The organism is Viridibacterium curvum (genome assembly GCF_039544165.1).
GTDB classification, from domain to species: domain Bacteria; phylum Pseudomonadota; class Gammaproteobacteria; order Burkholderiales; family Rhodocyclaceae; genus Viridibacterium; species Viridibacterium curvum.
The window spans coordinates 286,189-343,181 of the sequence record NZ_BAABLD010000005.1; the positions used below are offsets into that span (position 1 = coordinate 286,189).

50 protein-coding genes, 2 pseudogenes and 1 riboswitch (2 of these 53 only partly in view) are annotated in these 56,993 nt (G+C 63.9%); of the genes and pseudogenes, 19 read left to right on the forward strand and 33 right to left on the reverse strand.

The features are described 5' to 3' along the window. Positions 1-656, reverse strand: partial view of an HD-GYP domain-containing protein gene (locus ABEA02_RS05465; protein ID WP_345531851.1) — the 5' portion only. The gene continues 448 nt to the left of window position 1, outside the view; 656 of the gene's 1,104 nt are visible here — the first part of the coding sequence; the start codon lies at positions 654-656; its stop codon lies off the left edge, out of view. Between the two features lie 95 nt (positions 657-751). Between ABEA02_RS05465 and ABEA02_RS05470 the strand changes: the two genes are divergently transcribed. From ABEA02_RS05470 to ABEA02_RS05480, 3 genes are read left to right on the forward strand one after another with little or no spacing between them, the layout of a single operon-like run. Next, complete coding sequence (locus tag ABEA02_RS05470; protein WP_345531852.1) at positions 752-2,719, forward strand: DNA topoisomerase IV subunit B; 1,968 nt, start codon at positions 752-754, stop codon at positions 2,717-2,719. Next, a complete protein-coding gene (locus ABEA02_RS05475; RefSeq protein WP_345531853.1) occupies positions 2,716-3,417 on the forward strand; it encodes a hypothetical protein in 702 nt (233 codons plus the stop codon). Before ABEA02_RS05470 ends, ABEA02_RS05475 begins: the two co-directional genes overlap by 4 nt. A gap of 34 nt (positions 3,418-3,451) precedes the next feature. After that, positions 3,452-4,288, forward strand: a complete 837-nt coding sequence (locus tag ABEA02_RS05480; protein WP_345531854.1) for a peptidylprolyl isomerase — start codon at positions 3,452-3,454, stop codon at positions 4,286-4,288. A 66-nt stretch (positions 4,289-4,354) separates the two neighbouring features. Here ABEA02_RS05480 and ABEA02_RS05485 read toward each other — a convergent pair whose 3' ends face one another. The 5 genes from ABEA02_RS05485 to prfB form a co-directional block, all read right to left on the reverse strand. After that, a complete protein-coding gene (locus ABEA02_RS05485; protein ID WP_345531855.1) occupies positions 4,355-5,443 on the reverse strand; it encodes a GGDEF domain-containing protein in 1,089 nt (362 codons plus the stop codon). A 182-nt stretch (positions 5,444-5,625) separates the two neighbouring features. Beyond that, complete coding sequence (locus tag ABEA02_RS05490) at positions 5,626-8,418, reverse strand: ATP-binding protein (RefSeq protein ID WP_345531856.1); 2,793 nt, start codon at positions 8,416-8,418, stop codon at positions 5,626-5,628. Between the two features lie 184 nt (positions 8,419-8,602). Continuing rightward, positions 8,603-9,310, reverse strand: coding sequence for a hypothetical protein (locus ABEA02_RS05495; RefSeq protein WP_345531857.1), 708 nt, complete (start codon positions 9,308-9,310; stop codon positions 8,603-8,605). A 139-nt stretch (positions 9,311-9,449) separates the two neighbouring features. Beyond that, positions 9,450-10,724 carry a hypothetical protein gene (locus ABEA02_RS05500; protein WP_345531858.1) on the reverse strand — a complete coding sequence of 425 codons (1,275 nt, stop codon included), beginning with the start codon at positions 10,722-10,724 and terminating at the stop codon, positions 9,450-9,452. Positions 10,725-10,731: 7 nt separating this feature from the next. Next, a protein-coding gene (gene prfB, locus ABEA02_RS05505; RefSeq protein WP_345532038.1) for a peptide chain release factor 2 occupies positions 10,732-11,836 on the reverse strand; the annotation gives its coding sequence in 2 pieces (ribosomal slippage) (positions 10,732-11,754 and positions 11,756-11,836; 1,104 coding nt in all). 200 nt (positions 11,837-12,036) lie between these two features. Between prfB and ABEA02_RS05510 the strand changes: the two genes are divergently transcribed. Further along, complete coding sequence (locus ABEA02_RS05510) at positions 12,037-14,577, forward strand: carbohydrate binding domain-containing protein (RefSeq protein WP_345531859.1); 2,541 nt, start codon at positions 12,037-12,039, stop codon at positions 14,575-14,577. A gap of 26 nt (positions 14,578-14,603) precedes the next feature. Here the strand turns inward: ABEA02_RS05510 and ABEA02_RS05515 are convergent, their stop codons facing one another. Continuing rightward, complete coding sequence (locus ABEA02_RS05515) at positions 14,604-15,437, reverse strand: DNA ligase (RefSeq protein WP_345531860.1); 834 nt, start codon at positions 15,435-15,437, stop codon at positions 14,604-14,606. A 38-nt stretch (positions 15,438-15,475) separates the two neighbouring features. Continuing rightward, entirely contained in the window at positions 15,476-18,445 is a 2,970-nt protein-coding gene (locus ABEA02_RS05520) for an L-glutamate gamma-semialdehyde dehydrogenase (protein ID WP_345531861.1), read from the reverse strand. A 66-nt stretch (positions 18,446-18,511) separates the two neighbouring features. Between ABEA02_RS05520 and dinB the strand changes: the two genes are divergently transcribed. After that, positions 18,512-19,666, forward strand: coding sequence for a DNA polymerase IV (gene dinB, locus ABEA02_RS05525; RefSeq protein ID WP_345531862.1), 1,155 nt, complete (start codon positions 18,512-18,514; stop codon positions 19,664-19,666). Positions 19,667-19,721: 55 nt separating this feature from the next. On the opposite strand, the gene ABEA02_RS05530 is transcribed toward dinB, so the two are convergent. After that, positions 19,722-20,315, reverse strand: a complete 594-nt coding sequence (locus ABEA02_RS05530; RefSeq protein ID WP_345531863.1) for a DUF4114 domain-containing protein — start codon at positions 20,313-20,315, stop codon at positions 19,722-19,724. A 282-nt stretch (positions 20,316-20,597) separates the two neighbouring features. Between ABEA02_RS05530 and ABEA02_RS05535 the strand changes: the two genes are divergently transcribed. Beyond that, the gene (locus tag ABEA02_RS05535; protein WP_345531864.1) at positions 20,598-22,241 is read left to right on the forward strand and encodes an NAD(P)/FAD-dependent oxidoreductase; all 1,644 of its coding nucleotides are present in this window, start codon (positions 20,598-20,600) and stop codon (positions 22,239-22,241) included. Between the two features lie 226 nt (positions 22,242-22,467). On the opposite strand, the gene ABEA02_RS05540 is transcribed toward ABEA02_RS05535, so the two are convergent. Further along, complete coding sequence (locus tag ABEA02_RS05540) at positions 22,468-23,433, reverse strand: SdiA-regulated domain-containing protein (protein ID WP_345531865.1); 966 nt, start codon at positions 23,431-23,433, stop codon at positions 22,468-22,470. Between the two features lie 19 nt (positions 23,434-23,452). Beyond that, on the reverse strand, positions 23,453-24,130 hold the full coding sequence (locus ABEA02_RS05545; protein WP_345531866.1) for a lamin tail domain-containing protein: 678 nt from the start codon (positions 24,128-24,130) through the stop codon (positions 23,453-23,455). Positions 24,131-24,451: 321 nt separating this feature from the next. Here ABEA02_RS05545 and ABEA02_RS05550 point away from each other — a divergent pair, with 321 nt between their 5' ends. Then, positions 24,452-25,603 carry a metallophosphoesterase gene (locus ABEA02_RS05550; protein ID WP_345531867.1) on the forward strand — a complete coding sequence of 384 codons (1,152 nt, stop codon included), beginning with the start codon at positions 24,452-24,454 and terminating at the stop codon, positions 25,601-25,603. A gap of 13 nt (positions 25,604-25,616) precedes the next feature. On the opposite strand, the gene ABEA02_RS05555 is transcribed toward ABEA02_RS05550, so the two are convergent. After that, on the reverse strand, positions 25,617-25,934 hold the full coding sequence (locus ABEA02_RS05555; protein WP_345531868.1) for a DUF5710 domain-containing protein: 318 nt from the start codon (positions 25,932-25,934) through the stop codon (positions 25,617-25,619). 239 nt (positions 25,935-26,173) lie between these two features. Between ABEA02_RS05555 and ABEA02_RS05560 the strand changes: the two genes are divergently transcribed. Then, positions 26,174-26,833 (forward strand): PEP-CTERM sorting domain-containing protein, encoded by a 660-nt coding sequence (locus ABEA02_RS05560; protein ID WP_345531869.1) that lies wholly within the window; start codon positions 26,174-26,176, stop codon positions 26,831-26,833. Positions 26,834-27,206: 373 nt separating this feature from the next. Here the strand turns inward: ABEA02_RS05560 and ABEA02_RS05565 are convergent, their stop codons facing one another. The 4 genes from ABEA02_RS05565 to ABEA02_RS05580 form a co-directional block, all read right to left on the reverse strand. Further along, entirely contained in the window at positions 27,207-27,602 is a 396-nt protein-coding gene (locus tag ABEA02_RS05565; RefSeq protein ID WP_345531870.1) for a DUF1398 family protein, read from the reverse strand. A 45-nt stretch (positions 27,603-27,647) separates the two neighbouring features. Beyond that, the gene (locus tag ABEA02_RS05570) at positions 27,648-28,112 is read right to left on the reverse strand and encodes a MarR family winged helix-turn-helix transcriptional regulator (protein WP_345531871.1); all 465 of its coding nucleotides are present in this window, start codon (positions 28,110-28,112) and stop codon (positions 27,648-27,650) included. Between the two features lie 252 nt (positions 28,113-28,364). Continuing rightward, positions 28,365-29,435: an alkene reductase gene (locus ABEA02_RS05575; protein WP_345531872.1), complete on the reverse strand. Its 1,071-nt coding sequence runs from the start codon at positions 29,433-29,435 to the stop codon at positions 28,365-28,367. Between the two features lie 330 nt (positions 29,436-29,765). Continuing rightward, entirely contained in the window at positions 29,766-30,161 is a 396-nt protein-coding gene (locus ABEA02_RS05580) for a hypothetical protein (RefSeq protein ID WP_345531873.1), read from the reverse strand. Between the two features lie 309 nt (positions 30,162-30,470). On the opposite strand from ABEA02_RS05580, the gene ABEA02_RS05585 reads away from it, so the two are divergent. Beyond that, positions 30,471-31,535 (forward strand): alginate lyase family protein, encoded by a 1,065-nt coding sequence (locus ABEA02_RS05585; RefSeq protein ID WP_345531875.1) that lies wholly within the window; start codon positions 30,471-30,473, stop codon positions 31,533-31,535. A 72-nt stretch (positions 31,536-31,607) separates the two neighbouring features. On the opposite strand, the gene ABEA02_RS05590 is transcribed toward ABEA02_RS05585, so the two are convergent. From ABEA02_RS05590 to ABEA02_RS05645, 12 genes and pseudogenes are all read right to left on the reverse strand, one after another. Then, positions 31,608-32,156: an REP-associated tyrosine transposase gene (locus tag ABEA02_RS05590; RefSeq protein ID WP_345531876.1), complete on the reverse strand. Its 549-nt coding sequence runs from the start codon at positions 32,154-32,156 to the stop codon at positions 31,608-31,610. A gap of 261 nt (positions 32,157-32,417) precedes the next feature. Next, positions 32,418-32,996: a hypothetical protein gene (locus tag ABEA02_RS05595; protein ID WP_345531877.1), complete on the reverse strand. Its 579-nt coding sequence runs from the start codon at positions 32,994-32,996 to the stop codon at positions 32,418-32,420. Between the two features lie 255 nt (positions 32,997-33,251). Then, a pseudogene (locus ABEA02_RS05600) lies at positions 33,252-33,434 on the reverse strand (hypothetical protein); the annotation flags it as partial. Positions 33,435-33,442: 8 nt separating this feature from the next. Beyond that, entirely contained in the window at positions 33,443-33,739 is a 297-nt protein-coding gene (locus ABEA02_RS05605) for a type II toxin-antitoxin system RelE/ParE family toxin (protein WP_345531879.1), read from the reverse strand. A gap of 2 nt (positions 33,740-33,741) precedes the next feature. Continuing rightward, entirely contained in the window at positions 33,742-34,026 is a 285-nt protein-coding gene (locus tag ABEA02_RS05610) for a CopG family ribbon-helix-helix protein (protein ID WP_345531880.1), read from the reverse strand. Between the two features lie 148 nt (positions 34,027-34,174). Continuing rightward, positions 34,175-34,447: pseudogene (locus ABEA02_RS20155) on the reverse strand (hypothetical protein); the annotation flags it as partial. A gap of 17 nt (positions 34,448-34,464) precedes the next feature. Beyond that, positions 34,465-34,878, reverse strand: a complete 414-nt coding sequence (locus ABEA02_RS05620; RefSeq protein WP_345531882.1) for a GFA family protein — start codon at positions 34,876-34,878, stop codon at positions 34,465-34,467. 42 nt (positions 34,879-34,920) lie between these two features. After that, positions 34,921-35,385 (reverse strand): SRPBCC family protein, encoded by a 465-nt coding sequence (locus tag ABEA02_RS05625; protein ID WP_345531883.1) that lies wholly within the window; start codon positions 35,383-35,385, stop codon positions 34,921-34,923. Next, the gene (locus ABEA02_RS05630; protein ID WP_345531884.1) at positions 35,382-35,708 is read right to left on the reverse strand and encodes an ArsR/SmtB family transcription factor; all 327 of its coding nucleotides are present in this window, start codon (positions 35,706-35,708) and stop codon (positions 35,382-35,384) included. The genes ABEA02_RS05625 and ABEA02_RS05630 overlap by 4 nt, the downstream gene beginning before the upstream one ends. A gap of 276 nt (positions 35,709-35,984) precedes the next feature. After that, positions 35,985-37,547 carry a DHA2 family efflux MFS transporter permease subunit gene (locus ABEA02_RS05635; RefSeq protein ID WP_345531885.1) on the reverse strand — a complete coding sequence of 521 codons (1,563 nt, stop codon included), beginning with the start codon at positions 37,545-37,547 and terminating at the stop codon, positions 35,985-35,987. A 24-nt stretch (positions 37,548-37,571) separates the two neighbouring features. After that, complete coding sequence (locus ABEA02_RS05640) at positions 37,572-38,735, reverse strand: HlyD family secretion protein (RefSeq protein WP_345531886.1); 1,164 nt, start codon at positions 38,733-38,735, stop codon at positions 37,572-37,574. A gap of 44 nt (positions 38,736-38,779) precedes the next feature. Continuing rightward, positions 38,780-40,210, reverse strand: coding sequence for an efflux transporter outer membrane subunit (locus ABEA02_RS05645; protein WP_345531887.1), 1,431 nt, complete (start codon positions 40,208-40,210; stop codon positions 38,780-38,782). Between the two features lie 112 nt (positions 40,211-40,322). Between ABEA02_RS05645 and ABEA02_RS05650 the strand changes: the two genes are divergently transcribed. Beyond that, on the forward strand, positions 40,323-40,925 hold the full coding sequence (locus ABEA02_RS05650; protein ID WP_345531888.1) for a TetR/AcrR family transcriptional regulator: 603 nt from the start codon (positions 40,323-40,325) through the stop codon (positions 40,923-40,925). A 555-nt stretch (positions 40,926-41,480) separates the two neighbouring features. Next, positions 41,481-43,100: a histidine-type phosphatase gene (locus tag ABEA02_RS05660; protein WP_345531889.1), complete on the forward strand. Its 1,620-nt coding sequence runs from the start codon at positions 41,481-41,483 to the stop codon at positions 43,098-43,100. Positions 43,101-43,823: 723 nt separating this feature from the next. Here ABEA02_RS05660 and gcvP read toward each other — a convergent pair. The 5 genes from gcvP to ABEA02_RS05685 form a co-directional block, all read right to left on the reverse strand. Next, entirely contained in the window at positions 43,824-46,745 is a 2,922-nt protein-coding gene (gcvP, locus tag ABEA02_RS05665) for an aminomethyl-transferring glycine dehydrogenase (protein WP_345531890.1), read from the reverse strand. Positions 46,746-46,918: 173 nt separating this feature from the next. Further along, the gene (locus ABEA02_RS05670) at positions 46,919-47,098 is read right to left on the reverse strand and encodes a hypothetical protein (protein ID WP_345531891.1); all 180 of its coding nucleotides are present in this window, start codon (positions 47,096-47,098) and stop codon (positions 46,919-46,921) included. 8 nt (positions 47,099-47,106) lie between these two features. Continuing rightward, positions 47,107-47,490, reverse strand: a complete 384-nt coding sequence (gcvH, locus tag ABEA02_RS05675; protein WP_345531892.1) for a glycine cleavage system protein GcvH — start codon at positions 47,488-47,490, stop codon at positions 47,107-47,109. A gap of 48 nt (positions 47,491-47,538) precedes the next feature. Further along, positions 47,539-48,624 carry a glycine cleavage system aminomethyltransferase GcvT gene (gene gcvT / locus ABEA02_RS05680; protein ID WP_345531893.1) on the reverse strand — a complete coding sequence of 362 codons (1,086 nt, stop codon included), beginning with the start codon at positions 48,622-48,624 and terminating at the stop codon, positions 47,539-47,541. A gap of 229 nt (positions 48,625-48,853) precedes the next feature. Beyond that, a riboswitch (glycine riboswitch) is annotated at positions 48,854-48,940 on the reverse strand. A gap of 54 nt (positions 48,941-48,994) precedes the next feature. Then, entirely contained in the window at positions 48,995-49,840 is an 846-nt protein-coding gene (locus ABEA02_RS05685; protein ID WP_345531894.1) for a CPBP family intramembrane glutamic endopeptidase, read from the reverse strand. 44 nt (positions 49,841-49,884) lie between these two features. Here ABEA02_RS05685 and ABEA02_RS05690 point away from each other — a divergent pair, with 44 nt between their 5' ends. The 8 genes from ABEA02_RS05690 to nusA form a co-directional block, all read left to right on the forward strand. Beyond that, a complete protein-coding gene (locus tag ABEA02_RS05690) occupies positions 49,885-50,721 on the forward strand; it encodes a 3',5'-nucleoside bisphosphate phosphatase (RefSeq protein WP_345531895.1) in 837 nt (278 codons plus the stop codon). Positions 50,722-50,723: 2 nt separating this feature from the next. Continuing rightward, positions 50,724-51,347: an L-threonylcarbamoyladenylate synthase gene (locus tag ABEA02_RS05695; protein WP_345531896.1), complete on the forward strand. Its 624-nt coding sequence runs from the start codon at positions 50,724-50,726 to the stop codon at positions 51,345-51,347. A 65-nt stretch (positions 51,348-51,412) separates the two neighbouring features. Then, on the forward strand, positions 51,413-52,615 hold the full coding sequence (locus ABEA02_RS05700) for a tryptophan--tRNA ligase (protein ID WP_345531897.1): 1,203 nt from the start codon (positions 51,413-51,415) through the stop codon (positions 52,613-52,615). A gap of 23 nt (positions 52,616-52,638) precedes the next feature. Next, positions 52,639-53,469 (forward strand): segregation and condensation protein A, encoded by an 831-nt coding sequence (locus ABEA02_RS05705; RefSeq protein ID WP_345531898.1) that lies wholly within the window; start codon positions 52,639-52,641, stop codon positions 53,467-53,469. A 70-nt stretch (positions 53,470-53,539) separates the two neighbouring features. Then, the gene (scpB, locus tag ABEA02_RS05710; RefSeq protein ID WP_345531899.1) at positions 53,540-54,115 is read left to right on the forward strand and encodes an SMC-Scp complex subunit ScpB; all 576 of its coding nucleotides are present in this window, start codon (positions 53,540-53,542) and stop codon (positions 54,113-54,115) included. After that, positions 54,057-55,415: a 23S rRNA pseudouridine(2605) synthase RluB gene (rluB, locus tag ABEA02_RS05715; protein ID WP_345531900.1), complete on the forward strand. Its 1,359-nt coding sequence runs from the start codon at positions 54,057-54,059 to the stop codon at positions 55,413-55,415. Before scpB ends, rluB begins: the two co-directional genes overlap by 59 nt. A gap of 313 nt (positions 55,416-55,728) precedes the next feature. Next, positions 55,729-56,160 (forward strand): ribosome maturation factor RimP, encoded by a 432-nt coding sequence (rimP, locus tag ABEA02_RS05720; RefSeq protein ID WP_345531901.1) that lies wholly within the window; start codon positions 55,729-55,731, stop codon positions 56,158-56,160. Between the two features lie 38 nt (positions 56,161-56,198). Continuing rightward, positions 56,199-56,993, forward strand: partial view of a transcription termination factor NusA gene (gene nusA / locus ABEA02_RS05725; protein WP_345531902.1) — the 5' portion only. 690 nt of this gene lie beyond the right edge of the window; 795 of the gene's 1,485 nt are visible here — the first part of the coding sequence; its start codon is at positions 56,199-56,201; the stop codon falls past the right edge of the window.

The window sequence follows — 56,993 nt, forward strand, 5'->3', positions numbered from 1 at the left end:
TCGCGCACAGCGGCAAGCCAGGTTTCGTCGGTGATGCCTGCCCCACGCAACATTTCTTCGCCCAGGGACGGGTGGCGCTGGATCTCGCGTCGTTGCTCCGGCGACGGCGCGCGACGCTGCGAGCACAGCAACTGCTGCAGCTCGACCATGGCCAGATTCATGGTCATGGCGGCACATGCCAGGCTGGTGCGGCGCTCCGCTTGCCATTCGAGTCGGCGGGCAACCAGTTCGCAGAGCACGGCCGTATGCAGGCTGTGGATGATCGGATATCGCCGCTGGTCGGTGAGGATCATGGCGGCGAGCGCGCCGTCCGGGCTGCGTTCGGCGAGCTGCTGCACGAGGCGCGCGAGGCCGAGCAGCTGGCGCTGGAAGTCGGGTTCGACGCGCACATTGCGAAGCAGGGCGTCCAGCTCGTCGAGGATGTAATCCCACACGCGGAACGCGTCGTAACTGCTGGGCTCGATCCGGCGTGCAGTGTTGCTCCCGCGCAGGAACGGCGAATCAACAAAGATGCCGCGTGCCGCCAGCACTTGCAGCTGGGATTCGCGCGTGATGACGTAGCCCTTCCTCAGCAGCAGGTTGTTTTGGGTGTCGTAGACATCCCACGGCAAGGGTTTGCCAAGTTCGAGTTGATTGGCCTCTACGGGCTGGCGCATTTCCATAGCCTGTTAACGCCCATCCCGCACCGCAACTTGAGGCAGGGAACTGTGGAACAATGCGCGCTGGCTTGAATACCCCCGACGCAGCAGACATGGCGCAAAAACAGTACGACGAATCCTCTTTCCGCGTTCTCAAAGGCCTGGAGCCGGTGCGCGAGCGCCCCGGCATGTACACCCGCACCGATTCACCCTGCCACATGGTGCAGGAGGTCATCGATAACGCGGCCGACGAAGCGCTGGCGGGCTTCGCGAAAAACATCCACGTGGCGGTGTTCCGTGACGGTTCGGTGGCGGTGACCGACGACGGGCGCGGCATCCCGGTGGGTCTGCATCCCGTTGAAGGCCTGCCGGTGGTCGTGCTCGCCTATACCGTGCTGCACGCAGGCGGCAAGTTCGACAAGAAGAGTGGCAATTCGGCCTACGCTTTCTCGGGCGGCCTGCATGGCGTGGGTGTGGCGGTGACGACCGCCTTGTCGACGCGTGTCGAGGTCGAGGTGCGCCGCGAGGGCAAGGTGCACCAGATCTACTTTGCCAACGGTGGTCGCGAGATCGGCCCGCTGGTCGAGGCGGGCAGTGCCGGCAAGGCAACAGGCACGCGGGTGCGCGTGTGGCCGGATGGCCGGTATTTCGACTCACCCAAGGTGCCGATGAACGAAATCGAGCGCCTGCTGCGCTCCAAGGCCGTGCTGCTGCCGGGCGTGCAGGTGATGCTGGACGTGGAGCAGCCCGATGGCAGCTTCGCGCGCCAGGAATGGAAGTACGCCGATGGTCTCTCGGGCTACCTGAGCGAGATGACGGCCGGCGCCGAGGCTGTCGCACCGCTCTACAAGGGTGAGGCCTATGCCGGGCAGGACGAGGACTTCGCGCCGGGCGAGGGCGCAGCCTGGTGCTTTGGCTGGTTCGATGGCGTGCAGCTCTCTGAAAGCTATGTGAACCTGATTCCCACTGTTGCCGGGGGCACGCACGAATCCGGCCTGCGCGCCGGCGTGTTCGAGGCCGTCAAGAGCTTCATCGAGCATCACGGCCTTCTGCCCAAGGGCGTCAAGATCCAGCAGGACGACGTGTGCGGCAAGATGAGCTTCGTGCTTTCGGCGCGCTTGCTCGACCCGCAGTTCCAGGGGCAGGTGAAGGAGAAGCTCAACTCGCGCGAGGCCGTCAAGCTGGTCTCGTCGATGCTGATGCATCCCTTCGAAGCCTGGCTCAACCAGAACGTCGAGTTCGGCAAGGCCATTGCCGACATGGCCATCAAGCAGGCGCAGTCGCGCCTCAAGGATGCGCAGAAGGTCGAGAAGAAGAAGAGCAGCGGCGTCGCCGTGCTGCCCGGCAAGCTGTCGGACTGCGAGAGCGAGAGCATCACCGAGAACGAGCTCTACCTCGTCGAAGGCGACTCTGCCGGTGGCTCGGCCAAGCTGGCGCGCAACCGCGAGACGCAGGCCATACTGCCGCTGCGCGGCAAGGTGCAGAACTCCTGGGAAATCGACGCCAATCGCCTGTTCGCCAATGCCGAAATCCACGACATCTCGGTGGCCCTTGGTGTTGATCCGCATCCACCCGAGGCGTCAGACGCCGTGCTCGCCAACCTGCGCTACGGCAAGGTCATCATCATGGCCGATGCGGACGTCGACGGTTCGCACATCCAGACCCTGTTGCTGACCTTGTTCCTGCGCCACTTCCCGCGTCTGATCGAAGCCGGACATCTGTGGATCGCGCTGCCGCCGCTATACCGCGTCGATGTGCCGGCGCAAGGCAAGAAGCGCCCGGCGCGGCGTTTCTACGCGCTTGACGATGGTGAGCTGATGTCGATCCGCGACCGCCTGGCCAAGGAAGGCTATCGCGAAGAGCAGATGGAGACTGGCCGCTTCAAGGGCCTCGGTGAGATGTTGCCCGCGCAATTGAAGGAGACCGCCATGGACCCGGCCACGCGTCGCGTGCTGCCGGTGACACTGGAGGGCGTGACCGAGGCGGCGAAGCTGTTCGACCTGCTGATGGGCAAGGGTGAGGCTTCGGGCCGCCGCGCCTGGATGGAAGCCAAGGGCAACCTCGTCGAGGCGGATCTTTGAGTCACGCTACGGCGCGTCGTGCTTTGCTGTGGCTGATTCCGGCGCTGATTGCCGGCGGCGCCGCTGTCGATCAGCACTTTGCTGGCTGGGGGCAGCCTGTCGTGAGCGCGATGGTGTGGGCGGTCTTTGCCGCTTTGCTGGGGCTGGAGTCGGCGGAGCGACGCATCGCATTGTGTCTGTGTCTCGTCATCGCCACGCTGGGCGAGGTCTTCCTGTCTCTCGTCTGGGGTCTTTACGACTACCGACTGCACAACATTCCCCTGTTCGTGCCGCCAGGTCATGTGCTGCTGTTCTGGTTCGGCATGCAGACCGCTTCGCGTGTACCCGGCAGGCTGCTGGATGCCGTTCCCGTGCTCAGCGGTATCGCGTCGGTTGGCTTGCTCATCAGCGGCATCGACGCGCTGAGCCTCGCCCTGTGGGGGCTTTTCGTGCTGGCCTGCGTGCTGGGTCGATTGTGGCGCGTGTCGTCGACGCGCTTCTACAGCTGGATGTTCGTGCTGGCGTTGGTCATGGAAGTTTTCGCGACACGCGTTGGTAACTGGTCCTGGCGACCGACTGTGCCCGTGTTGGGCTGGAGTACGCTCAACCCGCCCCTTGCGGCTGGCGCCTTCTATTGCATGCTGGACTTGCTGGTGTTCGCTGCGGCGGCCCGTCTGTCCCGCTTTTCCTTGCGGCCCGCGCGTGGTGCGGCGCCCTAGCGTCATTCCTTAGGAGAGTCTTGTGAAATTCCCGATGAAAAAGCTTGTGATGAGTGCGGCATTGCTGCTGTCGACCCTGTCCGCTAACGCGGCAACCGAGATGGTGGCAACGGTCAATGGCAAGGGCATTCCCAAGGCGCTCGTAGACCAGTTGGTGATCGACAACGGCGTGCAGGGCAAGCCGGAGGAGGCCGGTTTCCGTGATTCCGTGAAAACCGAGCTGGTGCGGCGTGAAGTGATGGCACAGCGCGCCGTGGCCCTCAAGCTCGACAAGACGCCGGCTTACCAGGCCGAACTCGCCAACATCAAACAGCAGTTGGCGCAAGCCAAGGTACCCAAGGATCAGATCGACATCGCCCTGGGCTTCAATACGCAGGCGATGCTCGCCGAAACCTTCATCCAGGACTTTGGCAGCAAGTACAAGGTCGCTGAGCCCGCCATCCAGGCGCGCTACAAGGAAATCGTCGCCAAGCGTGGCGGTACCGAATATCACATCCGCCACATCCAGGTCGCTGGCGAAGCCGAGGCCCGCGCCATCATCGGCAAGCTCGCTGGTGGTACCCGCTTTGAATCATTGGCCTCTGAATCGCAGGATCTGGGCAGCAAGGATCAGGGCGGTGATCTCGGCTGGAGCAAGGCCGAAGGCTTCCCGCCCTCATTCGCCGCTGCCGTGCGCGAACTGAAGCCGGGCCAGAGCACGCGCGAGCCAATCAAGACAGAAGCGGGTTACCACGTCATCCGCGTCGAAGGCGTACGTCCTGTTGTCGTGGGCAGCCTGGAGGCCTACCGCAAGGAAATCCGCGACGAGATCATCCAGGCTGCGCTGGACAAGGAAGTCGCTGCGCTGCTGCAGAAGGCAAAAATCCAGTAAGCGTCGCTTTACCGCACACCAGAAAGGCCGCAGTTGCGGCCTTTTTATTTGAGTTCTTGCCTTGCCTCAGTCGAACAGTGCATCGATGTCGGCTTGCAGGTCTTCGTTGGTGATTGCGGCAGGCGTCACGGGGGCGGCAATCAAGCCTTTCTGGATCAGGATTTCGTAGCGCGCAATCTGGTTGCGGCCGTTTTCCTTGCAGAAATACAGTGCCTCATCGGCACGGCTGAGCATCTCGGCTGGCGTCAGGGACGGGTCGATCTGCACGTAACCGAGCGAACAGGTGACCTTGCCGACTTGCGGAAACTCGTGGTCGGCCACGGCCTGGCGGAAACGGTCGAAGACCATGTGCGCGTGGTAGGCAGACACGTGGCGCAGCAGCACGACGAACTCTTCACCGCCGAAGCGGAACAGCTTGTCGCTGCCACGGAAACTCTTCTTCATGACGTCAGCGACGCGAATCAATACTTCATCGCCGAACAGGTGGCCGAAGTTGTCGTTGATGCGCTTGAACTTGTCGATGTCCACCACGCCCAGCCAGCAGAACTTGGGTGCGAGCGTGTCGGGGCCGATCGGCTGCTCGCTGTTGCGGCGTTGGGCCTCTTCGGCAATCGCGATGAAACGGTCGAAGTTCTCGTCAAAGGTCTTGCGGTTGCAGAGACGCGTCAGGGTGTCGAGCTCGGCGTAGTCGAGCAGTACGAGGTGTTCTGCATAGATGCTGAACAGTTCGCGCACGCAGTCGAGTAGCGGTTCGCTGGGCTCCTGTGCGCATTGCACGTCGAAAATCCCGACGGTGGTGTTGTGCTGGCGGATGGCGATGGCCAGGCGCATGGTGCCACCTTCGTCATCGGCGGCGATGCCGTCAGGGGTGGCGGCGCAGACTTCTAGCAGTGGATCGGCCGACAGCTGGTTCTTCTCGCTGTCGAGGCTGTCCATGTCGGTAATCGAGGAGATGCCGCCGCGTACTGCCCAGGCGCAGGGAATCGTCAGCATGCCTTCCGGCGAAGGGCGCACCGAATGCAGCAGAGCCGAATGTGCGTCGAGAATCTCAAGCGCGGCCACGACGACCGACTCGGCGATTTGTTGACGGTCACGCGATGCTTCCAGGGACTGCAGCTTTTTCAGCAGTTGTAGCAGGGCGGTTTCGGATCTCATTGACGGCGAACGGGTCGGAATGTGGCGTCAGACGGGGATGTCGGGTCAGGGCATAGTCAGCTCTAACGGCGCTTTGTAACAAAAGCTTGAGGCAATGTGCGAGGGGAGTCCGGCAGTCGAACACTCTCCGCCGCCAAATGGCCAAGGCCCGCATTGCGCGGGCCTTGGCGGGGTCGAACAGGCTAGTCGATCTGGCGGCGCAGCACGCCAATCGGCGGCGCCCAGTCATCCACCGGCTTCTTCTTGCGCGTGACCAGGGTCAGTTGCGCAGGCTGGAACACGTTGGCGTTGTGGGTGACCGGCGTGGTGATGAGGTATTGCGCCCGGGTAGCGCGCAGGAAGGCGCCGACCCGGTCGATGTTGGCCACATCGAGGTGGGCAAAGGGCTCGTCGATGAAGACGAAGCCGCCGGGGCGGGCGTCGTCCATGAGCAGGCCGATGAGCAGGATCAGTGACTTCATGACCTGCTGACCGCCCGAGGCTTCGCCGTCGTTGAGGCTTTGCGCCCCCTTCTGGTCGAAGTCGAATGCCACTTCGAGGCCGGCGGCGCTCAGCGTGGCATCGTCGTTGTCCAGCGTGGGCACCGGGCATTCCACATGCACGCCGGAGAGTTCGCCCAGCGCGCGCAGGTTCTTGCCGTACTGGCGCACGGTGGCGCGCAGCTTGGCGATGTAGGCGGCGCGGGCGTCGTCGACCATGCTGCGGGTGCGTTCGGCATAGCCCAGGCGCTGGGCGTAGTCGGTTTCGCGCTGTGTCAGTTCCAGACTCAGCTTCTCGCGCACGATCAGCACGTTTTCATCGGTCGGCCATTCACCATCAACGAGGCGCCGCTTGAGGCGCGACAGCTCGTTGCGCGCGCCGGCAAGGCCACCGTAGTGCTCGGCCAGGTCGGCGAGGGCGTCGGCTTCGAGCCAGTGACGGGGCATGCCGCGACGCTTGCTGCGCAGGCGCATCAGGCGGGCTGCCTGCTCCAGGCGCTGCGGGCGGGCATCGGTGGTGAGGCGGCTCAGCGTGTCACGTGCCTGGGCGAGGTCGCGTGTGCGGCGGTCCGATTCGATGGCGATGCCCGACAGGCGCTCCTTGCAGCGTTCGAGGTCGGCCTTTGCGGCCTCCAGCCCGCGTTCGGCACGCTGGAGTGCTTCCAGCGCAGCGGGTTTGTCCTGGGCGGCGGCATCGAATTCGGTTGCACGCGACAGCATCAGTTCGGCGGCCTGCATGCCCAGCAGCTTCTGGCGTGCGCTCTGCATGGCCGATTCGGCTTCTTCCTGCTTCCTGTGCGCCCAGGCGAGTTGCTTGTCGAGGTCGCCGACTTCCTTCTGCAGGGCTTCGAGACGTGCCGTGCGGGCCAGTTCGCCGAACCAGAAGTCCAGCGGCACACCGAGGTGGCGCGCGCCACGGCGTTCGCGGTGGTAACCGTCCCGGGTGATCCAGTCCTGGTCGCGCGGCAGTCTGGCGCCGGCGGCGGCGTTGTCGACGCGGCGGATGCGGCCCAGGAGTTCGGCAAGCCACCTGGGCGGGTCGCCGGCGAAGTTCACCACTTCAAGCAGGCTGCCGTCGGGAGCATCGGGTGCCGGGCTGCGATCGGGCACGATGAAGTGGCGGAAGCGTTCCTGCTCGCCCAGCGACCAGGCTTGCTGGCGGTCGTTCTCGTCTTCGAGCAGGATCAGCGAGCGATAGGGGCGCAGGATGGCTTCCAGCGCGCCTTGCCACACGGGGTCGGCGACTTCGATGATCTCGGAGAGCAGGCGATGCTCGATGCCCGCATCGGACAGCACCTTGCGGAAGCGCTGCGTGTCGGCGTCGGCTGGTGGGCCGCTGCGCGCCTGCGAGTCGCGCAACTGCTGCGACACGTCTTCAAAACGGCCGGTCAGCTCGCGCACCTTTTCACGCGCGGCCTGCCAGTCGGCATAGGCGTTGGCGGCGGCGTCTTCGGTGTTGAGGGCGTCGGAGCCGTGCTCACGCGTGATGCGTTCGCGCAAGGCGTCGCGTTCGGCAAGCTTCTTGTCAATGTCGCGCAGCACGTCGCGTGCGGCGAGCCAGTGGGCGTTGGCGTCGTTGACGCGCTGGCCGGCTTCGTCGAGCCAGGTCTGCGCCTGCTGCTTTTCGCTGCCCAGGCTGGCAACACGCGCATCGGATTCGTCGCGCACACGTGCTGCTTCGCGCAGGGCCACGCGCGTCTGCTGCAGGCGCTCGCGCCAGGTCTGCACGTCAACCAGCAACTCGGCGACTTCGAGACGCGGCACCGCGTCGTTTTCGAGTGCCGTGGCCTCGCCATGCAGGTTGCGCCATTCGAGGAAGCGATCGGCCTCAAGCCGCTTGCCCTCGGCCTGCGCCTTGAGGCGGTCGAGGTCCAGCGACAGGGCTTCGAGTTCGCGCTGGGCGTTCTTCTGTTCTTCACGCGCCGCCTGATAGTTGTCGAGCACTTCCTTGTCGCCGAACACGTCGAAGACCAGGTCGAGGAGCGCGCGTGGCGAGTATTCGCAGAGCTTGTCGGTGTCGCCTTGTTCGAGCGACAGCACCTTGGCGATGGCGGGTGTCAGGCCGGCGTAGGCGAGACGCGACTGGTAGTCGCGCAGGCCCAGCCACTGCGCCGATTCGTCGAGCTGCTCGACCGTGAGCAGGCCGTCTTCAATCGTGTACTCGCGCGTCCAGTCGCCGCCGGCGCGCTTCACGCGGCAGGCCAGGGTGATGTCGTCCTTGAGGCAGGGGAAGAAGGGACGCTTGCCCGTCGAGCCCGGCCGGTTGCTGACGGTTGCGCGAATCCACGCCACGCCTGCATTGGCGCGGCGCACATAGCGGCGGAAGTCGCGCTTGCCCGAGCAGCGCAGCGCGAACAGCGTGCGCATGGCATCGAGCAGCGTGGTTTTGCCCGAGCCGTTGGGGCCGACGATGGTGATGATCTGGGCATCCAGCGGCAGCGTGAAGCGGCGCCAGAAGTCCCAGTGAACCAGTTCGATGTCGCGGATATGGAACATGTATTCGTACTCGATTCGCTTTTGCCGTCATTCCCGCCCAGGCGGGAATCCAGCGTCGTTATTCAGTTCGTATGCACAGTCTCTGGGTTCCCGCTCTTGCCCTCTCCCCCAACCCCTCCCCCGCAAGCGGGGGAGGGGAGCGGAATGCAGCTTCGCCGGGCGTAAAGTTGGCGGGAACGACGGATCACCTTCGCGATTCGATTTCGTCTTCGTCAAACTCGTCCATCACGTCTTCGTCGAGTTCGGTCTGGCTGGGCACACTGCGACCCGCGGCGGCGAGCACGTCAGCCAGCGTGCCGTTGATGATGCGATCGGCGAGCACGCGGTAGTCGAGCAGCACATCGAGCAGCGGGCCTTCGAGCAGGTAGCCGCCGCGGCGTTCGATGAAGCCGAGCCGGGCGAGTTTGCCGAGCGCGAAGTTGCGGATCTTGGTCTTGCCGCCGAGTTGTGTGCCGAAGTCGGCGAGCAGCGAAGCTTCCGACACGGCGCCGGAGACTTCGTTGCCGTGCACGATCGGCTTCTCTTGCCCGAACATGTCGTTCTGGCCATCGTCCTCGCGCGTGCGGCGGCCGAGCTGGCGTTCGCGTTTGGGCAGGATGATCAGCGCCCACAGCACGATGAGCAGGGCCACCTCGTCGCGCGTGAGGCCCATGGTGCTGGCCTGGTAATCGCGGCCGCCGAACACGGCCTCGTGCACGTCGATCTTCAGGCCGACGGCGATGTGCTCGGCAAACGGGTTGTCGAGCAGTTCAAGGCCGACGCCGGCGAGCTTGCTTTCCAGCTCGGCGCGGAAGGCTTCATCGACCAGCGCACGGCGCACCTGTGCATCGTTGCGCGGCAGCCAGCGGTGCGCGAGCAGGCGGGCGGTGAGGGCGGTGATGTCGTGTTCCATGTCTGACTTCAGAGAGGGGCAAGGAGTGAGGAGTGAGGAGCGGGTGCTTGCTCACGTCCGGGCTCGGCAAACTCGATTTTTGGGGCGCGAGGGTTCGCGAACAACAGTTGTTTACTCATCACTCATATCTCCTTACGCCTCACCGCCGGACAACCTGTCCGGCCGACATGTGAGACACCTCGTCTTCCATCACTTCGACCAGGGTGGTGTCCAGTTGCAGGTCGTAGGGCATCTGGGTGAGGTCGGCGACCGGGCCTTCGGCCTGGGCTTCTTCGTTGCCAAGCAGGGACAGCAGGGACAGGCGATAGCTTGCGGGCCCGAAGCCGCCGCCCAGCACGAGCTTCTGTGCCGGGGTTGCGGTGGGAATGCCGGCAAGTTTCTCGGTGAGGCGGATCAAGAGGCCAAGGTCTTCCGATTCCGCAGCCTGATCGACCGGTGCGGCTTCTGCAGGGGGCAGGGCGGTGTTGGCTTCCATGCGCTGCACTTCTTCAGACAGCACGGACTCGGCACGGTCGAGCAATTCGTGGCCGCCGGCGAGGAACTGCGCGCGTGGCCCCGCGCCCAGTGCGCCATCGGCGAGTGCCGCGATGCGGCGGATGTCCAGGCTGCGCAGCCAGGCGGCCGCGTCAGACGACGAGACGCCCGAAGCCCCCAGCGTGACGCGCTGCGATTCGATCTTGTTGAGCGCACGCTGGAAGGCGGCATCGACACGTGCCAGACGGCTCTGCGCGAGGCCGATGGAATGCGCGACGCGGGCGATATCGGGCGTGATCTCTTCTTCTTTGGTGTCCCCACCGGCGAGCAGGCTGCGCAGGATCTGGGTGCCTTTCTCCAGCCAGCGCATGTTGCCCGAGAGGCGTGAGCGCGCATCGAGGATGCGGAACTCGGAGCCCGAGGCGATGGCATCTTCGAACGACGCAGTGAGCGCGTTGAGCTTGGCCAGCAGGTGCTGCAGCATGTCCGGCGTGACCGTGCCCGTGGCCTGCATGCCGGCGAGCTGCGTGGTCAGGAAACCCAGCTCGGCATCCTCCGACTCGCCGAAGCGCAGCAGTGCCGACACCGCCGCCACGGCGTTGCGGCCCGAATCGGACAGCTGATAGGTGCCGTCTTCACCGAACACCATGAGCCCGTTGCCGCGCAGGCGCCCCAGCACGGTTTCGAGCTTGACCGGGTCGATGTAGGCAAAGTGGCGGCGCAACTCGTCAGGCAGCCAGCGCGGCAGGTCGGCACGGGCGCCGATCTCGCGCAGCACATGCAGGCGCACGAAAACCTCTTCTTCGCCGCCACGGAACAGGGCGATGAAGGTGTCGACCAGCGGACGGGCGCGGACTAGCGCCCACAGCGTGGGCACATCGTCAGGCTCGACGCCGGGATTGAGGAATCCCGTCAGGTTGAAGTCGGCTGCGCTCGACATGCGCGGATCAGACGCCCTGCTTCAGGCTGGCCTGGATGAAGTCATCCAGGTCGCCGTCGAGCACGGCTTGCGTGTTGCCGACCTCGTAGTTGGTGCGCAGATCCTTGATGCGGCCCGAGTCGAGCACGTAGCTGCGGATCTGGTGGCCCCAGCCGATGTCGCTCTTGGCGTCTTCGAGCTTCTGCTGTTCGGCCTGACGCTTGCGCAGTTCCAGTTCGTACAGGCGGGCGCGCAGCATCTTCCAGGCTTCGTCACGGTTGCGGTGCTGCGAACGGTCGTTCTGGCACTGCACGACGATGCCGGTCGGAATGTGGGTCAGACGCACGGCGGAGTCGGTCTTGTTGATGTGCTGACCACCGGCGCCAGAGGCGCGGTAGGTGTCGGTGCGTACGTCGGCCGGATTGATGTCGATCTCGATCGAGTCATCGACCTCGGGGAACACGAAGACCGACACGAAGCTGGTGTGGCGGCGTGCGTTGGAGTCGAACGGCGACTTGCGCACGAGGCGGTGGATGCCCGTTTCAGTGCGCAGGTAGCCGTAGGCGTAGTCGCCGCTGACCTTGATCATGCAGCTCTTGATGCCGGCCACGTCGCCTTCGGACTCTTCCATGAGTTCGACGTTGAAGCCCTTCTTCTCGCAATAACGCAGGTACATACGCTCGAGCATCTGTGCCCAGTCCTGCGCTTCGGTGCCCCCGGCGCCGGACTGGATTTCGATGAAGGCCGTGCAGGGGTCCATCGGGTTGTTGAACATGCGACGGAATTCGAGGCCTTCGACGCTGCCGGCGATGTTGCGCACGTCAGCCTCGACCGAGGCGACCGTGTCTTCGTCTTCTTCCATGCGCGCGAGCTCGAACAGCTCGTCGGCATCCTTGAGGCCGTTGGCGATGGATTCGAGCGTGTGGACGATGTTTTCGAGCGCGCGCTTCTCCTTGCCGAGTTCCTGGGCGTTCTCCGGGTTGTCCCAGATCTTCGGGTCTTCGAGCTGCTTGCTGACTTCGATCAGCTTCTCGGCCTTGTTGTCGTAGTCAAAGATACCTCCGCAGCGAATCCGCGCGGTCGCGCAGGTCGCTGATGGCGTTGGCAATGGCGTTGATGCGTTCGGCTTCCATGTTCTTCCAGCTGAATTGGGCAATCGGCAATTATAGCGGCTCCGCCCGCCGCGCTCCGCGCCAAGTCAGCGCCGCGGGTCAGGGCAAACCGGGATTGCGGCCCGGCTTGACGGCACCGGGGTGATTGGCGCGCTATTCCGGCCCATATTGGGCTCCTGGCGGGGCCACAATGGCGCCGGCCTGTTTGCCGAGAGGAAACCATGCTGCGTTGCCTGTTCCTGCTGTGCCTGCTTGCCCCTGCTGTGTTGCGCGCGGCGGACGATCTGTTTCCGTACGCCATGCCGTGGAACGACAACACGCCCGGCCTCACCAGTCTTGCGGACTGGAACGAGCGGCCTGCCGGTGCGCAGGGATTCGTCAGCGTGCGTGACGGTCACCTGTTCGCGGGGGCCCGGCGTTTGCGCCTGCTGGGGGTGAACATCGTTTTCGGCAGCTGCTTTCCCTCGCATGCCGACGCCGACGGCGTAGCCGGGCGGCTGGCGCGGCTGGGCGTGAACATCGTGCGCTTCCACCACATGGATTCGGCGCCTGCACCACGCGGGCTGCTGCAGCGGGACATGCGCACGATGGATCCGGCCCAGCTCGAAAAGCTCGACTACTTCGTCGCCGCACTCAAGCGTGTGGGCATCTACAGCAACCTCAACCTGCACGTGGGGCGGATGTACCCCGGCTTTGCCGGCTGGGGCGAGACGACGCCGAAGTACTGGAAGGGCGTTGACCATTTCTTTCCGCCCATGATCGCGATGCAGAAGGACTACGCGCGAGACCTGCTCACCCACGTGAATGCCTACACCGGCAAGCGCTATGCCGATGAACCCGCGGTGGCGCTGGTCGAGATCAACAACGAGAATGGCTTGCTGCGCGAGTGGCGTGTCGGCTCGCTCAACGAGATCACCGGGCTCTACCGCGAGGCCTTGCAGCAGGGCTGGGTACGTTGGCTCAAGGCACGTTACGGCGATGATGCCGGGCTGGCCCGTGCCTGGGGTGCGCGCGAAGTGCCCGTGGGTGAGGAGATGTTCGGCGCCAGGATCAACGTGCGCGGCAACGAACCGGGCTGGAACCTGCAGCTCGTCGGGCAGGCGCAGGCCACCGCAACACCAATGGCTGAAGGCGTGGGCGAGGTGAAGGTGACGCGTGCCGGGGCCGAGCGCTGGCATGTGCAATGGCATCAGAACGGCCTGAAGTTCAAGGCCGGCGAGCCCTACACGCTCAGCTTGAGATTGCGTGCCGACCGGCCACTGCGCATCGCCTTGCAGGCCATGCAGAACCACGCACCCTGGCAGCACCTGTGGAGCACCGAGCTGGCCGTCGGCACCGGCTGGCAGGATTACCACATCACCTTTGCGCCAACGATGAGCGAGGAGGTCGCACGCTTCACGCTGGGCAACCTCGGGGCGGGTGAAGGCACGCTGTCAGTGGCGAAAGCGAGCCTGCGGCCGGGTGGCAATCTCGGCCTGGCCGAGGGCGAATCCCTGGCGCGCGGCAACGTGGCGATTTCGACAAGCAGCGACTTCCTGAGCCGCACGCTGGAAGCCCAGCGCGACTGGCTGCAGTACCTGTGGGACACGGAGAGCGCCTACTGGCGCGGCATGCAGGACTTTCTCAAGCGCGACCTGGGCGTCAAGTCGCTGATCATCGGCACGCAGGTCAGCTACAGCCCGGCGCCGCTGCAGGGCGAGCTCGACGTGGTCGACGGCCACGCCTACTGGCAGCACCCGCAATTTCCCGGCAAGCCCTGGGACATGGACAACTGGCGTATCGGCAACAGCCCCATGGCCGGCATTGACGGCGCCGGCACACTGGCCGAGCTCGCCATGCGCCGCCAGCCCGGCAAACCCTTCGTGGTGACGGAATACAACCACTCCGCACCGGCCGAGCATGCGGCCGAAGCCTTCCCGCTGCTGGCAGCCTACGCGGCGCTGCAGGACTGGGACGGCATCTTCATCTATTCCTACGGCGCCCACGACGCCAACTGGCAGCCTGACTACCAGGTCAACTTCTTCGACACGCATGGCGACCCGAACAAGATGAGCAGCCTGCTGGCCAGTGCGGCGCTGTTCCGGCGCGGTGATGTCAGCACGCCTGGCGCCGACCTCAGCCCGGTCCCCGAGCGGGCCACCCTCGTCGAATCCCTGCGACGCACCTATCAGATGCCCGCCGCCTATCTGTGGGGGGCGCCGCGCAACCTCGCGGCGCTGCGGCCCGTTTCGATCGGCACGCCAGCCGGTGATGGCGTGCCGCTGCCGCTGCGCAGCGTGGGTGGCGAGCTGGTGTGGGGTGTGGCCGGCCAGCAGACCGTGAGCGTCGACACGCGGCGCAGCAAGGGCCTCATCGGCAAGGCGCTGCCGCAGGCCTTTGACGCCGGCGGCATACAGCTGCAGGTGCTGAACGCGAGACTGGGGCACGCTGTGCTGCTGGCCACGCTGATCGAAGGGCGTGACTTCAGCAGTGCCGGCAGCCGCATGGTGGTGACGGTGCTGGGCACCTCGCAGAACACTGAGCAGCGTTGGCTCGACGCCGCACACACGACGCTGGGCCGCCGCTTCGGCAAAGGCCCGGTGCTGGTCGAGGGGCCGGTGGCCCGCATCAGCCTGCCGGTGGCGGCGGCGAGGGTCAAAGCCTGGGCGCTGGATGAGCGCGGCCAGCGGCGTACGCCGGTGACGGTGACAGGCCATGACACGGCCGTGCTGGAGACGGGCCCCCAGCATCGCGCGCTGTGGTACGAACTGCTCGTGCAGTGAAGCAGGCGCTGCGCGGAAGCGTCTGGTCAGAAGTTCTCGCGGATGCGCAGAAAGCTCGCAAAGCGCGGCAGGCCGGTGGCCGTGAGATCGCGGTAGCGGTAGGTGACCGTACTGCCAATGGGCGGTGGCTGTTCGCGCTGGGCCGCGCTGAAGCCGGTGCCAAGCCGGAAGCGGCGCCCCTCTGGCGTCTCGACGACCAGTGCGCCGAGCTTGCCGGCCAGACGCCCCTTGCCCTGCACATGCCCGACGACGGTGGCCTCGGTGTCCAGCATGGGCTTGAGCTTGAGCAGCGCGTCGCTGCGGCCGGTCACGTAAGGCGCGTCAGCCTTGTGCAGCATGAGGCCTTCGGCACCGTGTCGTACGCGCTCGTTGAGCAGGCTGGCGAGCGCCTTGCGGTCAGCGACGCGAAACTGCTCAACCGCTTGCAGCCAGGGGGTGCCCGCGTCGGCTACAAGCTGGCGCATGGCGGCTACGCGTGCGCTGAAGTCACCGGGCGCTGCGGGCATTTCGAAGATCATGTAACGCACTTCGCGCCACTCTTCGTCGAGCGGAGCTTCGCGCCGCACGATGGCCGAGAGACGGTCGAACTGGCGACGTGCGATCCACAGTTCGCCATCAAGAGGCACGGGCGGCAGGGCGCGCGTGAACCAGGCCGGAGCGGGCACCGGGTTGCCGCTGCGGAAGCGCAGGGTCTGGCCATCCCAGATGCCGCGCACACCGTCGAGTTTCTCGCTGACCCAGTAATCAGCCGGGTTGATGCCATCGCGCCAGACATTGGCAAGCAGGATGTCGGGCGCCGCTTGCGCGAGCGCCGCGAAGCAACAGCAAAGTGTGAGTACGAAGGCTCTGCAGAACGACATCGGACGGGCTCCGCGGTAGTGAGGCGGCGCCCATGCTGTCACCTGCTGTCGCCAGCGTCCTGCGGATTGCCCAGAAGGCTTGCATTGCCGCCCGCCGCGGCGGTATTGATGGTCACCACCTGTTCGCTGCAGAAGCGCAGCAGGTAGTGCGGGCCGCCGGCCTTGGGGCCGGTGCCGGACAGCGCTTCGCCGCCAAAAGGCTGCACGCCCACGACGGCGCCGATCATGTTGCGATTGACGTAGACGTTGCCTGCTCGCGAGCGCGCAGCAAGTGCGGCGGCGCGGCGGTCTATGCGCGTGTGGATGCCCAGGGTGAGGCCATAACCCAGAGCATTGATGGCGTCGATGACGGCGGCCGGGTCGCCCTTCCAGCGTACGACCTGCAGCACCGGGCCGAAGATCTCGTGCGTGGCGTCGGCGACGTTGCTGATCTCGAAGACATGCGCTGCCACGAGGTGGTGCGGCTGTGCGGGTACCGATGGTGCCAACAGCACGCGGCCACGTTCGCGCAGGCGGCCGATGTGACGCTTGACGTTGATGAAGGCTTCGCTGTCGATGAGCGGGCCGACATCGGTGGCGAAGTCGGCCGGGTCGCCCGCGCGCAGCTCGCTGGCGGCACCGACGACGAGTTCGAGCACGCGCGCGGCGATGCCTTCATGCAGGCACAGCAGACGCAGCGCAGAGCAGCGCTGCCCGGCCGAGCGGAAGGCGCTTTGCAGCACGGCGTCGGCCACCTGTTCGGGCAGGGCGCTGGCGTCGACGAGCATGGCGTTGATGCCGCCGGTTTCGGCAATCAGCGGCACGATGGGGCCGTCCCTGGCGGCCAGCGCGCGCTGGATGCCTTTCGCCACGCTGGTTGAGCCGGTGAACACCACACCGTCGACGCCCGGGTGGGCGACCAGCGCGGCGCCGACGGTCTCGCCGGTGCCGTGCAGCATCTGCAATACGCTGGTCGGGACACCTGCGGCATGCAGCAGGGAGAGCATCTCGGTGGCAACACGCGGCGTCTGTTCAGCCGGCTTGGCGACGACGCAGTTGCCGGTGACCAGGGCGGCGGCAATCTGGCCGGTGAAGATCGCCAGCGGAAAATTCCACGGGCTGATCGCGACCCACACACCGCGTGCGCGCAGCTGCAGGGTGTTGCGCTCGCCGGTCGGGCCAGGCATGGCTTGAGGCGCCTGCAGGCGCAGCGCTTCGTTGGCGTAATAGCGCAGGAAGTCGATCGTTTCGCGCACCTCGGCAATGGCGTCGGGCCAGCACTTGCGCGCTTCCTGTACGAGCAGGGCGGCAAAGCGCGGCAGGCCGAGCTCCAGCCGCTCGGCTGCGGCCTGCAACATGGCAGCACGTTCATCGACCGGGCGTGCGGCCCAGGCGGGGAAGGCGGCACGGGCGCGCTGCATGGCGGGCTCTACCTTGCCCGCTTCGTCCATCTGCACGACGACGACGGGCAAGGTGGTGAGGGCGTCGCCCAGGGTGTCACGCGTTTCGGCTTCGGCGAGGTCCAGCCCGGCCGAGTTGCGTCGCTGCGCGCCATAAAGCTGTGGCGGCAGGGGCAGGTTGTGGCCTTGCTGCAGCTGCAGGGGCGATTGCAGCAGCGTCTCGCTGCTGACGCTTTCGTCGGCGAGCTGGTGCACGAACGAGGCGTTGGCGCCGTTTTCGAGCAGACGCCGCACGAGGTAGGCGAGCAGGTCGCGATGCGCGCCGACCGGCGCATAGACGCGACAGTTCAGCGGCAGGGTTTTGAGCACTTCGCGATAGACGCCTTCGCCCATGCCGTGCAGGCGCTGCAGTTCGAAGGGCGCCTCGGCGTCGCGCGCCATCTGCACCAGCGCGGCGATGCTGCCGGCGTTATGGGTGGCGAACTGCGGAAAGATGCGGTCAGGCGCTTCGAGCAGGCGCGCCGCACAGGCGAGGTAGGAGATGTCGGTGTGCACCTTGTGCGTGAAAACGGGGTAGTGGGCGAGACCGAGCTCCTGCGCGCGCTTGATCTCGCTGTCCCAGTAGGCGCCCTTGACGAGGCGACACATCAGTTTCACATCGTGGCGCTGGGCGAGCAGGATCACGTGGTCGACAAGATCCAGCGCGCGTGTCTGGTAGGCCTGCATCGCCAGTCCGAACCCGTGCCAGTGCGGCGTGTGGCGCGCGATCTTCTGCAGCAGGGCTTCGAACACGTCGAGAGAAATTTCGAGCCGCTCGACTTCTTCGGCATCGATGGTGAGGTTCATGTTGGCCGCCGCTGCCTGTTCGCACAGTGACCACACACGCGGCACGAGTTCGTTCATCACGCGTCCGGCCTGTGCCCATTCGTAACGCGGATGCAGGGCGCTCAGCTTGATCGAGATGCCGTCCTGCTCGCGGCAGCTCGCGCCGGCCGTGCGTGCCGACGCGAGCTTGTCGATGGCAGCGCGATAGCTGTCGAGATAGCGTTGCGCGTCAGCCGCCGTGCGCGCGGCTTCGCCCAGCATGTCGTAAGAAAAGCGCAGGGCCGGCTGGTCCTTGCGCTGCGTCTGCGCCGCGCGCTGGGCGGCTTCGATGGTCTCGCCCATCACGAACTGGGTGCCCAGCAACTGCACCGCACGCAGCCCGGCGGCGACCACGCTGCGCGCACCGAGGCGCTGCCACAGGCCCTGATGCTCGCCCTCTTCGGGCAGACACTGGCGCGAGAGCTTCATGGCCATCGCGGAAATCTGGCCGAGCAGGGAGTCGTGCCCTGCGCCGAAGTCGGCACGGCCAAGCTGGTCGGCCGTCAGCGCAATGGCTGTTTCGAGGTCGGGGATGCGCGAGAGAGCCTCGGCCAGACGCATCAGCGCCAGACCTTCGGCGCTTGAGATGGGGAATTCGTGGAGCAGGCGCTCCATCGCCCAGAAAGGTGGCGGATGCGCCCGCACCTCGCGCACCCAGTCGTGCGCGGGACGGGTGGCTTGCATCCAGTCGAGCCGGCTGCCCAGCTGGATGAGGCGATCGGCGACGACGCCTTGTTCGTCACGGTAGGGCGATGGCAGACGCATGGGGGACTCCACACAGCTCGCTTGCTCTTATCATCTTAGGCAATCGATTTCCGTCTGCGTTCCTGCGTGCCCGAGTCTCCACCCCGCCGCATTGCTCACCTCGACATGGATGCCTTCTACGCATCGGTCGAGCTGCTGCGCTATCCCGATCTGCGCGGGCAAGCCGTCGTGATCGGCGGCCGGCGCGACCATCAGCCCATCACCTTGCCGGACGGCACGCGGCAGTACGCACGCTTGCGCGACTATGTCGGGCGCGGCGTGATCACGACTTCCACCTACGAGGCGCGCGCGCTGGGCGTGTTCTCGGCGATGGGCATGATGAAGGCCGCGCAGCTCGCGCCCGAGGCGATCCTGCTGCCAGTGGATTTCGACGCCTACAGGCATTACTCACGCCTGTTCAAGGCGGCCGTGCGCGCGATTGCGCCGCAGGTTGAAGACCGCGGCATCGACGAGATCTACATCGACCTGACGGACATTGCCGAAGACAGCCTGCCGCTTGCGCAACGTCTCAAGCAGGCGGTACGCCACGCGACGGGTCTGACCTGCTCGATCGGCATCACACCCAACAAGCTGCTCTCCAAGATCTGCTCCGAGCTCGACAAGCCCGACGGTATTACCTTGCTGTCACGCGAAGAGATTCCCGCGCGCATCTGGCCGCTGGCGGTACGCAAGATCAACGGCATCGGCCCCAAGGCCAGCGAGCGGCTGGCGGCGATGGGCATCGCCACCATCGGTCAGCTTGCCGCCGCTGCCCCGGAAGCGCTGCAGGCGCAGTTCGGCCGCAATTACGCGCTATGGCTGCATGAAGTCGCACACGGCATCGACGAACGCCCCGTCGTCACCGAATCCGAACCGAAATCCATCAGCCGCGAGACGACGTTCGAGCGAGACCTGCATCCGCAGCAGGATCGTATCCAGCTGGGCAGCATCCTGACCGATCTCTGCGAGCGCCTGGCTGCCGATCTTCTGCGCAAGGCTTATGTCGCGAAGACCATAGGCATCAAGCTGCGGTACGACGATTTCCGCTCGGTGACGCGCGACCTGACGCTCCCCGAGCCGGTACGCGACGCGGCGAGCATTTTGCGAGCAGCGAGGGAGTGCCTCAAGCGCGTACCGCTGGATCAACGCCTGCGATTGCTGGGAGTGCGTGCCAGCGCGCTGCTGCCATTCGACGATGTTGCGGAGAGCAGCAGTGTCGAGCAAGGCGAGCTGCCATTTTGAATCGCCCAAAAAACAAAGGCGCCCATCGGGCGCCTTTTCTTGAAGCACGGGCTGATTACTTCTTGCGGCGCGTCGCTGCCAGACCCATGATGCCGAGGCTGGCGAGCAGCAGGCTCATCGGTTCCGGCACCGAGGTGGCCACGTTGGTGAACACGAAGGTTTCGTCGTTGTAGTTGAAGTCACCGCCGCCAGCCAGATCTTCGAAAGCCACGAAGGTGCCTGCGCCGATCACGGAGTCGCCAGCAAAGTCCGTTGCATAAACGTGATTGACCTTGTCAGAGTTCATCGACGTGTCGGAGTACCAGGGGCCAACGCCGCCGGGGGAGACGTTGATCATCTTGAAGACCAGCGTGTCACCCGCGTTGGCGTAGCCCAGCACCAGCGACGCGCCGTAAGCCGAGGAATGGTTGTTCAGGCCCTGGATGCCGGTTGCGACGCCGTTGATCAGCAGGGTCAGTTCGTTGGTGTAGCCAGCAGTCGAACCGTAGAAGTAGGCCGTCACGGCACCCGTGGTGGCAGCGGTGAAGCTGTAGCTGGTTGCGTTCTGTACACCGGCGTTGGGGTAGGGGATCGGGCCGGCCACCGAGGCACCCGAGAAGCCGATTGCGGCGGCGGTCAGTGCTGCGAAGGCGATTTTCTTTGCGTTCATATTGGTTACTCGTCTCTGGATTCTGGTTGGCACCCACTGAATTGCGGGCTTGATCTTGCTTCTGGCGACTTATTAGCAGCTGCCGTGCCAGAATGTAAATTCTGTTTTTAAACAATGATTTATTGTTCTTCCGGGTGTTGCGCTGGCTGCGATGGTAAAAAATCCCGACGCGGCTGGCGGATCTGCGCAAGCCCGCTGTCCGTGGGTTCGCAAGGCAGGGCAGGGCGCGGTGGCAACGTATAATCCGCCCCTTCCCGCGCTGCCGCACGCCACGTTCTGACCATGCTCCGCATCACCGAAATCAAGCTTCCGCTGGACCACCCGGAAGAGGCTCTGCACGAGGCCATCCTCAAGCGCCTCGGTATTGCGCCAGCCGAGCTGCTGTCGTTCAAGGTGTTCAAGCGCAGCCCGGATGCCCGCAAGAAGTCCGACATTGCGTTGATCTATTCGGTCGACGTCGAGGTGCGCAACGAGGCGGCCCTGTTGGCGAAAGTGACGGCTGCGGATCGCAAGCGCAAGGCGCCTGGCATGGTGATGCCATCGCCGGACATGGCCTATCGCTTCGTCGGACATGCTCCTGCCGGCTTCAGCGAGCGCCCCGTCGTGATCGGCATGGGGCCGTGCGGCTTCATGGCGGCGCTGCTGCTGGCGCAGATGGGCTTCCGCCCCATCGTGCTGGAACGCGGCAAGCAGGTGCGCGAACGCACCCAGGACACCTGGGGCCTGTGGCGCAAGAAGACGCTCAATCCCGAGTCCAACGTGCAGTTTGGCGAGGGCGGGGCGGGTACGTTCTCCGACGGCAAGCTCTACAGCCAGATCAAGGACCCTCGCTACCTGGGCCGCAAGGTGCTGGAAGAGTTCGTCAAGGCCGGTGCGCCCGAGGAGATCCTCTATGTCAGCAAGCCGCACATCGGTACGTTCCGCCTGGTCGGCATGGTTGAAAAGATCCGCGCCGAGATCGAATCGCTGGGCGGGGAGATCCGTTTTCGCCACAAGGTCGAGGACGTGCTGATCGAAGGCGGGCAGGTCAAGGGGCTATTCGTCAGTGCGCCGGAGAAGGGCCCGGAGTTCCTCGCGGCCAGCCACGTTGTGCTGGCAGTGGGTCACAGCGCACGCGACACCTTCCAGATGCTGTTCGATCGTGGCGTGCATATCGAAGCCAAGCCTTTCTCGATCGGTTTCCGCATCGAGCATCCGCAGTCCCTCATCGACGAGGCGCGCTTCGGCAGGTTCACGGGCCACCCGATTCTCGGCGCGGCAGACTACAAGCACGTCTACCACGCCAGCAACGGGCGCTCGGTCTACAGCTTCTGCATGTGCCCGGGCGGCACCGTGGTTGCGGCAACCTCGGAAGAAGGCCGTGTCGTCACCAACGGAATGAGCCAGTACTCGCGCAACGAGCGCAATGCCAATGCTGGCTTCGTTGTCGGCATCACGCCCGAAGTGGACTATCCGGGCCACCCCCTTGCGGGCATCGCCTTCCAGCGCAAGTGGGAGAGCCGTGCTTTCGAGCTGGGCGGTGGCGAGTACATGGCGCCGGCACAACTGGTCGGTGACTTCATTGCGGGTCGCGCTTCGACGGCGCTGGGCGAGGTGGAGCCCTCGTACAAGCCCGGCGTGACGCCCTGCAGCCTGGCGACGGCTTTGCCCGACTATGCCATCGCGGCGATGCGCGAAGCTCTGCCGGCGCTGGACCGCCAGATCCGCGGCTATGCCATGCACGACGCCGTGCTCACCGGGGTGGAGACGCGCACTTCATCGCCGATCCGCATCCGGCGTGGCAAGGACTACCAGAGCGTCAACACGCGCGGCTTGTTTCCGGCGGGTGAGGGCGCGAGCTATGCGGGCGGCATCCTGTCTGCAGCGGTCGATGGCATCGAGGTGGCCGAAGCGGTGGTGAAGAGTTTGCTGGGATTGCCGGACTGAGTCTCGGCAGCAGCAATGCACAACGGGGTCGCAGCCCTGATGCCGTCCAATAAGCAATCCGGGGTGATGACTTCAGCCCAAAGGCCCTCATCCCCAACCCTTCTCCCGCAGGGAGAAGGGGGGTTCAGGCCCCTCGCCCTGCGGGAGAGGGGTGGGGTGAGGGTCGCTTTTGTCTTGACTGAACGGCGTTGGGGCGGCAGCCCCGTCTCTCATCTGCGCAGCCAGATTACTTGCGACGGCGTGCAGCAATGCCCGTCAGGCCAAGGCCGGCGATGAGCATGGCCCAGGTGCCGGGTTCGGGTACCGGGGCGGTCAGCACGATCAGCTTGGAGGCCGCGTTGGCCACAGCGTTGGCGGTCTGATCCTGCTCGGCGATGAGGTAGATGGTGCCGGACTCGTCGATGGTCACGCCTTCGATGCCGTTGTCGGGCAGCACGTTCGTCAAGTCGAGCGTGCTCAGCACGGTGCCCGTACGGGTCACTTCGATCAGCTTGCGCGAACCCAGGCTAAGAACCAGCAGGTTGTCGGCGGCGCTGGTGCCGACGAAGGCGTCGACACCCGACAGTGTGGCCACGTCGGACAGCGTAGCCAGCCCCATCAGCGAGGTGTTGAACAGGGTGCTCGTGTTGGCGACGCCGCTCAGGTTGTTGCCGAAGCTCAGTGTGCCGCTGCGGATGTCTTCGGGCGACTCCTGCTTCACCATGACAAAGCTGCCATTGCGGGAATCGTAGGCGATGCCTTCGAGGCCGCTGTTGCCTACGTTGTCATTGCTGATAGACACGCCGGCACTGACGAGACTGGCGGTGCCGCCAGCGAGGTAGCTGAAGCTGTAGGCGTCGTAGAGGCGTTCTTCGCTGACGACCAGCTGGCCGTTGCCAATGTAGGCGAGACCCTCGGTGTCGTGCTTGCTGCTGCCCGTGCCGCTCCAGTTGAAAGCCATGGCGCCCAGTGTTGCGCCGGTTTTCGATATCTCGACCACGCCCGTGCCTTCGTCACCGACGTAGAACAGGGTGCCGCGATCGCGGGCGTAGGTGATGGCTGAGCCTTCGAGGCCCGACACGCCGTTGCCCGGATTGATGGCCAGCGAATACACGCCGGACACGCTGTAGCTGCTCAGGTTCAACGAGGTGGCGCTGACTGCACCGCTCAGACCGATGGCCATCACTGCAGCGAAGAGTTTCGTGAAGTTCATGTTCGGAATCTTTCAGTAATCAAGCAGTGCGGCGACGCGACATCACGCCGATCATGCCGAGGCCGGCCAGCAGCATGGCGTAGGTGGAAGCTTCGGGCACGGCGGCGATGCTGCCGGGCGAGCCGATTTCAGCCGCGTCGTTGATGGCGACAAATGCGCCATTGACACCTGCCACGCTCAGTTGCGAGATCGTCACGTTGTTGAGGCCCGCCGCGTTGTCGAAGGTCTGGTACGGTGCCACGCTGTCCGACGCACCAAAGCTCACGCTGGCCTGCTTCACCCCGGCGGCGTTGAAGATGTTCACGGCGTCGCTGGTGGCGCTCAATCCCACGCCTGAGCCGCTGTAGTAACCGATCTGCAAGCTGCTGTTGCCGGCCGTGCCAAACCATGTCGAGAGGAAGCTCGCGGCGATGGAGGTCTCGGTGAAGATCACCGATTCGCCCGCCGCGATGGTGGTAATGCCAGTGAGCGCAACGGCCGCACTGAAGCTGTTGCTGTCGTCGTCCATCTTCCAGCCGGTGATGTCGACGGCACTGCTGCCCGTGTTGGTCAGCTCGAACCAGTCTTTGGCGTAGGGCGAATTGCCGCTTGCCCACGGAGCGACTTCGGTGATCACGATGGCGGCTTGCGCGCTGCCGAGGCCGATGAGGGCGACCGCTGCGGCGAGTGCCTTCAGCGATGTGCGGATGGTGTTCATTGCTCTACTCCGGTAGTCCGGCTTCGTCGTCTGGTGTCTCCGGCAGAGCGAAGCCTTGTCTTTGGAAAGGCCGGAGAACGCGCGAGCTTAGGTTGCGCGCATTGCAAGGGCATGACAGCTGTTCTGGCAGGCGACCCAAGGCAAAATCCGTGGCGACACCCGTGGCGGAACTTTCGCCGCCCTGCCGGACCAAAACCGCATGCCTCATCCTTCCCGGTGACGATGCGATGCTGCGACAGAGGTGCAGTTCAGCGGCCTTGAACTCAGGTTTTTTGCATCCATCTCCGGCATTACGCGCTTCGCCTCACTCTCGGCTCCTGTATGCCTCCCATCCGTTTCCTGCTCGCCGTTGTCGGTCTCATCGCGACTCTTCATCTGTACCTCGCGATTCGCCTCGTGCCCGATCTGCCCGTGTCTGGCGCAGTGCAGTTCGCAGCCATTGTCGTGTTGGTGCTGTCGACCCTGCTGCAGCCTCTTGGCCTGCTCTCGCGCAGCTTACCTGGCGAGGCCTGGCGCGACCGCTTCGCCTGGCTGGGCATGGGATTCATGGGTTTTTTCTCGTCGCTGTTTGTGCTGTCGCTGCTGCGCGATGTAATGCTTGTCATCGCTTTCGTCGTGGATGTCAGCGGTCTGTTCGAACTTGATTTCTCTGCGCTGGAAGCGATGTCGGCTGTGACCTGTCTTGTGCTCGCAGCCATCGTCACTGCGTGGGGCTTCATCAATGCGCGTCGTCTGGCGCGCGTCGTCGACATCAACGTGCCGATTGCCAACCTGCCTTCGGGTCTGAATGGTTTCCGCATTGCGCAGATCAGTGACATCCACGTCGGACCCACCATCAAGAAGGCCTATCTCGCGCGCATCGTGCAAGCCGTCAATCGTCTGCAGCCCGATGTGGTCGCCATAACCGGTGACCTCGTCGACGGTCGCGTCAGTGACCTGCGCGATCACGTCGCGCCGCTCGCTACGCTGCAGGCGCGGCATGGCAGCTTCTTCGTCACGGGCAATCACGAGTACTACTCCGGCGCGCATGAATGGATTGCCGAGCTGCGGCGTCTGGGCCTGCGCGTGCTGCTCAACGAGCATGTGCAGCTTGAACATGACGGAGCCGGCATCGTGCTTGCCGGTGTCACCGACTACAGCGCCGGCGCTTTCGATCCCGCGCATCGCAGTGACCCCAAGGCCGCCGTTGCTGGCGCGCCAAGCGGTGTTCCGCGCATCCTGCTCGCGCACCAGCCACGCACGGCCAACGCGGCAGCGGGTGCAGGTTTCCAGCTGCAGCTTTCGGGCCACACGCACGGCGGGCAATTCTGGCCGTGGAATCTCTTTGTGCCGCTGCAGCAGCCTTTCACGGCTGGCCTGCATCGTCTGCAGGACCTGTGGATCTACGTCAGCCGAGGCACCGGTTATTGGGGGCCGCCCAAGCGCTTTGGCGCGCCATCCGAGATCACTTGTTTGCGTCTGGTGGCAGCCTGAAGCGGCAATCGCCTCAAGTCTGCAGGGCGGTGCTGCAGCACTTGTCGCACATATCCCAAGGCAGGCAAGCGCAGACGCGAGTCAGCTCGACATAGCGGCTGCCTGCGACAAACGCACCTCCGACAGGTGCCTGCCCCCTGGATGCCGGGTGCTTGCTGGAGGAGGGCGCGGGCCTCGCTGCTGCATCGCGCGGCGTCGGCTGCCATTTAGCGAAAGCCGACATATCCGCCTTGTCCGCCACATACCAGAGCTTGTTCGCGGCATCCCAGCGCGCGCCCAGTGCCTTGGCTGCATCTTTCTCGGCGAAGGGGACTTTCAGATCGAATCTCATGGATGTGGCGTGGGGTGAAGACCGGGAGCGCGATCATACGGTGAAGGGCGCACGGCGGGCCAAAGCATTCCGGAAAACCCCTTGCCGCCTGCTTTGTGGGCGGTTGGCGTGATGGATTGCACGCTGCGCGGGGCGGATCGCTAATAGTCATGAACTACTGCACATCTGGCGACGCCTTGTTTGTTGGCTATATGTATTAATCAATAAAAATGCCAAAACCAACAACAAGGGAGTTTCCTGTGAAAGTTCGTGCGCTGGTTTCCATGCTCGGTTTTGCCCTGTCCCTCGCCGTGGCGGCTCCGGCCCAGGCGACCGTGATCAATGGCGGTTTCGAGAACAACTTCAGCGGCTGGACCGTTACCGGTGACGGCTACCTCGTCACCCAGACCGGCAACACCCGCACCCGTCACGACTACCAGACCTACCAGGGCTGGGAAGGTGCCGACGTCTGGTTCGGCAGCCCCGCCAAGGACGGCAGCACCTTCGCGGTTTTCGGCTCTTACGGCAACGAAAGCTCCGGGGGGGTCACGTCGTCGCTGTGGACCGCCACCAACCAGTACATCAGCTTCTGGACAGCTGGTAACTACACCGCCAACCAGGGGAACAATCGCGCTTACGCCGAGATCCTCAGCAGCACCGGCGCCGTGCTCGCCAAGCAATATCTCAACAGCTACAACGACAGCGTCTGGCGCGAGTTCACATTCGATCTTGCCGCGCTGGGCCTGAATGCCGGCGACCAGTTCAGCTTCCATTTTGAAGATGGCTACAGCTGGAGCGTCATCGACAACATCGCTGAGTCTGGCCCCGCACTGCCCGGTGGCAACGTGCCCGAGCCCGCCAGCCTTGCACTCGTTGGCGCAGGCATCGTGATGCTGGCACGTCGCCGTCGCCAGCGTTGATTGACGAGGCAAGCTCAAAGAAAAAGGCCACGCTGTGCGTGGCTTTTTTCTTGATGGGCGCGACTCCGACACGGAAGTTGCCGAGTTGTTGCCGGATGTCGCTGGCCAGGCCATTCAACTCGCCAGGGATTGGCGCCCGGCACGCTTGCGCTCCTCAAGGTCCTACAACGCCTTCGCTACCGCCATCAGCCAGTCGGCGTCCAGCGCTCGCCCGAGGCTCTCCACCAGCGACGTCATTGCAGCACGCCGTGCAGGCGCAGGAAATCCGAAGAACCCGAATCGCTGCGTCATGCAGGCCGCCACTGGTGCGGCGCGCTCAGGCTTGCGGCGAAGGCTTCGGCAGGCGTTGCGTTGGTGTGGGCGGGTGCGATGCTCAATCCGGAAATCGCTCCACGTGCGTCTCGCCCTTGCGGCCGAAGTAGGTGACATGGCGGCCCGCGATCCACACCGTGTAACCCGCGCAACCGGCAGCCTGCGTGAGCTGCTTGAATTCCGGGTACATCACCTTGCCCTGCTGTGCGCCGAGAATCGCAGCGCGCACGCCCTCGGCGCTGAAGTCGTTCGCGATGGCGTCGCTCGCGCGCTCGAAGCACTGATCCAGCGTGCTGCCATCGGGCAGGAAATAGCTCGTGCGACCCGAGCGGTAATCCACGTGATACGACTCAACCTGAACACTGCTGAGCTGGCCGATGACCTGGCCGAAATGGATGCGGCCAGCGTTGGACGCTTCGAAAGTCGAGGTGATGATGTCCTGGATATCTGCCTGCATGCGTGTTACTCAATGGGTGAGGTTTGAGTGGAAGAGGGCCTGACTTCAGGCCGTCGGGATTTCCTTGAGCTGGTGGTGCTGTACCAGACCCTGCATCAGGGCCATCAGCGTGGCGCGGTCAGCTTCGGGCAGATGCGCGAAGAAGTGTTCGTCATTCGCATCCGCCAGTGCCGCCAGTTGTGGCAGCAGTCTCTTGCCTGCTTGAGTGAGGCGCAGCGCCTGCGCGCGCCCATCCACGGCCAGCCGCTCGGCCAGACCCTTCTGCTCCAACCGGCTCATCACCTTCGACGCCGCGCCCTTGGTCATGCCCAGCGCCGTGATCAATGAGGCATGCGAGCTCTCCTCCTGATCCAGCAAGGTGCGCAATGCCACCCACTCTGTGACTGTCACATCGCGCGCTTCCAGCTGCTTCTGGAAGCGCTGCGACACATGGTTCGAAACAAAGCGCAGCCAGAAACCCAGATGTGCTTCCAGCGGCGCGGCAGCGATTGGCTTCCTTGTACGTGCCAAGATGGTTTCCTTGGAAACTTGATGGCGGGATCGTAGTTTCCGTGGAAACAAAAGTCAATGCTCCGGCCTGCAGCTATCCGCACAAGCTGTCGGGCTGCCTCTGCTCCAGGCGCTACCAGTCAGCGCCTGTCGTCCATCAATATCGTCGCGCGCCTCGACGCGTGGCGCTCGCAAGACGCCTGGCAAAAAAAAGGGCCACCGCATGGGTGGCCCTTTATCACTGCGTGGGTGCAGCGCCGCTGTTCGACGCGCTTACACCGCGAGTGTCGGGTAGTCGGTATAGCCCTCGGCGCCGGACGTGTAGAACGTCGCTGGGTTCGGTGTGTTGAGCGCGGCCTTGGCCTTGATGCGAGCGGGCAGGTCAGGGTTGGCCAGGAAGGCCGTGCCGAAGGCCACCGCGTCGAGCTTGCCGTCGGCAATCGCGGCTTCGGCCTCTTCTGCGCTGTAGCCCATGTTGCCAATCAGCACGCCCTTGTAGGCGGCCCGCACCGGCGTCATCAGGTCGCCAGTCTGCTGCTGGTAGAAGTCGCCGCGCATGAGGTGCAGATAAGCAAGATTGAAGGCATTCAGCTTTTCGGCCAGCCATGTGACAAGCCCGACCGGATCGCTGTCACGCATGTCGTTGTAACTGTTCAGTGGAGACAGGCGCAGGCCGACGCGATCACTGCCCCACACTTCGATCACCGCAGCCAGTATCTCGAACAACAGGCGCGCGCGGTTCTCACGGCTACCCCCGTACGCTCCTTCGCGTTTGTTCGAGCCGTCGCGCAGGAACTGATCGATCAGATAGCCATTGGCGCCATGCACCTCAACGCCATCAAAACCGGCTTCCTTCGCGTAAATCGCCGCCTGACGGAAGCCCGCCACAATGCCCGGAATCTCTTCGTCGAGCAGGGCGCGAGGCACGGTGTAGGGCAGCTTGCCCTGGGGGGTGTGCACTTCATCGTTGGCAATCGCAATGGCGCTGGCGCTGACCGGTTGTGCGCCGCCATTCAGTGCCGGGTGGCAAGCACGGCCGCCGTGCCAGATCTGCAGAAAAATGCGGCCACCCTTCGCGTGTACCGCATCAGTCACGAGCTTCCAGCCCGCTACGCAAGCGGGTGAGTAGATGCCCGGCTCTTTCCAGAATGCCGAGTTGCCCTCGACGGCCATGGTCGCTTCCGCAATCAGCAGACCACCCGTCGCGCGCTGCGCATAGTGTTCCGCCATCAGCGCATTGGCCAGGTGTTCTTCACCGGCACGAGCGCGCGTCAGCGGCGCCATGAAAATGCGGTTCGGCACGGTGAGCGCCCCGACTTTGAGTTCCGAAAACAGATTGGGCATGGCAGAACCTTTCCTGTGAGGGTTTGGGCCGGGATGCGTCAATGCGACGTACCCGGAGCAGCTCGGTATCTATAGGCCCTTGTACAGGAATTCAATCGCCCGACTCAAAATCTTTGGCGACCCGCGCGTCGGCTCGACGACAGGATTCGTGCCGCAGGATCGGCCCCGCCGCTTTGCGTTCCGCCCTCCGTCAGGGACGTATTCCGGGGTAGGCGAACCAAGCATGCCCAGCTGCATGACCGAGCGAGCAGGCGCTCGTGGATTGCTGCCCTGGCGTGCGTGAATGCGACTCTTTATCTCAGGCTAAGCAGAGCACCAACGGCAGCAGGATCAATCCGCGCTGGCTGAGTGTGGGGCAATAGGCGTCTTGCAGCTCTCGCAGTCGAATCCCTGCGCTTCCAGCCACTGCCATGCCTCATCGCATGTGTGGATGGTGATGATCGGCACGTTGATCCCGTCAAACACGCCTTGATTCTCGGTCACACGGGCGAGGAACTCGACGGCATGAATGCGGATGATGGCCTTCGCACCATTGGCGACCGCCCACGCCAGCAAGTCATGCGAGGCGGCGAAGCCGCTCTCGGTGCCGCCCTGCCACTGGTGCAGATCCATGACATGCGCCCAGCGGGCGGGTTGGCCCGCCTCCTGCCAGGCTTGCTGGATGCTCGCGGTCATCAGCAGGACACCCTCGCGATTGAAACTGCCTTCGAGAATCGCGAAGCACACCTGATCACACCATCGAACCCTGCACGTACCGTGCGGCTTGTTCTGCATACGATCAGTCTGTTGGATGAAACGATCCCGATTTATAGTCGAGTTGCGACAGGGCAGCAACAACGCCACGCGAACTATCCAGCCGCAAGCGTGCATTGTTTCGCTAACCGCGTGAGATCGCGCGGGGCCAACCCGGTGATGATCGAGCCCTTTCTACCGGCGCTTCGCTGGCACAGGCAAGTTGCCGCCTTGCCTGCCGCATGCTCACACCACCCCCGATGCGGCCATACTTTCGCATCCCGAATCGAGACCCGCCAGCCCATGCGCCGATTGCTCATCGCCAGCCTTTGCCTGCTCGCTGCCTGCAGCAGCGCTCCCGCTCCAGAAGCCACGCAACCCCCCGCGCGGCCCGCAGGCTGCAAGACGCCGCAGGTCTTTGCCAGCGTGCCCGGCTACACGCCCATCTACGCCGACCGTGGCCCCGGCGGGGCGTATAGCGAAGTCGACCCCGCTGCCTATGCCGCCATGAAGCAGCGCATGGAAGCCTTCTGGAACGACCTCAACGCCTGGCTCGCCATGAGCAATGCCGTCGCGGCCGGCAAACCTGGCACACAGAGCGCCTGCGCCATCCGCTGGCTCGAAGACTGGGCCGCTGGCGCGCACATGCTCAGCCCGCCAAAGGATGCGGACGTCGCCGCGCAATACCAGTCGCGTTATGAGATGAAATGGGCGCTGCAAGGCATCGCCACAGCCTACGCCCTCGTGCTGCGTCGTGAGGCTACGCCTGCCCAGCACGCCCGCATTGCGCCCTGGCTCCGCGCAGCGGGGCGCGAAGTCGCCGCCTTCAACATCGAGCGCCCCGGCGACGGCAAGCTCAACAACCACTACTACTGGGGCGGTGCGGCCGCGATGGCGGCAGGCGTCGCGACCGACGACGCCGACCTCATCCGCCTCGCACGCCGCACCTATGAAGCCGGCATCGACAGCATCGCCGCCGACGGCAGCCTGCCGCGCGAACGCACACGCCGTCAGCAGGCCCTGCATTACCACGGCTACTCACTCACGCCCCTCACCCTCATGGCCGAGCTCGCCCGCCTGCGCGGCGAAGACTGGTATGCCTACAAGCCCGAGCAATTGCCGAAACTCGTCGCAGTCGTCACACGCGGCATGCGCGACCCCGCCTGGGGCGCCGACTTCTTCGGTACGCCGCAATCCGCCGAGCTCATCAAGACCTGCTCCGACAATCGTGCCTGGAGTATTTTCTGGCGCAAGCGCGATCCCGATGGCATTGGGCCGCTAGCGCCACCGCCAGGTGAGTGCTCGTATCGCAGTCTGGGAGGGGATCTGGCGATGCTGATGCAGCGGGGGTATTTCAGGGGGAGGTGAGGTGGGAGGCTGCCACCCACAGTGTGTTCGTGGCCAGGCGAGTAGGGTGCGCACCGCGCACCATTCCAGCCCTCATTCATCAAACCCGTATTCCGGCAGGGACATATCGCCGCCGGCCCAATCTGCCGCATACACCCCGGCTCTGACGAGGCGGTGAAAGGTGGAATGCGGCCAGTCGGCCACGCTGCGCACCAGACCGTGCTTCACCGGATTGAAGTGCACGTAATCCATATGTGCGGCGTAATCGGCATCGTCGCGGATCTGGTGTTCCCAGAAGCGGCGTTGCCAGATCGTCGATTCGCGCCGGGCGATGCGCGAGGCATTGCGCCATTCAGCGCGTTCGTAATCAGCCGCCACGGTGCGCGTCACGAGGCTTTTTATTCGCCCCCAGCGCAGCCCGAAATCCGCGTCATTCGGTGGCAGTGTCCAGATGCAATGCAGGTGGTCCGGCAGCAGCACCCAGGCATCAATGGCAAAAGGCATATCCGTCCGCACCCGTCGCACTGCGTTACGCAAAGCCGCGCGCAAGGGTTCGTCGGTGAGGATGGTTTGGCGGCGATGCGTCACTACCGTGAAGAAAAAAGTAGCGCCCGTAGCATTCGAGCGACGATAGCGCGACATGGATCAGCCTAGACAAGAAAAGCCCCGATCATCGCCACCCGCCCGCCACCTCGCAAGCCGTCCGGAAGACCACCGTACGACACACGAGCGTAGGGTGCGCATTGCGCACCTTCCAGCTCATCCACGGCTGGGGCCGGTTAAAAGGTGTCGTGCGGGTGCGAGCGTGGGTTCCGCGTGCGCGGTGCGCACCCTACGTGGCTACGTGGCTGGATTTTCGTTAATCATTTCATCACTCACAAATGTCTCCTTACATCCATAGAATTACTGACAATTAACGTTGAACGGCCACTCTTTCATGACCGAACCAAATCTTTCCGCCGAAACTTTGTTTCTATGCATCTTTTCTGACTTTTCGACGTAAGGCTTTTCGCCCCCCAGATCAATGTCCGTCAGCACATTGGCGGACTTTCCAATCATTGAGTCACTCAATTCGACATATCGCCACACACCGCGACTTGTGCGGTATTCGAAATAGGGCAACCGGGGGCTACCCAATTTTCTCCACACATTGCAATCGTTCATGGTGGCGACGACCACCCACTCCTTAGAGGCTGCGTCGTAATCAAAAATTATAGGGATCACGTCCTCCGCCTCAAACATCTGTGGCGGATCCGCCGTTCTACTGCCCTTCACGAGCAATGTCATTTTCAACGTCCGGACATATCCAGAGCCTCCCAGTTCACCCAAACCAACGCCACTAACCGTACGCTTGAGGACAATCAATTCGCCACTAGCAAGCTCTACTTCTTCACTCCACGCAGCGCCCAAATCTCGCCTCCCGCAAGCGGAGATACAGAACGACAAAACCAGCATCAAACAGGCGTTAATCAACCACTTCATATAGCGTCACTCCAACTAGTAAATTGTGTTTGACTATTTGCCCAATTCGATGTTTTCAGCGTACAGCGAAACGGGGTCAGTTCTAACATTCATACATCATCCAAGCGATTAGCCCGGATGCAGCGTAGCGGAATCCGGGATGGGGCGTCACGTTGGGCGAGTGTCCCCGGATTCCGGCTTTGCCTGCATCCGGGCTACGAAATGAAAAGGCCACGCAAAGCGTGGCTTTCGTGTGGGTGCGGTCCTACGATTGCGTTAGCTGCCGTACTCCTCCATCGGCACACAAGCACAGAGCAGATTCCGGTCGCCATACACATCGTCGATGCGATTCACCGACGGCCAGAACTTGTTCTCGCGCACCCAGGGCAGCGGGAAGACGGCTTCGTCGCGGCCTAGGGGCGGTCCCCACTCGCGGCTGATGACGTCGGCCTGCGTGTGCGAGGGCCTCATTGCCTTGTGTAGCCCGCCTCCCGCTGGCTGCGCAGTGCCAGCACGAATACCGTGTCGATCTCGGTGATATATCGATACAAGGCCACATAGCCGCGCGCGCTGCGCCCAATGATGAGTTCCCGCATGTCACGATAGGCCGGTCGGCCAATCAAGGGGTTTTGTTCGAGGACGGCGATGGCCTGGATGATTTCCTGCATGCGTGCAGGGACGTTATCGACTTCGTACTTTTCCAGATGGTCGAAGATGCGATCAAGGTCTTCACCGACTTCGGGTGCCAGCTCAATACGCGCCATGCTCAGCGCGCCAGTTTCCTGGCGGCGGGCTTACGCACTTTCTTGTCTGCGAGGCGCTCTTCGAGGTAGCTGCGCATGGTGTTCCAGGGGATGGTCTTGCCGCTGCTGACAATGTTGGCATAGCGTTGCTCGGCCTCGTTCTGGAAATCGCTGCGGCGCTCTTCCTGGTCGGCTTTTTCGGCGATCGCTTCGAGGATGAGGTTGTGCGAAGTTGTGCCAAGGCGTTCAGCGGCGCTGGCGATGCGGGCCTTGAGATCTTCTGGCAAGCGGATCGTGGTGGTGGACATGGCAGGCTCCCGTGTAGATGCCTGACTGTAGCACATGCGTGCTACAGTCAGGCAAGTAAGGGGAGCACGCATGGCGCAGAGGAACTGCGCCGCATGTTGCGCCACGCCGAGATCCGGCGGAGTTGGCACTCCGCCCTGCGGTCTTTGGTCAATAGTCTTCCATCGGCACACAGGCACAGAACAGATTCCGGTCGCCATACACATCATCAATGCGATTCACCGACGGCCAGAACTTGTTGTCGCGCACATAGGGCAGAGGGAACACGGCTTCGTTGCAGCCTTAGGGGCGGTCCCACTCGCGGCTGATGACGTCGGCTTGGGTTTGTGGGGCGTTATTCAGCGGGTTGTTGTCGGCGGGCAGCTCGCCATTTTCGATGCGGCGCATCTCTTCGCAGATGGCGATCATGGCAGCCAAGACACGCGAGCAGGCTCTGCTGCTCAGGCTGTTGGCATTTTCTCGAATCTGGGCAGGGCGGGATCGAGTTTGTCCCAGGCCTGGCCCCGCACGGTGTAGGCGATCACTTGCGGTTTGAAGCGGCTAGGGTCGTCGAGGCTTGCGGCGTGAACCGTGAAGATGTCCGGCATTGCGGCGAATGTCATGTAGACCGGCGACCCGCAGGTTGGGCAGAACGCGCGGGTCTTCACGTTGCCGCTGTCGGCTAGGATGTCCCACAGCTTTGCATCGCCGGTCTGCTTCACGCCCTGTCGCGAAAAGCTCAGGTAGGAGCCATGCCCGGTGCCGCTTTTGCGTTGGCAGTCCAGGCATTGGCAATGGTTCTGGAACAGGGGTTCGCTCGCAATCTCGAAGCGTATGGCGCCGCAGGCGCATCCGCCGGTGTAGGGCTCGTTCATGTGCGCTCTCCGGGTAGAAGTGATTCGTGCGTTGCGCAGGGTTCAGCTCAGTTCGCCAGCGATGCTGCCGACGTTGGGGACGACCTTCTGCCAGCCACCGCTCATGGTGTTGAAAGCGGAGTCGTTCGTCGGCGTGATGAAGCCGGAATGCACGAGGCTCAGGCGGGTTCCTCCTTCGACCCTGGTCAGGGTCCAGGTGACGACGGTGTCGAGTTTTGAGCCGTAGCCGAGGTTCGCCTCGTCGCCGCCTCGCCAGGCATAGGCGAGGCGTTCATTCGGAATGACTTCCAGCACTTCGCAGTGAATGGTGCCGTCCCAATTGCCGGCCGCTTTTGTCTGGAAGGTGAATCGTGTGCCTCTGACGGCTTCGAATCCTGTTGGGGCCATCAGCCAGCGTGCGATCAGTTCGCCCGTGGTCAGCGCTTTCCAGATCAACTCCGGCGCGTGGGGGAAGACCGCTTCAACGACGATCTGCTGCGTGTCGGTCTTCGGGGTCGTGTCAGTCATGGATCCATTTCCTTCAACAGGCTTCGGAGTTCGGTGAAGCGATCGCTCCAGAACGCGCCGTAGTGGCTCATCCAGTCGATCAGCGGGGCGAGCCCTTTCTGCTCGACGCGGTAATAGACGTTGCGCCCCTGCGCGCGGTCGATGACCAGTCCAGCTTCTTTCAGCGAGCGCAGGTGCTGCGAGATGGCCGATTGCGTCACGCCGCTGTCGCGGGTCAGTTCCGCCACCGTGGTCTCTTCGGCACGCGCGATGCGCTCGAAGACAGCTCGCCGGGTCGGGTCGGCCAGGGATCGCATGACGGCGTCGAGAGGGGCGGTTTGCATCATGGGTTTGATATTAGTGACGGCTAATGAATTAGTCAACGCTAATGAATAAGGCGAAATGAGGTGGACGATGCGAGTCGCCCGGGATGGCGGCAAAAAAAGGCCACGCATCGCGTGGCCTTCTTCATTCCATCGACACCCCATCAAGTCTCAGCTCTCGTAGACGTCCACCGGCACACGCAGGCTTGCCCTGCGTGTGCCGGTTTCGCGTCTTCGGTCCTTGCCGCGCCTGAACTGCTGCGCATGCCAGGTCGGGGTGCTGGCTGCCCGCCAGAATCAGTGCACCGCCGAGGTGTCCACCGTCTTCGTGGCGCGCGGCGCGAGCCAGATGCTGAACGCTGCAACGAACAGGACCAGGGCAACCATGGCGAAGATCTGGTTGGTTGCCAGCATGACGGACTGCCCCTGGATCAGCCGGTCCAGCGACGAGAGGCTGCCGATGTCGCTGAGCGCACGTACGGCATCGCCGTTGGGGTCGAGCCTGGCGAGCAGCTCGGCCTGGTTCATGGGGTCGATTTTCGAGACCAGATCGGCATGGTTGATGTTGATGCGGTCGTCCCATGCGGCTGTGGTGATGGAGGTGGCGAATGCGCCTGCCAGTGTGCGCAGGAAGTTCATCAAGCCCGCTGCGGAGGCCACTTCGTGATCTTCGACAGATGCGAGGGCTTGCCCCGTGAGCGGAACGAAGAAGAAGGGCAGGCCCACGCCCATGACGAGCAGCGGCAGCGCTACCTCTGAGTAGCCCATGTCGGTGGTGCCGAATGCGCGCCACAAGGCGACGCCGCCGAGCCACGAGACGCCGAAGAACACGAGTTTGCGACCATCGATCTTCGTGAGCAGCGACGCCACGAGCGGCGCGCACAGCACGGCGAGTACGCCACTCCACGCGGTAGTGATGCCTGACCATGTGGAGGTGTAGCCCATGTACTGCTGTAGCCATTGTGGCGTGAGCACGTTGAGACCGAAGAAACCACCGAAGGCCAGCACCAGTGTGAGGACGCTGAAGGCGTAGCCACGGTGGCGGAATACGCGCAGGTCCACGATGGGGTGGCGTTCGGTGGTCTCCCAGATCATGAAGGCGGCGAAGCCGACGATGGCGACGATGGTGAGGCCGATGATGAGGGGTGAGGAGAACCAGTCGAGTTCCTTGCCTTCGTCGAGCATCAGTTGCAGCGCACCGACCCAGACGACGAGCAGGACCAGGCCGATCTTGTCGATGGGTGCCTTCAGCAGCGGGCTCTCGTAGCGCTTGAGCAGCCCCCACGCGAACCAGGCGCAGATCAGTGCGATCGGCACGTTGATGTAGAAGATCCAGGACCAGTGGTAGTTGTCGCAGATGAAGCCACCCGTGATGGGGCCGAGGATGGGGGCGACGAGGGTGGTCATGGCCCACAGGGCGGTGGCCATCGGTGCTTTCTCCTTGGGGAAGATGCGCAGCAGCAGGGTTTGCGACAGGGGCATCATCGGGCCGCCAGCGAGACCCTGCAGGATGCGGCCCGCGACGAGCATGCCGAGCGAGTTGGAGAAGCCGCAGATGAACGAGGCCATGCCGAACAGCGCCATGGCCGTGACGAAAGTGCGCACAGTGCCGAAGCGCCCGGCCAGCCAGCCGGTGAGCGGGACGATGATCGCCTCGGCCACCGCGTAGGAGGTGATGACCCAGGTGGCCTGGCTGTTGGTGACGCCGATGGCGCCGGCGATGGTGGCCACCGAGACGTTGGCGATGGTCATGTCCAGCACGGCCACGAAATTGGCCAGTGCCAGGACGAGTGCGGCCACGATCAGCATGCCCCCTTGCAGGGGGGCTTCTCCGTTGGCCAGGGTGTTGTCCTTGCTCATGTTCGAGCCCTCGTCGTGAATGGGTCAGTTGCTGTCGCGGGTGTCGATGGATGCGTGCATCGACAGGCCGACCTGGAGCGGATGCGCGGCGAGGTCTTGCGGATCGAGCGCGACACGCACAGGCAGGCGCTGCACGACCTTGATCCAGTTGCCCGTGGCGTTCTGCGCGGGAATTGCGGCGAAGGCGGCGCCAGTGCCGCCGGAGAAGCCCGTGACGTGACCGCGATAGGTGATCTTGCTGCCGTAGATATCGGCATGCAGTTCGACCGGTTGGCCCACGCGCACGTCGCGCAGCTGAACTTCCTTGAAGTTGGCGTCCACGTGGATGTCTCCGGTGGGCACCACCGAGAGCAATACGGCGCCGGATTGCACGCGCTGACCGACCTGCACGGCACGCCTGGCGACGACGCCGTCGATGGGCGCCCGCACCACGGTGCGATCCAGATCGACCTGGGCCTGGTCGCGGCGTGCGCGGGCCAGGGCGACCTCGGGGTTGCTCTCCAGCGTGCTCTGATCGATCAGCACGGCGTTGCTCTGGCGTGAGCCCAGTGCAGCCGTGCGGTTGGCGCGTGCCTGCTCTGCGCCAGCCTTGGCGGCGGCGAGGGCTGCACGGGCAGTGGCGAAGGCGTTCTGTGCGCGTGTCAGCTCGTCACCCGACACCGAACCCGATGCGGCCAGCGCCTCGCGACGGCGCAGATCGACCTGCGCACGCTCAAGGTCGGATTCGGCCGAGCTCAGTTGTGCGGCGGCGCGTTGTTCGTCGGCGGCGCGGGCGGCCACCTGGGCTGCCAGCCCTTCGTCGTTGGCCATGTAGCCTCGCACGCGGCGCACGGCACGGCCGTATTCCGCCTCAGCCTGGGCAACGGCCAGGCGGGCATCGGTGTCGTCGATGACGACCAGCACGTCGCCCTTCTTGACGGCCTGCGTGTCGGACACCTTGACTTCGCGCACTGTGCCGCTCACCGAGGGGGTGACCTGTGCAATTTCTGCCGCGGCGTAGGCGTTGTCGGTCTCCACGAAGTGCGAGGCATATGTCGCCCAGTAGCTGCCGTAGCCGATGGCTGCGAGTGCAACCACGCTGCCCAGCAGGGTGAAGAGGCGCTTGCGGCGGCTGGAGTTGTTGGCGGCCTCGGCAGTCAATGCCACGGCGGCAACGGATTCGGTTTCGATGATGGATGTGCTTGTCATGATGAAGCTCCTTGTCGGGTCGTAAGAGGGGGCGAAATGGGAGGTCAGGCTGCGCGGTAGCCGCCACCCAGTGCGCGGATGAGCGACACATCCAGGGTGAAGGCGCGTGACTGCAGATCGGTCACATTGCGCAGGGCGGTCAGCAGGCTGTCTTCCGCGGTGAGGACGTCGAGGTAGTTCGAGAGACCGCCTTCGTAGCGGTTGCGGGCAATCTGCCAGGCCTGGCGTGCGGCTTCTGCCGCGGCCTGGGTGCGATTGAGCTGGCCGGTCAGGGCTTGCTGGCTGGTGGCAGCGTTGGCCACGTCCTGCAGCGCTCGGGTGACGGTGGCGTCGTAGTTGGCGACGGCTTCGTCGTAGTCGGCACGCCGCGTGGTGTATTGCGCCTTGAGGCGGCCGCTGTTGAAGATCGGCAAAGAGATGGCCGGGCCGACCGAGCCGATGTCGCTGCCCGACGAGAACAGCTTGTCCAGCCCGAGCGCCTGAAGGCCGATGTAGGCCGACAGATTGACGTTGGGGTAGAAGTCGGCCTTCGCTGCATCGATGCGCTGGGCTGCGGCCTCGGCGCGCAGGCGGGCTGCCACCACGTCCGGGCGACGCCCCAGCAGATCCAGCGCCATGCTGCCCGGCAGACCCGGCACGTTCTCCAGGCGGATGCCCGGCCGCTGGATGCTTGCGGCACGCTCCGGCCCCTGACCCATCAGGGCGACGATCTGGTGGCGTTGCAGCGCGATCTGTTCATCCAGCGAGAGCAATTCGCTCTCGGTAGCTGCGCGTCGCGATTCGGCCTGGCGCAGGCTGCCCAGCGTCTCCAGGCCGTTGGCCTGACGCTCGCGGAACAGCTTCTCGGTCTTTTCACGCACGTTCAGGGCTTCAGCCGTCGTGTCTCGGGCTGCGTACAGACGCGCCAGCTCCGCGTAGGTCGAGGCGATTGAAGCGCTGAGAACCAGTTGCGCCTGGGCGACGTCCGCAGCAGCGGCAGCTTCTTCGCCACGTGACGCGGCCAGCGCTGCCCGGTTCTTGCCCCAGAGATCGAGTTCCCAGCTGAAGTCCAGGCTCAGGCGCCCATAGTCGTTGTAGCCCTCCGGGCTCATCGAGCGTGGGGTCAGGTAGTTGTAGCTCTGCTTGGTTTCGCTCACCGAGCCATTGGCCGAGACGCTGGGGCGCGTCGCGGCCTGGGCCGTGCCGGTGCCCGCCCGAGCGCGCAGCAGCCGTGCCTGCGCAGCGCGCATGTCGGGCGCGCCGCGCAGGGCCTCGTCGATCAACTGCCCGAGCTGGGCGTCGCCATAGCTTGTCCACCAGGCGTCTGTCGGCCAGGTGCGAGCGCTGGCCGTGTCGGCGGCTGGCACTGCCCAGGCGTCGATGCCGCGGAGTGCGGCCTTTTCAGGCAATTGGGGGACCTGAGCGCAACCTGCGGCGAGCAAGACGATGGCGGCAAGGCTGGCAAGGCGGGGGAGGGAGGTCTGGGGGGACGGCATGTCGGGCTCCTGTGTCGAACTAAACTGTACTGTACGGTTCAGTTTAGGTTTGACTTTCCGGGCTTGTCAAGCAAAACTGTACAGACGAGTTCAAAAAAGAAAGAAGGACTGCATGCGCCAGAAAACAGAAAGTCGACGACAGGCCTTTATTGAGGTCGCTCGTGGGGTATTCGATGAGTTCGGCTTCGAGGCTGCGTCCATGTCAGAGATCGCCGCGCGGGTCGGTGGCTCGAAGGCCACGCTTTACAGTTACTTCCCTTCCAAGGAAGAGCTTTTCCTGGCTGTGGTGCGCTCTGTTGCGGAGAATCATCTGCGCACCACCTTCGGCGACCTCGATGCCGGACGCAGCGTGCGTGAGAACCTCCTTCTCTTCAGCGAACGCTTCATCAGGCTGCTAGCGAGCAACGAGATCATCAATTCGCACCGCTACCTGGTGGGCGAAGCCGGGAAGTCGTCAGTCGGGCGGTTGTTCTACGAGCAGGGGCCGCGAGTGGGGCAGGACGAAACCTCACGTTTTCTCGCAACCGCCATGGGTAAGGGCGAGCTGCGCAAGTCAGATCCCGAAATAGCCGCCAAACAGCTGGTGGCACTGTGCAAGGCCGAACATTTCGAAGAGCGGCTGCTGGCAGTGCGTGAAGAGCTGAGCGAAGCCGAGGTTCGCGAAATGGCCGCACGCGCGGTCGATCTGTTCATGCGGGGTTACGCGCCCGACTGAGGTGGGGCACCGCTCCCGCAAGCCGCGTTGACCTGTGAGCGCGGCACGAATGGTGCGCTTCAAAGTACCAAGACCACGCATTGCGTGGCCTTTGTGCATCAACGGCGGGTGCCGCTTCTCAGAGCGTAGGGTGCGCATTGCGCACCATCCAGCATGGCGTCGTGCTGGCGCAAGCGTGGGTTCCGCGTGAGCGGTGCGCACCCTACCTGACTGCGTGAGTGGGCTTACGGCTTTGTGTATGAAGACTCCAGGCAGCGTGCAGACCTCCTGCAACACTGGTGCATCACTACAACTACCACCGCCCTCACCACGGCATCGGCCGCTCAACGCCCATCAGTCGCGCAAACAACCTCTTGCAACATCACACCCAGGGGCGATCCCTTTCGCGACTGACGCCATCAGCCTGCGCTTGCAGGGCATGCTTGAGCGGGTTGCTGTCGACGGGCAACGAGCAGGCCTCGAGGCGAAGACCTGGTGCTTCGGTGACTGTCATCACACGGCAAAATTGCCGCCATAGAGTCCATGCCTTTTTGCGGCACCGGACCAACTCAAATCATGAACACGACAAACTTGGCCTTTCTGGCCTGCCTGCTAAGCCTCTCGGCATGCGGAGGCGGCAGCACAAGTTCCGACTCTACAAGCAACGCTGCCAGCTCTGTGTCCAGCTCTTCCAGCTCCAGCTCGACGTCCAGTGCTGGCACCAGCACCAGCGCATCATCCAGCGCGAGCAGCCGCGTTGGCTACTACGCGACCAAAACGAACTACCAAGCCCAGCAAGCGACGGGCAGCTACAGCTCCGCGCCGGCAGGCTTCTCCCCCATCTATACACAACTGGTCGCACGCCACGGCACACGTGGTCTGTCGAGCATGAAATACGACGATGCCGTGCTGAACATGTGGACCAAGGCCAAGGCCGATGGCGCCCTTACGGCACTGGGCGAAAAACTCGGGCCCGATGTCGAGAAGATCATGAAGGCCAACTTCCTCATGGGTTATGGCGTCAGTGGCATCAGCACGCCGGGCTATGGCAACCTGACCCAGGTCGGCATCAACGAGCACAAGCAACTGGCCGCGCGCCTGCTCACGCGCCTGCCCGATCTCTTCAACAACCTGGGGACGCGGCAGATCCAGATCATGAACTCCGGTCAGGACCGCGCGGTCGACAGCTCGCAGTTCTTCGCCGGCTCCTTGGCGAGCAACAAGCCCGCCATCAGCGCACTGGTTACCACGCCCGTCATTGACCGCTTCCAGCTCTACTTCCACAAGCTCAAAGCCAGTACCGATCCGGTCAGCGATACCAGCAGCATCAACTACGCCACGCTGATGGCCAGCATCGATTACCAGGCCTTCGCCGCAGCGACAGACAGCACGGGATACGGCACCGAGGTTGCGACAAAGATCGCCGCAGTCCGCGCCACGGCCGCCATCAAGACGGCCGCCCGCGCGGTTCTGGAGCGCCTGTTCAGCACCGACTTCCTCGACAAGATCGACGCTGGCACCTACAGCTTCTCGAACAACAGCACGCGTAGCTACACCAGCGCTGACGGCCTGTTCACCAACACGCTGACCGGCGACGGCAAGACGAAGATCAAGTCTTCGGTCGACGCGGCAGCGCTGATCTATGAGCTCTACATCATCGCGCCGGGACTCGTGAACGAGACCGGTGTCGACTTCAGCGTCTACATGCCTCTGGAGCAGGCGCCGCAGTTTGCCTATCTGCAGGACATCGATGACTTCTACAACAAGGGGCCGTCGGCAAGCGAGTACGGCACGCTGACTTACAAGATGGCGGGCTCACTGCTGAAAGACTTCTTCAGCGAAGTCGACAATATCGCTGCTGGCACAACAGACCGCGCTGCGCGCCTGCGCTTCACGCATGCCGAGGTGATGATTCCGTTCGCGGCCATCGTCGGCCTGCCCGGCGCCAGCACACCGCTTCCCAAGGCGCAGACCTTCAGCTACGACAACAGCGACTGGCGCGGCGAAACTGTCTCGCCGATGGCGACAAACGTTCAGTGGGATGTGTTCCGCAACACCAGCGGAACCCTGCTCGTGCGCATGCTCTTCAACGAGAAGGAAGCCGACTTCAAGGCGGCCTGCGACAGCGCACGTTACACAACGGGCAGCCGCTACTACGACTTTGCAAAGCTGAAAGCCTGCTACTACCCATCCTGATGCGGCTCACCGGCACGTGGGTCGACGCCATCGATCCATGTGCCGGCTAGCTCGGCGACCAGTGTGCTGCCAAGGGATCGACCGCGCGGGAGGGGATGCATGGCCCGACTGGATGATGCATCCGGGCTATCTGCCTTGTCAGCGGACAGAGCGTAGGGTGCGCATTGCGCACCATCCAGCAATCCATCAACGGCTTAGACAAGTGAAATGGCGTCGTGCTGGCGCGAGCGTGGATTCCGCGTGCGCGGTGCGCACCCTACCTGCTGAAAGCCTGCTACTACCCATCCTGATGCGGCTCACCGGCACGTGGGTCGACGCCATCGATCCATGTGCCGGCTAGCTCGGCGATCAGTGTGCTGCCAAGGGATCAACTGCGCGGGAGGGGATGCATGGCCCGACTGGATGCTGCATCCGGGCGTGTATGTCCTGTCTGCGCTTTTGTGAAGCAGCGGATAAGGGTGTTGAGGTGGAGGGATGATCCGGGCTATCTGCCGTGTCAGCGGACAGAGCGTAGGGTGCGCATTGCGCACCATCCAGCAATCCATCAACGGCTTAGACAAGTGAAATGGCGTCGTGCTGGCGCGAGCGTGGATTCCGCGTGCGCGGTGCGCACCCTACCTGCTGGTGAGCGCGGCACGAATGGTGCTGTTTAAAGTACAAAGGCCACGCATTGCGTGGCCTTTGTGCATCAACTTCAGTTGCATTAAATCCTGGTGCCGCTGCTTAGCTTTCGTAAGCATCCATTGGCACACAGGCACAGAACAGATTCCGGTCGCCATACACATCGTCAATGCGATTCACCGACGGCCAGAACTTGTTGTCGCGCACGTAGGGCAGCGGGAACACTGCTTCGTCGCGGCTGTAAGGCTTGTCCCACTCACGGCTGATGACATCGGCCTGTGTGTGGGGTGCGTTCTTCAGCGGGTTGTTGTCGGCGGGCAGCTCGCCATTTTCGATGCGGCGGATTTCTTCGCGGATGCTGACCATCGCGGCGATGAAGCGGTCGAGCTCGGCCTTGGGTTCGGACTCGGTGGGTTCGACCATGATGGTGCCGGCGACGGGGAAGCTCATCGTGGGGGCGTGGAAGCCGTAGTCCATCAGGCGCTTGGCGATGTCGACTTCGGTCACGCCCGTTGCGGCCTTGATCTGGCGGATGTCGAGGATGCATTCGTGCGCAACGCGGCCGTGCGTGCCGGTGTAGAGCACGGGGTAATGCGCGCCCAGCTGGCTGGCGATGTAGTTGGCGTTGAGGATGGCGATCTCGGTGGCGCGCTTGAGGCCCTTGCCGCCCATCATGCGGATGTACATCCAGCTGATCGGCAGGATGCTGGCGGAACCAAACGGCGCGGCTGACACGGCGCCTTGCCCGGCGTGCGAACGACCTTCGGCGCCAGTGGCAGCCACTGCGTGGTCGGCCATGAAGGGCGCGAGGTGCGCGGCGAGACCGATGGGGCCCATGCCGGGTCCGCCGCCGCCGTGGGGGATGCAGAAGGTCTTGTGCAGGTTCATGTGGCTCACGTCGGCGCCGATGGTGGCGGGTGAGGTGAGGCCGACCTGAGCGTTGAGGTTGGCGCCGTCCATGTAGACCTGGCCGCCAGCGGCGTGCACCAGCGCGCAGATTTCCTTGACCGCCTCTTCGAACACGCCGTGCGTGGAGGGGTAGGTGATCATCAGCGCGGCGAGGCGGTCCTTGTACTGCTCGATCTTGGCCTTGAGGTCGCTGACCTCGACGTTGCCGCTGTCATCGCAGTTGACGACGACAACTTCGAGGCCGCACATCTGCGCGGTGGCAGGGTTGGTGCCGTGTGCGGACTTGGGGATGAGGCAGATGTCGCGATGCGCGTCGCCACGTGCAGCGTGATAGCGGCGGATGGCGACGAGACCTGCGTATTCGCCCTGCGCGCCGGAGTTGGGCTGCATGCAAATGGCGGGGAAGCCGGTGACGGCACGCAGGTACTCGGCGAGACCTTCGATCATTTCGAGATAACCGACAGCCTGATCGCGCGGCGCGAAGGGGTGCATGCGGCCGAACTCGGGCCAGGTGACGGGGATCATTTCGCTGGTGGCGTTGAGCTTCATCGTGCAGCTACCCAGCGAGATCATCGAGTGATCGAGTGCGAGGTCGCGGTTCTGCAGGCGCTTGAGGTAGCGCAGCATCTCGTGCTCGGTGTGATGCGCGTTGAACACGGGGTGGCTGAGGATGGCGCTGGTGCGTGCGAGCTCTGCAGGGATCGCTGTGGGCTGCGCTGCATCAAGCGCGGCGATTTCCTGTAGGTCGGGCTTCAGCCCGACATCGCTGCCATCGTGTCGGGCTGAAGCCCGACCTGCAAAAACGGCCAGCAGCGCGGCGACGTCTTCGCGCGTGGTGGTCTCGTCGAAGCTCACGCCCAGAGTCGTGGCGGAGACCTGGCGCAGGTTGTAGCCCGCTGCGAGTGCGGCTTGCAGGATGGCGGCTGTCTTTGCCTCGGTTGCGATGTCCAGGGTGTCGAAGAAGTGCGTGGTCTTCAGCGCGAAGCCGGCGCTCTTGAGGCCGGCGGCGAAGATGGCGGCAAGGCGATGGATGCGCGAAGCGATGGTCTTGAGGCCAGCGGGGCCGTGGTACACCGCGTACATGCCGGCCATGTTGGCGAGCAGCACTTGCGAGGTACAGATGTTGGAGTTGGCTTTCTCGCGGCGGATGTGTTGCTCGCGCGTCTGCAGGGCCATGCGCAGGGCTGTCTTGCCGGCGACGTCTTTCGACACACCGATGATGCGCCCAGCCATGCTGCGGGCATTCGATTCGTGCGTGGCGAAGAAGGCAGCGTGCGGGCCGCCGAAGCCCATGGGCACACCGAAGCGCTGGCCGGAGCCAAAGGCGATGTCGGCCCCCATCTCGCCGGGGCTCTTGAGCAGCACCAGGGCCATCAGGTCGGTGGCGACGGCGACACAGGCGCCGCGTGCCTTGGCGGCGGCGATCAGCGCGCTGTAGTCGGCGATCTCGCCTGTGACATTCGGGTATTGCAGCAGTACGCCGAAGCTGTCCTGATCCGCTGCCTGTGCGGCCGGGGCGATGAGCAGTTCGTAGCCGAAGTATTCGGCGCGGGTCCTCACCACGTCGATAGTCTGCGGGAAGCAGGCGGCGTCGACGAAGAAGACGTTCGACTTGGACTTGGATACGCGGCGCGCCATGGTCATGGCTTCGGCAGCGGCGGTGGCTTCGTCGAGCAGCGAGGCGTTGGCCAGCGTCATGCCGGTGAGGTCGACGACCATCTGTTGCCAGTTGAGCAGGGCTTCGAGGCGGCCCTGCGCGATCTCGGCCTGGTAGGGCGTGTAGGCGGTGTACCAGCCGGGGTTCTCCATCACGTTGCGCAGGATGACGCCGGGCGTCAGCGTGTCGTAGTAACCCATGCCGATCAGCGAGCGCTTGATCTGGTTCTTAGCCGCAATGGTCTTCAATTCGGCGAGCGCGACGTGCTCGGGCGAGGCATCGGCGATGGGAAGCGGCTGCGCGAGGCGGATCGCGGCAGGCACGGTCTGCTCAATCAGCGCGTCAACGCTGGGGGCGCCGATGGCGGCAAGCATTGCGGCGATTTCGGGCGCTTCGGAACCGATGTGGCGGGCGATGAAGGCGTCGCGTTGTTCGAGGGAGGAGAGGGGTTGCGTCATGGCAATGAGTCCTGCGTAGGGTGGGTTCGCGAAGCAACCCACCGGTCGTGAAGTGCAAAGGCGCAAAGCGCCTCAAATATCTGTCGTCATCCTCGCGAATGCGGGGATCCAGCGACGTTGTCGTGCGTTCGTAAAGTCACTGGATTCCCGCCTTCGCGGGAATGACGGTGTGTTCAGCGCGTATCGCGGTTTGCTCGTTTCAAGCGTACGAATATCGCCAGCAGCCAGATGGCCGCCAGCCCACCCATGAGCCACTTGCCCCGCGTGAGCATGAGCACCAGGAACACCATGCCGCCCGCGACAAGCGCGTAGCGGATGAGCTCCTGCACGGGGTCGCGCTCCTTGCGGGCCACGACGCGTCTTACTCGGCGTCGACTGCTGCCTTGTAACCGGCGGCGTCGAGGAGGGCATCGACGTCGTCGAGGTTTGCGGGCTTGATCTTGAACAGCCAAGCCCCGTAGGCGTCGGTGTTGACGCTCTCGGGCGCGTCGGTGGTGGCGCTGTTGCTCTCGATGATTTCACCGGCAACAGGTGCGTAGATGTCGGACGCGGCCTTGACGGACTCGACCACGGCGACTTCTTCACCAGCCTTCACGATGCGGCCGGCTTCCGGCAGTTCGAGGAAGACGATGTCGCCCAGTGCGTTCTGTGCGTGGTCGGTAATGCCGACCGTGAGGGTGTTATCCGGCTCCTTGCGGATCCATTCGTGGGAGGCGGTGTAGCGCAGGTTGGTCGGGAAACTCATGTCAGGCTCCTTGGGAGAATGTCTGTTTGAATGGATGCAGGGTGATGCTTAAACCAGAACCTTGCCGTTTCGCACGAAAGGCATTTTGACGACACGCGCCTTGAGGCGCTTGCCACGGATATCGACCTCAACCGTGTCGCCGACATTAACGCCGAGTGGCACGCGGGCGAAGGCGATGGAGGCATTCATGCTGGGCGCGAAGCTGCCGCTGGTCGTCTCGCCTTCGCCCTGTGCAGTGAAGACCTGCATATGGCTACGCAAAACGCCACGGTCTTCGAGCACGATGCCGACGAGGGTCTTTTGCGCAGGCTTGGCTTCGAGTGCAGCGCGGCCGACGAAGCTGCGGTCGGTCTTCATGTCGATGGTCCAGCCCAGGCCCGATTCGATGGGGTGGGTTGTGTCGTCCATGTCGGAACCGTAGAGGTTCATGCCGGCTTCGAGCCGCAGGGTGTCGCGTGCGCCGAGGCCGATGGGCTTGACGCCCTGAGCGGCCAGCGCGTTCCACACTTCGACGGCCTTGGGTGCGGGCAGGATGATTTCGAAACCCTGTTCGCCGGTATAGCCGGTGGCGCACAGGGTGAAGTCATTCCAGATCGCGGCCTGGAAGTACTTGAGCGGTTCCGACACGGCTTGCGAGCCGGGCAGGGCGGCCCATACCTTGGTCTTCGCGTTGGGGCCCTGCACGGCGATGATGGCGTAGTCGCGGCGCGGGGTAATGGTGACGTTGCCGCCGCCCGGCATGCTGGCAGCCTGCTTGCGCATCCAGGCAACGTCCTTGTCGGCGGTGCCGGCATTGACGACGATGCGGTAGAAGTCGGGACGGAAGAAGTAGGTGATGAGGTCGTCGACGACGCCACCTTCTTCGTTGAGCATGCAGGAGTAGAGCGCCTTGCCCGGCTCGGTGAGCTTGGCCACGTCGTTGGCGAGCAGGCGGCGCAGGAAGTCGGTGGCGCCAGCACCTTCAATGTCGACCGGCAGCATGTGCGAGACGTCGAACATGCCGGCATCGGCGCGCACGATCTTGTGCTCTTCAAGCTGTGAGCCGTAGTGGATCGGCATGTCCCAGCCTGCGAAGTCGACGATCTTGGCGCCGGCGGCGAGGTGGGTGGCGTACAGCGGGGTCTGTTTGGACAAGGGTCTCTCCGGGTTGAAGCTCATTCAGAGGCCCTCTCCCCCAGCCCCTCTCCCGCCAGCGGGCGAGGGGAGCGAAGAGTGTCTCTGCGCGACAGAAATAAAAATGGGGCCGGACTCCTCGTGTGAGTGCGGCCCCCATCTGTCCTTGGTACCTGAGAGATTTGGAAGCGCAGCTTCCAGTGCCCCTTCGGTGGATGCCCTCAATGCGGCATCGCTCTCCAGATTTGATCTTCCTTGTCCGGTCCTTTTGCCTGAGCGTTCCCGGGGGGTTGCGCCTTCGGCCGTTCAGTGAAGAACCGTCTCCCGAACAAGGGGTGCACGTTACCGAAGCGTGCCTGAATACTCAAGCCGGACGTGCTGGGGCGGGTCGTCATCCGAGCGGTGAGTCCATGCAAATCAACAGCATGGCGTTGGTGAGCCCGTGTGCGGCGATAGCCCGCCCCAGGCGCGGCGGATGTCCCGCAAACCAGCCATACAGGCCGCCCGCCAGCGTGGCGAGCAAGGCGAAACGCCAGCCCCAGTGCAGATGCACCATCCCGAAAAGCAGCGCCGCGATCGTGATGGCCAGTTGTGCTCCGTTGCGCAGGCGTGCCGACAATGCCTCGGCCAGAGCGCCCTGCAGCAGGCCGCGGAACAGAGCCTCTTCGGCAACCACGGTCAGGAAGAGGTTGCCGATGAACCAGACGGGCATGAGCGGCAGCCAGCGCGGGTCGGGCGTGGCGAGGCCAAGCGTCATGGCGAGCAGTGCGATGAGGAGCGTGCCGCAGGGCAGGAGCAGGTATTCCGGTGCCGGGCGCGGCGGGGCGTTCTGGCGACGCCAGACCATGAGGAGCAGCAACCCGGCCAGGCCTTTATCGAGATGCCAGTTCAGGGGCTGCCCGTGGCGACCGAAATCTGCGGTCCACTGCAGAGGCATGAAACCGGGCCACAGGTGCAGCATCGCAGCGACGCACCAGACGATGGCGGCCAGCAGCCAAAGCCTTGCGTGGAACGGGTTTGCGGCCCGCCAGTGGAGGACGGGCAATGCGATTGCGATGCCCAGCGGCAGGGCAGCGCGCTGGTCGAACAGGGTGCCGATGCCAGCCAGCAGCATCAGTGCGCACAGTACTGCGACAGCGATGGCGCCCGGCTTGCCGGGCAAGACGAGGCGTGTCGCCATCGCGGCGAACAGGGCCACGAAACTCAGCAGGGCGGGCAGGGGCGGCAGTGCTTCCATTTCTGGCGAGCATAACAAGCGGCCCCGGCTGCTAAACTTCAGGGATGTTTGAAAACGTTGATCTGCATTGTCATTCCACGGCGTCAGATGGGCTGCTGAGCCCGACGGCGCTGGTGCAGCGTGCCGCCCGGAACGGAGTGCAACTGCTCGCGCTGACCGACCATGACGAGCTGGCTGGCCTGCCCGAGGCCCGCATCACGGCCAATGCGCTGGGTGTGCGCTTCGTCGATGGTGTGGAAGTCTCGGTGTCGTATTGCGACCAGTCCGTGCACATCGTCGGGCTGGGTATCCGCGCGACCGAACCTCGCCTCGTCGAGGGGCTGGCGCGTGTGCGGGGCGGCCGCGACAACCGCGCCCTGCGCATGGCTGACGAGTTGGCGAAAATCGGTATTCGCGGGGCCTACGAAGGCGCGCTGAAGTATGCCGGCAACCCGGCGCTGGTAGGGCGTGCGCACTTTGCGCGCTACCTCGTCGAGATCGGCATTGCGCGTGACACGGCGTCCGTGTTCGACAACTACCTCGTGCGCGGCAAGCCCGGCTTTGTCGACCACGAATGGGCCACGCTGACGGATGCGGTGGAGTGGATTCACGCCGCAGGTGGCGTTGCCGTCATCGCGCACCCGGGGCGTTATCGATTGAGCAAGGCCGAGATGGGGGCCTTGTTCGGCATGTTTGCCGATCTCGGGGGCGAAGCCGTTGAAGTCGTGACCAGCGCGCACACGCCGCAGATGACTTCGGAATACGCGACGGTTGCGCGTCGCTATGGCTTCCTCGCCTCGCGCGCGACGGACTTCCACGGCCCGGGCGAGAGCCCGCTGGATATCGGTCGTGCGCCGCCGCTGCCGCCGGATCTGAAGCCGGTCTGGGATCGCTTGGTGTAGCTGTGTCCCAGTTCTTCGAGATACACCCCGAGCATCCGCAGCTGCGCCTTGTGCGTCAGGCTGCGAGCATCCTGCGCGACGGCGGGCTGATCGCCATGCCGACCGACGCGGCTTATTCGCTGGTCGGCCATATTGGCGACGCGGCGGTGCTCGATCGCATCCGGCGGATACGTGGCGTAGATGAACGCCACCACTTCACGCTGATGTGCCGTGACTTGTCCGAGATTGCAACGTACGCACGTGTCGACAACGCCCAGTTCCGTCTGCTGAAAGCCACCACGCCGGGGGCCTACACCTTCATCCTCGAAGGCACGAAAGAAGTGCCGCGTCGCCTGCTGCACCCCAAGCGCAAGACCATCGGCCTGCGCATTCCTGATCACGCCATCGTGCTGGCGCTGCTAGAAGATCTGGGCGAACCGGTGATTTCTTCGACTTTGCTGTTGCCGGACGAAGACGTGCCGCTCAACGACGCCGAGGACATCCGCGATCGGCTGGAGCGTCAGCTTGACCTCGTGATTGATGGCGGCGCGTGCGGCATGGCGCCTACGACTGTCGTGGACCTCAGCAGCGGCGGGCCCGAGCTGATCCGCGAAGGCTGCGGCCCGCTAGGCCCGCTGGGGCTGTGACAACCGGGGCGGCCCCATCAAGTAGAATCGCCGCCTGCAAACCTTTATCCCGTACCCATTACAACATGCACGCAGAACGAGTCCTCTCCGGCATGCGCCCCACCGGGCGCCTGCACATCGGCCACTATCACGGCGCCCTGACGAACTGGGTGCGTTTGCAGCAGGACAAGGAGTGCTTCTTCTTCGTCGCCGACTGGCACGCCCTGACCACCGCTTACGATGACGTGAGCGTGATCGGCAGCAGTGTGTGGGACATGGTCATCGACTGGCTCGCCGCCGGGGTGGACCCCGAGAAGTCGACCATCTTCCTGCAGTCGCGCCTGCCGCAGCATGCCGAGCTGCATGTGCTGCTGTCGATGATCACGCCGCTGGGCTGGCTGGAGCGTGTGCCGACCTACAAGGACCAGCAGGAGAAGCTGTCGGGCAAGGACCTCGCGACCTATGGTTTCCTCGGTTATCCGTTGCTGCAGAGTGCCGACATCCTGCTCTACCAGGCCAACCACGTGCCGGTCGGCGAAGACCAGGTGCCCCACATCGAGCTGACGCGCGAAGTGGCGCGCCGCTTCAACCACATCTTTGGCCGCGAGCCGGACTTTGAAGAGAAGGCCAGGGCCGCCGCCAAGAAGCTCGGCGGCAAGCGCGACAAGCAATTCTTTGATTTGCGCACGCGTTACCAGCAGGACGGTGACAAGGCTGCTCTGGAGCAGGGCCGTGCCCTCGTTTCCGATTCGGCGAGCCTGTCGAATGCGGACCGCGAACGCCTTCTCGGCTACATCGACGGCAGCAGCAAGCGCATCCTCACCGAGCCGGGCGCGCTGCTGACCGAAGCTTCACGCGTGGTGGGTCTGGACGGCCAGAAGATGTCCAAGTCCTACGGCAACACCATCATGATGCGTGAAGAGCCCGAGGCGCTGACCAGGAAGATCAAGACCATGCCGACCGACACGCAGCGCGTGCGCCGCACCGACCCGGGCGAGCCTGAGCGTTGCCCGGTGTGGCAGTTCCACCAGGTCTATTCCACGCCCGAAACGCGCGAATGGGTGCAGGCCGGTTGCCGCTCCGCCGGCATCGGCTGCCTCGAATGCAAGCAGCCTGTCATCGACGCCATGCTTGCCGAGCAGGCGCCGATGCACGAACGCGCCTTGCAATATGTGGCCAACCCCAAGCGCGTGCGCGAGGTCGTCGAGCACGGCAACGAACGCGCGCGCGTCGTCGCCGAGCAGACCATGCAGGATGTGCGTGCGGCGATGGGGCTGGCTTACAGCTGAGGCGCTGCGGACAAGTGAGTGGCATGGCTGACACAGCAACTCCCGCCCTGGATCTGCGCTTTCACGCGAAGATCCACGGCGAGCCGCTGATGGCGCTGCCGCAGGATCTCTACATTCCGCCCGACGCGTTGGAGGTTTTTCTCGAAACCTTTGAAGGGCCGCTCGACCTGTTGCTCTACCTCGTGCGGCGCGCGAATCTCGACATCCTCGATATTCCGATGGCGCCGCTGACGGCACAGTATCTCGAGTACATCGATGCGATGCGTGCCTCCAACCTCGAGCTGGCGGGAGAGTATCTATTGATGGCGGCGATGCTGCTCGACATCAAGTCGCGCATGTTGCTGCCCAAGCCGCCTCGCGAAGACGAGACGGTGGAAGAAGATCCGCGCGCCGAGCTGGTGCGCCGGCTTGTTGAGTACGAGCAGATCAAGCGTGCTTCGCAGGTGCTTGATACCTTGCCGCGGGTCGAGCGGGATTACGAGTGGACGGCGGTGCAGATTGCAATCGCTGCAGTGGAGCGAATGCCGGACGTAAACCTCGCCGATCTTCAGAGTGCATGGCTGGGCTTGTTGCAGCGTGCGCGCCTTAATTCGCATCACCACATCGGCCGCGAAACCTTGTCCGTACGTGAGTACATGACCGAGATCCTGCGCCGCCTGCAGGGTAACGACTACGTCGAATTCACCGCCCTGTTCGACATGAGCCACGGTATCTCCAGTCTCATCGTCGGGTTTCTGGCGGTGCTGGAGCTTGTCAAGGAGCGACTGGTACAGATTACGCAGAACGCCCCGATGGAAATGCTTTACGTCCGCCTGCCCGAACATGGAACCGAGCCCGAACCCCTCGCAGCCTGAAGGAATAGCGGAGAGCGAGATTGAGGCGCCGTCTCCGGGGGAGGCGGCTACGACCGACGTCGCGCTGGCCTTGCAGGTGCTTGAAGCCGCCTTGCTGTCCGCCGACGAGCCGTTGTCCAATACCGATCTGCGCCGCCTGTTCGAGCCGGATCTCGGGGCTGAACTGATTGGCCGCTTGCTTGCCGAGCTGCAGCAGAGCTGGCAGGGGCGTTCGGTAGAACTCAAGCGCCTGGCTTCGGGCTGGCGCTTTCAGACCCGTGAAGCCCTGCAGCCTTACCTGGAGCGGCTAAGGCAGACGCGGGCGCCCCGATATTCACGTGCAGTACTGGAAACCTTGGCCATCATCGTGTATCGTCAGCCAGTCACGCGTGGCGATATTGAAGAAATTCGCGGCGTGGCCGTTTCAGCAAACATCATCAAGTTGCTCGAAACGCGCGGTTGGATCGACACCATTGGTCACCGCGATACGCCGGGACGCCCGGCCCTCTACGCAACTACCCGCAAGTTTTTGGACGACCTCGGCCTGCGCAGCCTGACTGAGCTGCCGCCTTTGTCTTCCCTTTCCGACATCGAAGGAGTTCTCGATCTTGTCGAACCCGCAGAACACGCGTCGCCCGACGCGCCGGAGCCCCCGGAAGGCAGCTGACGGGGCTGCCAGTGCCGTGCCGGAAGGCGCATCGCCGCGTCGTAATCGACGCAATGGCAACGTCGCAGAAGTTGCTCCGGCCCCCGTGCCGGACTACTCCGGTCCCGATTACGACGATGATGACTTCCCGGCGTATGGCGGCGAGCGCGCCTATGACGACGAAGAGCATGACGAGCACGAAGACGATAGCCAGCTGGCCTTCCTCGGTCGTAAGGGCGGCAATCTGCACGCCAATGCCAAGCCTGAACTGGGCGGCGGCGAACGCCGTGGTGGGCGTCCTGGTGGGCGCGGCAAGGCTTCAGGTGAGTTGCTGGAAGACGGTGAGCGCATTCAGAAGGTGCTGGCTGCAGCCGGGTATGCATCGCGCCGCGAAGTCGAGGAGTGGATCGTTGCGGGCCGTGTAAGCGTCAACGGCCTGCCCAGTTTCCTCGGCCAGAAGATCTCTCAGGGCGACCGCGTCAAAGTCAATGGCAAGCTCATCAACGTGCGCTTTGCCGAGCGCGCCCCGCGCGTGCTGATCTATCACAAGCCTGACGGCGAGATCGTCTCGAAGGACGACCCTGAAGGTCGTCCCAGTGTGTTCGATCGTTTGCCGACGTTGCGTCGCGGCCGCTGGATCGCGATAGGTCGCCTCGACTTCAATACCAGCGGCCTGCTGCTGTTCACGGACAACGGTGACCTGGCCAACAAGCTGATGCACCCGCGCTACAACTTCGATCGCGAATACGCTGTGCGTATTCTTGGCGAGCTGAACGAAGAGCAGCGCAAGACGCTGACCACGGGTATCGAGCTCGAAGATGGCCCCGCCAAGTTCAACATGGTCCGCGAAGACGGTGGCGAAGGTGCCAACAAGTGGTATCGCGTTTCCATTTCCGAAGGGCGTAACCGTGAAGTGCGCCGCATGTTCGAAGCGCTGGGCCTGACGGTCAGCCGCCTCATGCGCGTGCGCTACGGCCCGGTGGCCTTGCCGCCGCGCCTCAAGCGCGGCATGTTCGAAGACATGGTGCCCGAGATGGTCAAGGCGTTGGTTGGCAAGGAAGGCGCCCGCGCCAGCAAGCCCGGCGCGGGTAGTCCGTCTCGTCGTAGTCGTAACCGTCGTGGCGGCAAAGCGCCGGGGCCGCGCCAGGCGGCACAGCAGATCGCACCAGGAGTCGATCTGGCTAGCTTGCCAACCCAGGAGGGGGCGCCTGCTGTTGCTCCGGGCGAAGCTGGCAAACCAGCCGGGCAGCGCCGGGGCAATCGTCGGCGTGGCGGCAATCGCCGCAAGCCGAAGGCGCCAGCGCCTGCGGGCGAGATCTGAGCCGTCGGGGGCGGCGCGCGGCGCGGCAGGCGGGAGCAGGGTGAGATCGCCCGGCTTCCAGCCTTGAGCGGCCCCGTTCCCGCTAATTGTTCTGTTCGTCGCATTTACTGCGGCAGGGCAGCATGCTATAGTCTGGCGGTTGTTTCGCTCGGCACTTTCAGCTTGAGCTGGCGCGGTTTGCCAGCGGTTGAAACCGGTGCTGGCGAGTCTTTCCGGTTGCATGGGTCGTAGTTTGATCCGGGGATGGGCGTTTCGCCCATTTTTTATTTGTGTCGTCGATTCGTGAAGGCGAGTCGGTGCGGGTTCGGTGTCGATGGATCTTTTTCGCGTTGTGGATGAGGCCGTGAGCGGTCTCGGTTTCGAACTGGTTGACCTGGAAATGTCGCCCAAGGCGAGGCTGCTGCGCGTGTTTATCGATATCGAACGTGGCATTACGGTGGATGACTGCGCGACGGTAAGTCATCACCTGCAGCGTGTATTTGAAGTTGAGGGCATCGATTACGATCGCCTCGAGATTTCATCGCCCGGCCTCGATCGTCCGCTCAAGAAGGCGGGAGATTTCGAGCGCTTTGCAGGTCAGGACGTGCAGGTCCGCATCCGCTTGCCGATTGCCAACCAGCGCAATTTTGCCGGCGAGCTGCTGGGCGTGCGCGATGGCAAGGTCGTCGTGAAAACCGAAAAAGGGGAACAGGCGTTTGATCTCGTGGATATCGAGAAGGCGCGTCTGGTGCCCAAGTTTGATTGAACTTTGTTGATTCAGTGCCTGCGAGAGAGGATTAAGCAATGAGCCGCGAAGTGCTGCTGCTTGTGGATGCGTTGTCGCGTGAAAAGAACGTGGCCAAAGAGACCGTGTTCATCGCGCTGGAAATGGCTTTGGCCTCCGCCACCAAGAAGCGTATCCATGACGACGCCGATGTGCGCGTGTCGATCAACCGCGAAACAGGCGAATATGAGTCGTTCCGTCGTTGGGTCGTGATGCTGGATGCTGAAGTCGAGAATGACGAAGCACAGATGGGCATCATAGATGCGCGTGAAGAAGATCCGGAAATCCAGATCGGCGATTTCATCGAAGAACCACTGGAGCCCATCGATTTCGGTCGTATCGGTGCCCAGGCTGCCAAGCAGGTCATCCTGCAGAAGATCCGCGACGCCGAGCGCGAGCAGATCCTCAACGACTTCCTGGAGCGTGGCGAACACCTAGTGACGGGCTCGGTCAAGCGCATCGAACGTGGCAACGCCATCATCGAAGCCGGCCGCCTCGAAGCTGTCTTGCCGCGTGACCAGCAGATCCCCAAGGAGAACCTGCGGGTCGGTGACCGCGTGCGCGCCTACCTGCTGCGCATTGATCGCAACGCTCGTGGTCCGCAACTGATCCTGTCGCGCAGCGCACCCGATTTCATCTCCAAGCTCTTCGAACTCGAAGTGCCGGAAATCGAAGATGGCCTGCTGGAAATCAAGGCGGCGGCTCGCGACCCTGGTCTGCGCGCCAAGATTGCGGTGAAAGCCAATGATGCACGCATTGATCCAATTGGGACTTGCGTCGGTCTGCGCGGTTCCCGCGTTACCGCAGTGCGTAAC

Excerpts from the sequence above, each read along its gene's own strand:
- ABEA02_RS05645 (WP_345531887.1), bottom strand. The coding sequence starts at position 40,210 with ATGCCGTCCCCCCAGACCTCCCTCCCCCGCCTTGCCAGCCTTGCCGCC.
- ABEA02_RS05535 (WP_345531864.1), top strand. The coding sequence starts at position 20,598 with ATGCTCCGCATCACCGAAATCAAGCTTCCGCTGGACCACCCGGAAGAG.
- ABEA02_RS05530 (WP_345531863.1), bottom strand. The coding sequence starts at position 20,315 with ATGAACGCAAAGAAAATCGCCTTCGCAGCACTGACCGCCGCCGCAATC.
- ABEA02_RS05605 (WP_345531879.1), bottom strand. The coding sequence starts at position 33,739 with ATGGCGCGTATTGAGCTGGCACCCGAAGTCGGTGAAGACCTTGATCGC.
- ABEA02_RS05480 (WP_345531854.1), top strand. The coding sequence starts at position 3,452 with ATGAAAAAGCTTGTGATGAGTGCGGCATTGCTGCTGTCGACCCTGTCC.
- ABEA02_RS05565 (WP_345531870.1), bottom strand. The coding sequence starts at position 27,602 with ATGCAGGCAGATATCCAGGACATCATCACCTCGACTTTCGAAGCGTCC.
- ABEA02_RS05575 (WP_345531872.1), bottom strand. The coding sequence starts at position 29,435 with ATGCCCAATCTGTTTTCGGAACTCAAAGTCGGGGCGCTCACCGTGCCG.
- ABEA02_RS05515 (WP_345531860.1), bottom strand. The coding sequence starts at position 15,437 with ATGTCGTTCTGCAGAGCCTTCGTACTCACACTTTGCTGTTGCTTCGCG.
- ABEA02_RS05595 (WP_345531877.1), bottom strand. The coding sequence starts at position 32,996 with ATGAAGTGGTTGATTAACGCCTGTTTGATGCTGGTTTTGTCGTTCTGT.
- ABEA02_RS05640 (WP_345531886.1), bottom strand. The coding sequence starts at position 38,735 with ATGACAAGCACATCCATCATCGAAACCGAATCCGTTGCCGCCGTGGCA.
- ABEA02_RS05500 (WP_345531858.1), bottom strand. The coding sequence starts at position 10,724 with ATGTCGAGCGCAGCCGACTTCAACCTGACGGGATTCCTCAATCCCGGC.
- ABEA02_RS05485 (WP_345531855.1), bottom strand. The coding sequence starts at position 5,443 with ATGAGATCCGAAACCGCCCTGCTACAACTGCTGAAAAAGCTGCAGTCC.
- ABEA02_RS05545 (WP_345531866.1), bottom strand. The coding sequence starts at position 24,130 with ATGAACACCATCCGCACATCGCTGAAGGCACTCGCCGCAGCGGTCGCC.
- rimP (WP_345531901.1), top strand. The coding sequence starts at position 55,729 with ATGGATCTTTTTCGCGTTGTGGATGAGGCCGTGAGCGGTCTCGGTTTC.
- ABEA02_RS05585 (WP_345531875.1), top strand. The coding sequence starts at position 30,471 with ATGCGCCGATTGCTCATCGCCAGCCTTTGCCTGCTCGCTGCCTGCAGC.
- ABEA02_RS05520 (WP_345531861.1), bottom strand. The coding sequence starts at position 18,445 with ATGCGTCTGCCATCGCCCTACCGTGACGAACAAGGCGTCGTCGCCGAT.
- ABEA02_RS05650 (WP_345531888.1), top strand. The coding sequence starts at position 40,323 with ATGCGCCAGAAAACAGAAAGTCGACGACAGGCCTTTATTGAGGTCGCT.
- ABEA02_RS05620 (WP_345531882.1), bottom strand. The coding sequence starts at position 34,878 with ATGAACGAGCCCTACACCGGCGGATGCGCCTGCGGCGCCATACGCTTC.
- ABEA02_RS05555 (WP_345531868.1), bottom strand. The coding sequence starts at position 25,934 with ATGAGATTCGATCTGAAAGTCCCCTTCGCCGAGAAAGATGCAGCCAAG.
- ABEA02_RS05635 (WP_345531885.1), bottom strand. The coding sequence starts at position 37,547 with ATGAGCAAGGACAACACCCTGGCCAACGGAGAAGCCCCCCTGCAAGGG.
- ABEA02_RS05510 (WP_345531859.1), top strand. The coding sequence starts at position 12,037 with ATGCTGCGTTGCCTGTTCCTGCTGTGCCTGCTTGCCCCTGCTGTGTTG.
- ABEA02_RS05700 (WP_345531897.1), top strand. The coding sequence starts at position 51,413 with ATGCACGCAGAACGAGTCCTCTCCGGCATGCGCCCCACCGGGCGCCTG.
- ABEA02_RS05495 (WP_345531857.1), bottom strand. The coding sequence starts at position 9,310 with ATGGAACACGACATCACCGCCCTCACCGCCCGCCTGCTCGCGCACCGC.
- ABEA02_RS05705 (WP_345531898.1), top strand. The coding sequence starts at position 52,639 with ATGGCTGACACAGCAACTCCCGCCCTGGATCTGCGCTTTCACGCGAAG.
- ABEA02_RS05690 (WP_345531895.1), top strand. The coding sequence starts at position 49,885 with ATGTTTGAAAACGTTGATCTGCATTGTCATTCCACGGCGTCAGATGGG.
- ABEA02_RS05625 (WP_345531883.1), bottom strand. The coding sequence starts at position 35,385 with ATGACTGACACGACCCCGAAGACCGACACGCAGCAGATCGTCGTTGAA.
- ABEA02_RS05550 (WP_345531867.1), top strand. The coding sequence starts at position 24,452 with ATGCCTCCCATCCGTTTCCTGCTCGCCGTTGTCGGTCTCATCGCGACT.
- ABEA02_RS05610 (WP_345531880.1), bottom strand. The coding sequence starts at position 34,026 with ATGTCCACCACCACGATCCGCTTGCCAGAAGATCTCAAGGCCCGCATC.
- gcvP (WP_345531890.1), bottom strand. The coding sequence starts at position 46,745 with ATGACGCAACCCCTCTCCTCCCTCGAACAACGCGACGCCTTCATCGCC.
- ABEA02_RS05685 (WP_345531894.1), bottom strand. The coding sequence starts at position 49,840 with ATGGAAGCACTGCCGCCCCTGCCCGCCCTGCTGAGTTTCGTGGCCCTG.
- gcvH (WP_345531892.1), bottom strand. The coding sequence starts at position 47,490 with ATGAGTTTCCCGACCAACCTGCGCTACACCGCCTCCCACGAATGGATC.
- ABEA02_RS05470 (WP_345531852.1), top strand. The coding sequence starts at position 752 with ATGGCGCAAAAACAGTACGACGAATCCTCTTTCCGCGTTCTCAAAGGC.
- ABEA02_RS05490 (WP_345531856.1), bottom strand. The coding sequence starts at position 8,418 with ATGTTCCATATCCGCGACATCGAACTGGTTCACTGGGACTTCTGGCGC.
- ABEA02_RS05630 (WP_345531884.1), bottom strand. The coding sequence starts at position 35,708 with ATGCAAACCGCCCCTCTCGACGCCGTCATGCGATCCCTGGCCGACCCG.
- ABEA02_RS05590 (WP_345531876.1), bottom strand. The coding sequence starts at position 32,156 with ATGTCGCGCTATCGTCGCTCGAATGCTACGGGCGCTACTTTTTTCTTC.
- ABEA02_RS05660 (WP_345531889.1), top strand. The coding sequence starts at position 41,481 with ATGAACACGACAAACTTGGCCTTTCTGGCCTGCCTGCTAAGCCTCTCG.
- ABEA02_RS05540 (WP_345531865.1), bottom strand. The coding sequence starts at position 23,433 with ATGAACTTCACGAAACTCTTCGCTGCAGTGATGGCCATCGGTCTGAGC.